Here is a 52743-nt window from a genome sequence, read left to right on the forward strand (position 1 = left end):
CAGCGGGAGTGCGGATCGCTGAGCGAAATCTTGCGTGTAGCAGTTGCATTCGTTTCTTTATCAAGCGCCGTCAGGTACTCCCGCATTGGCCGGGTATCAATCTCGGCACGATCAAAGTCGCAGGGTTCTCCCGGCTGGACGCTGTGCTGATGACTTGCATTGGCAGCAATCAAGCTGGCATCGACCGCAAAGCCTTCCCCCTTGACCAGACCAGATACCATGCAACGGCGTACCACCTCGTCAAATACCCAGCGGAATAAACCACTCTCACGAAACCGGCCATGCCGATTCTTCGAGAATGTCGAGTGGTCAGGTACGGAATCCTCCAAACCAAGGCGGCAGAACCAGCGGTAGGCAAGGTTCAGGTGCACTTCTTCGCACAGGCGGCGTTCGGAGCGGATGCCATAGCTGTAGCCAACGATGAGCATGCGGATCATCAGTTCGGGATCAACCGACGGGCGACCAGTGTGGCTGTAGTGCTCGGCCAGGTGCTGGCGCAATCCGCTCAGGTCGATGCAGGCATCAATACCACGCAACAGATGGCCAGCCGGCACATGATCTTCGAGATTGAACGCGTAGAACAACCGGTCTTGCCCGTTCTTCTGTTGCCCCATCATCGCAGCACCCCACTACATACATGCTTATAGCATATTGTACCGGTGTCGCGTCATTTCGTGGAGTATTTCAACAGAATCGCCGAGCACTTGCCCTTGAGCGGTCGCACTAAACGTCTGCTGGACTTCGAAACCTGCCACCAGTACAGGTTTGTGGCGAAGATCGGCTTTGGGTCGATTTCGACAGTTAACGTGATAAGGAAGCGGATCTTTACCGAATGCCAGATGCCGCTAAACGATGTTAGCGACGACGCTAACCAATTCTTTTAGTTTTCGCCCTGCGACTCTCGCCGTAGTTTCTCGGTGGCTTCCCGCTTCGCTATACGAGCCTCCATTTGGCGCAACAGAATCTCTTCGGCAATCAATTCTTTCAAATCTGGCTCATCCGACTCAGTCGGACTTACGTTCTCACCCTTTAAATTCTTTGTCTTCTTGTCCATTATCACCCCCTAGCATGTTCGACCGCAGGTAATCGGACTCTTGAATTACACACACCCGAGAATCCTTTACCGCAATCTTCTTGGCGATTATTTCCAAGCCCGTCGTGTTCTGGTCGACCCGTTCTAGCACAAGACGGGATTCATCAAACCGACCTAGTTCTCTCAGAATTTCAACGGTTTCGATGGTCGGCGCACCTTCATCTATCGACAGTTCAAGCAATCGAAGCAAATTGTTTTCTTCGTGAGTGTCGATGATGGCCCTAGAAACCGAATGAACCGCCCGCCTTTCGCTCCTATCGCGGTCGTTGAGTTTCCACCAAAGAAGGCGACGATGACGTTGCTCCATTGCCTTTGTTACATCACGGCTCATGGTTTCGATACCGACAACGATGGCATCAATATCAGGTGGCTCTATGGGAAATGCCCGGCGCCAATTTTCGGAAATCTCCGGAGGTTCGTTGGCACCAAACAGGCGAGCGAACCACCCTGGACGTTTCTGCGTCTCGTAAGGCATATCCCCGACATAGGCGGCATCTTCGAGCCAGAACACGCCGTGGCATGACCAGCAGCGCGTAAACAATGTCCCGCCTAACCAACTTGATGCGTACCCGTCTGACCAACGCGTCAGGCCGCCGGTACTGAACGAAGAAACCCCCTTCTTCACCGCCAATTGTTGGCAGTGAGGACAAGCAATTATTGAAGGAGTCGCCAACCGAGTCATTGCCAAATCCCTTCGCGCATATTTCTGCCCGACACCGATAACATCGACTTAAATCAACGCTAATAAAAATTAACGCCAACAAAACAACGTCTTACGCTCCACAAAACGTCGAAACCCGCGCATTCAACATCATTCTCGCGACAGATACCCGTAAGAGTATCGTTACCCTATTCCGGCCCCATTAACCGCAATTACTTACGAAGGAGATGACCCATGAACATGGCTGAACTGACGGCACAGGAGCGTTTTGTTGTTTTAGCACTGCGAGAGGCAAACGCCAAGACCAAGACTCAAATGTTGAAAAACGCAGCGAAGGTTATAAGCGAGAAAGCCCGTTTGAACGGCGCAGTGCAATCCTAAGCACACTGCGCTATCAATAGGCGCCGAATCCGATCAGATACATTGGAATTGGATTTCGGCACCAGCGGAAGACGTGTAGGCCGCTGCGTCTTGTGATGACTGCCCAAGGATTTCCATCTTCTTGCCCTTGGCTTTGCAAAACTCGGCTGCTTCCTTAAACATTTCTACCTTCACCGTAGCGCCCGACCAAGACATCCAGTCTTGCTTGGCATACATGTAATGGTTCGGGTTGATTTCGGTAATACCGGTGTTCGGCGCCGCACATCCAAACAACACGAAGGCAGAGGTAATAACAACTAGATTGCGCATGATTTCTCCCGATGAGTGACTAGTCAGTAGTAGATAAATCTCTGTTCATCCCATAACAGAGCCAATAAACAGCACTAGGCCGACCACGATAGCTGCGTTCGCATTAATCCTGTCGCTGTCGCGTCCAGCCCTGATATATGGCAAATCATCACGAGATGAGATTGTTCTCTGCCATTGAGTTCACACACCTGCTATATCGCTTATTCGCTTCGTCACGCCGCATGATTCCGTAGAAAATGCACGCCCCACCAATGGCACAAAATAAGAATTTACTGAACATGCAACCACCTCTTTATGCTATGAACATTTACCATGAGGTTACGACCTTATCATATTCATACCGCAGTATGAAGACTATATTTAGGTGAACGCGCCAAATTCCTCCGCTTTCAGGAGGAACATTTGGAACAAGCAAAAGCATTCGGGATCGTGTTAAGGCGCTTTCGCAGACAGGCCAACTTGACGCAAGAGCAACTTGGCTTTGAAGCCGATTTGCAGCGTGTTTACGTCAGTGCCTTGGAGCTAGGCCAGAAGATGCCCTCGCTTGCAACAATTTTCAAACTCGCGAAAGCCTTGCGTTGTTCCGCAAGTGATTTAGTAGCTGAGGTCGAAGCCGAACTTAGAAACCCAGACTAGGGTTTTCGTCGGTTTCAGTGCAACCTCCGTAAGGTTTCGCCCCGCTTACCAGTTCCGTTCACCGCTTGTTAATGGCATGCCGACGAACAACGTCGTATTCGGTAACAAGCGTCAGCGTCAAGTCTTTGGGCAGATTGAAACAAGGTAGTTTTCGCCCGGTGCTGTCTTTGTACTGAGCCGAAAACTCGGCTGAGTCAATATCAAGCTGATCAAGCATTGTTCTAATGTCAAAAAGAACATGACGATGTTCTTTTCCCGTGAGTTCCGCGACTTCGCGACTACTCATAGTCAGCGGTTCTGCTTGCTAGTGCCTCACGTCGTATCTGGTTGCGAACGCCAGCGCCAAGTCTTCTGGCAAGCAAAACTCTTCTTGCATCCGGCCACTGCTGTCTTTGTAATCGGCTGAAAACTCAGCCGATTGAATATCAAGCCCAGAAAGCATGTTGCGAACGTCAAACATGACGTGCTTGCGCTGTTTGCCGCATTGATCCGTTTTTGGGCAATTAAACACACTACCAATCTGGCAAAGATTACACATATGTCAAAGATTCCAGTTCCATCCACCGCTTGTTGATGGCGTGCCGGCGTTTAACGTCGTATCCCGTTACCAGCGTTAGGGTCAGGTCTTTCGGGAGAAGGAATTCCCTCGTATAACCACGAGAATCGTAGAACTCTTGGACATGGCTCAAATCTGAGCCATCTTTTCTGAGTTCATCGAGCATTACGCGGATAAGGTCTTTCGGGAGATTGAACACTTCCTCTTCCCTGAAACCTCCGCGCAGCATCGGAACTTTCATGTAGGCTGAAAACTAAGCCTACATCAATCCAAGGCGATCCAGCATCTTGCGAGTATCTGCAACCGGGGAATAGAAGAACGCCCCGAACCATTCAAATACGAATGGCCGGGGCGCATATTTTGGCTAATCAAGCGGTGACATTGATGGTCTTGCCAACAACCTGGCCGTTTAGATTAACGGTAGGCGCTTTGGCAACGGACGCCGCAGCACTACCATCATCCTTGTCCCCGTCATTTTCAGCCTCACGACGAACAGGCTGAGCAGAAGCAAAATTGGACTGCTGCTGAAGAGTTGCCAAAGAGACAGAACTTGAGCCAATTGAACCAACAGACATGTGATGCTCCTTGAAGACACAGGTAGCAGTATGGGTACCCATCTGTATCAACGGCAGACAACCCAGAACCTTAATGTTTCTCTAATATAAGAATAATCCGATTTGATGAACTGTTTCCCGGCGATGCATCCGAAGGCGCTTGATCGTCTGGACTCAGATGAAAAAGCCCTGATTTCAATTCAGGGCATATCTCGCGGGAATGATCGGGTGAATGTCGTCAATGAGTCCGGTCTGTATTCGCTGATTATGGGGAGCCGCAAGCCGTCGGCGAAACGGTTCAAGAAGTGGTTTACTGCGGAAGTTCTGCCGTCAATCCGGAAGACCGGAGGATATGGTCGTCTCGATCCGATTCAAGCACTGAACGACCCGACTTAGATGTATCCAGTTTTGGATTCATCTACCGCGACTCGATGACGTGGTAGAACTTCATCACGGAGGCGCAACAGAAAATTGGAATTCACCAACATTAATCCAATGTCTGCTCCACGACTGCATTGGTGTGGGGAGGTGATTGATTTGGCACTGCCTCAAGGGCAGGGAGAAAATCGCGCGGCCCCTTATATTTCAAGGCGGCCAGCCAAAACAAGGGCAAAAAAACGTGCCCCGGAATTTTGCACAAAACCGGTCCATTTTTGGTCAAAATTGCGCGAAATTTGGCACTAACTAGTATAAAAACGATCAGGAATAAACAGAGGCCGGCGGCAAGCTCATTCGCGGCCTGCGTTTGTTGATGATGCAAAGACCCCGCGACACCAGTCACAGCCTTCATTCTTAAAGGCCCTGGATCGTCATCTATTTTGTCCTGTTGAGACCGCCATGCTATCTGCGATATTGCAGATAGCCATTTGTATTCTTGTTGTTCCATGCTCCCTCTGAGCCAGAGAGCATGCCACAACCATATATTCCAAACAACTACTTGAGGCGGAATTAGGATGCTTTAGCCATCCGCCCAGGGCCAATACCCGTCGGGGTAATAAGATCTTCTTCTATGCACCGTTGATACAGACTCGCTGTATGAGCGGCAAGCTTTTCAGGTGGTGCATCCGGAGCGATCTTTAACGCGCCCTCAAGGATGGCCGCCAGGGCTTTGATATTGATCTGTTGAGCTTTGGCGGGGTGGCACTCATCCATAACAATGAGACCGGGAATTGGTGCACCGGCGACCTCCAGGCTGTCTCCGCAGCTTGCCGTTTTCTCTCCAGCAAGATCGGCCAACAGCATCGGGCCTTCTCCAGTAAGAAGCCAGTTAGCGTTAATTCCGAGTTTTATCATCCCAGAAATAACATCCCCCCCTGGGACTCGGTTACGTACCTCGTTCTCTTGGATCCCTCGTTTTGAAACACCAATAGCTTTTGCTAGGCCGTCTTGCGTTAGACCAAGCGCACCTCTGGCCGCCTTCATACGCCGGCCGATATCTCCATTATTTTGGTTGTCGACGTTACTGACACCGTCGACAACTTTGTCGACAACCTTGGTCATTGGTTGTCGACGCCTGTAGATATTTGATAAATAAACAAAATACACATTTTATTGTGTCACCTGAGAAAAAATTCGTCGACAACCAAATAAAGCACTGTCAATTGTGTTGACGTAGCACAAAATAATGTGTTCAAATGCCATTCATCGCGCAACGACCAAGAGGCGTAAAAGATGGCAATCAACACCGCTAAAAAAACCAGTCGAGAGGACTGGCACCCAGCAAAAGTAAAAATGGAACTGCACATGCGCGGCATCACCCTTTCCGGGTTGGCCGAGGCGCATGGATTGAACAGCTCCTCGACGCTTTCTGCTGCCTTAACGCGCAGCTACCCGGCCAACGAAAAGCGGATCGCCGACGCTATTGGCGTTCATCCCAAGGAAATCTGGCCTTCACGCTATAACGAAGACGGCACCCGCAAACCGCAGGGATTCCGTGCCATTCAGTCTACCGCAGCTGATATAGCGCGCAATGGTTATTTGTGCAAGGCAGCATAGACATGAGACGCCACCAAGACACAGCCACCCTGGACCTCTTTGAGGTTCCGGTACCAACCGCCCCCATCCCCGGTGCATTGAACTTCAGTCACCAGCTTCGCCGGCTTCTCTCTGATCTGCTGAAGACCTGCCCGCACTCCCGGGAAATCGTCGCGGCCCGCATGAGCGAGCTAACGGGAGAGGCGGTCACCAAGCACCAACTCGACTCCTGGACAGCGGAGAGTCGCGAAGCCTGGCGCTTCCCCTTGGAATACCTCCCCGCCTTTGAAGTCGCCGTCGAAACGACCAGCCTGATTGCCTGGGTTTCCAGCGTGCGCGGAGGAAAGATCCTGATGGGCAAGGAAGCCCTGGACGCCGAGATCGGAAAGCTGGAGCGGCTCAAGGAAGACGCCGCTCGGAAGATCAAACAGCTCAAACATGCCATGGGAGAGATGGGATGAGCGAGTTTCCTTCTGTTCCCAACCTCCATTATGAGACACCGAGTCTGCCGGATGAAGAGGCGAATCTGAGCGCTCTCATACTGTTGCGCCAATTCGATGGCATGCCAACCCCGATCGTCAGGCAGGTGCTCAGGAAAGCCCTGTTTTGGCTCGACGCTGTAACCACGCTGGATTGCAGCGCGGCTACCGAGTATTCGAAAGCCGTTGAAGGATGGAAGCGCGATCCCGCTGAATCTCCCTAATGGCATCGCCAACAAAATGATCGGTACTGGAATGCCTGCTATCTCCCATGTTCTTGCTGATTTCGATGGTCTTTGCCAGCGTCAATACCTGGGCGACGAGCAGGGTGCGCAGCAACTCATTTGTGTCGTTTTCCATGAGGCGTCTCCTATGAAGTTGATGGATATGCAAGTTGGTAGCCTGCATAACCATTCTAATGGAATGGTGGGGCGCCTCTCCCAACAAGGTGTGCAGTCATGAATGCACCACTACCCCAGGCCGCGTCACGGTGTTCAATGGCTGAAGTCGCCGAGGCGCTTGGCATATCAAAACAGGCTGCACAGAAGCGCGCTAATAAAGAAGCATGGGGATCAGAAAAATCTGGGCGTGGAATGGTTTACCCGATTCCATCGCTTCCGAAAGACGTTCGTGACGCGCTGGCACGGCAGGCTCTCAAAACCCTGCCGGCCGTTGTTAGCCCGGCGCCGCAGCTGCCGGCGATCAAATCGTCGTCGCTGGCTGTTCGGGCGCCTATCACGGCGAAAATGGCGGACGCCGAGCAGCTCGTCTGTCAGCAAGCACGGTTGTGTATCTTGGCGGCGATTCGCAAGTCGGTGGCGGTTGGGCACTGTAAAACCGAGTCAGCGGCGTTCAATACGTGGCTGGCGTTGCTGGCCAAGGGCGAACTCACGCGACAGCAGGCGCTGTGGTGCGCGCTGGCGAATGACAAGAACGGGTTCCGGTTCGAGGTCAGTTTCGCGACTGGAACGCCAGTGGCGATCGCCCTGGATGATGTCGAGGAATTCGCCGCGATGCTCACCAAGCGCTCGATGCAGCGCTGGATGCAGCAATGGAAATACGGCGGCGACGACGCGCTGTTGCCTAAAAAGCGCACGAAGGACATGAGCGTTCCGCCGTGGGCTCCGTTTTTTCTCGCGCAGATGCAGCGGCCGCAAAAACCGGCGATCCAGACAGCCTACGACGCGATGGCAAGGCAGTTGCAGGCCGATGGTTGGAAGATGCATTCCGGCAACGGTGTGTGCAAGACGCGGGAATACCCGGACTATTCAACGGTTGCGCGGTGGTATCGCGAGAAATACAGCAAGCTCGATGCTAAAAAGGGGCGCAACACCGGCAGCGCAATCAACCCGTTCAAGTTCTGCCACGAACGATCGGCCGAGGGCATGGAACCCCTGCAGGAAGTGCATTCGGACGGATGGGCGACGAAGTTCTACGCCCCGCACCCGATCTCCGGCAAGTGGGTGACCGGCGAAGTGTGGCACAGCCACGACGTGGCGACGCGCAAGGCGTACGCGGACACCCGCTCCATCGGATTATCTGAGAACTCGTCGGTGATTCTCGGAAGTTTGTACGCCGTGTGCATTGAAGATGGCGAGCCGCTGTTCTGGCAGACCGACAACACTGGGGCTGTGAAGAACGACCGCGTGGAATTCGACCCAGTAGCCTCGATCGCGGCGCGGAGAAAAATCGAGATCGTGCACAACATCCCCGGCAACAGCCAGGCCAACGGAATCGCCGAGAGCTTCAACAAGTATCTGCAAGAACGCAGCAAGGAACTGGCTACGTACAAGGGCAAGGATCAGGATTCCCGAACGCAAATCCGCATTCACAAGATCACCAATAAGCTGACGAAGGCTGCGAGCGCTAGCGACGCCGACGAATTCGCGCGGCTCCGCGCTGAAGCCGAGAAGGTCGGCTGCGGCATCGTATTTTCGTGCTGGTCTGAAGCCGTGGAATGGATCAGGCGCGTCGTGGCCGAGTTCAACGACATGCCGCATCGCGCGTTGCCGAAGATCACGGATGCCTCCGGCAAGCGTCGGCACATGACGCCAAACGAGCGGATGGCCGAGTTCGTCGCCGCCGGCTGGCAGCGCCGGCCACTCTCGGGCGAGGAACTGATAGACGCCTTCCGCGTGCATGAAGTGAAGCGCGTCACGCGCGGCTGCGTTTCCGTTCTTGGCCAGCGTTACCACCATGCCGAACTCGACCACCACAACGGCGAGGACGTATTGGTCGCCTACGACATCGAGGATGGTAGCCAGGTTTATATCAAGAACATGGCCGGCGTCTTTATGTACACGGCGACGTTCTATGAGGCGCGCGGCTATCGCATGCAGAGCTTCGTTGAAATCGCGCTGAACAAGAAGGCCGACCAGCAGCTGGCCCGGCTGGATACCAAGAAGGCGGCGATCGAGGCGCAGCGGCCAGGCGTGGTCCTGGACATGCCGCTCAGCGGGCCGTTCATCGAATCGACGGCAGTGCGAGTTGAGGCGGAAGACGTGTCCGGCGCACGGGCGGATGTGCTGCCCGGCCCTGGAGAGACAGAAATCGCCCGCAACCGCCGCATCAATCAGATGGAAGACCCCGTTCTAGTGCGCCACTTGGCGGCGTATCCGGAAGACATAAACGAACACCGCGCCCGCTACCTGCTTGAGCAGGCCGAGAAGATCGAGCCGCTGGCGCGGCAGATCGACGAGTTGGGAATGTGGGGGGCGTTACAGCGTTTTGAGAAGCGGGCGGTCGCCAGTTAGCGGCTGACGACCACCCATTTGAAGCAGTAACCACGGAAGGGAGTTTACATGAAAGACGTGTTTGTCAAAACCAGCAACTACGTGGCCTTCGAGGCTGGAGTCAACAAGGCCATGTCGCGCGGAGCGATGGAGGCCACCAATGTGCTGGTTTATGGCCCGCCTGGAACCGGAAAGACCGAGAACATTGATCACTGGGCGGTACAGAACGACGCGATCCATCTGCGCGCCAATGAAGGCTGGACGCCGCGCCAGTTCATGCGCGAACTGGCCACCAAGGCAGGCATCGACTCAACGGGCAGCTCCCAAGCACTGTTCGAGCGGCTGCTCGGCTATATGGTTGGCACCGGTACCCCGCTGGTAATCGATGAAGTGAACTTCTGCTTGGCCGACAACGCGGCAGTCATGGAGAAGATCCGTGACTTTTCCGATCGCACTGAAACGCTCGTCATCTATGCCGGTGACGAACGCGTGATCCCCAAGATCGGGCGGCATACCCAAATTGCCAGCCGTTTTGCCGCTGTCGTCGAGTTCAAGATGGCCACACTGGCCGACGTGCGCCAACTGTGTGATGAGTTGGCAGAGGTCCGCATCGCTGATGATTTGGTGGCTGAAATGCACCACAAGAGCGGTGGCCGCGTGCGCAGCGTGATCGATGCGATCGCTGTTGCCGAACGCGTTGGGCGCAAGACGGGTGGCGCCGTTAGTCTCTCCGACTGCGTCGGCATGGAGCTGATGTTTGATTGGCAGACGCGGCGTAGCAGCGTGGTCAAGCCTTTGCGAAAGGGGGTTTGATATGGATCACGCCGCATTCCTTTTTGTTGACTCGAATCCTCGTATCGCCGTGCTGTTCAAAAAGGACGAAGGGGTTAAGTCGAAAAGCGCGATCGCCGTATTTGTTGTTCTCGACGGAAGCACAAAGCTCCTTGGAAGCACTGGGTTCGACGCCCCTGCCTGTGGTTTGTTCAGCACGATTTTTGACCTCGGGTCAGGTTTTGCTGGAAATCTGTACAAGAACAGGAAAACGGTCGGTGACTTGGTTATTCAAAAAGGTATCAGTTCTCAGGCCACTTTGACTGTTCGCATTGGCGACGCCGTCAATTCTGTCGTTCTCAAAGATGATGATGTTTCCGCCCTAAAGGCTCTCTTCGGAGAAATCGGGAGGCTGGAGTGAGCGCCAGGACCGGCCCGAAATCCCCGCACGGAAAGCCGCGCGTCATGCAAGGCACGCTTCGCCAAAAAGCATGGCGTGCCATGCAGATCAAGGGAAAGTTCACCCTGTCAGACTTGGTGCGCAACGCCGTGTCGGAAGAAGACAAGGCTAAAGACCCGCGTAACAACATCGGGCGCTACGTCGCCGGTCTAACGCACGCCGGCATTCTGGTTGAGATGAGGCGGCGTGCTGTTCCGACCTCGCCGACCAGCAACGGCGAGAAGCGCTGGACACTGGTCCGCGACCTCGGGCGCAAGGCGCCAGTCATGCGCAAAGGCGGCAACAGCGTGTTCGATCCGAATAGCGGGCAGATGATCCCCGTTATTCGCGAGGAGGCAGGCGATGACCAGTAACGCTCGAAAAATCGTCCTGGACCTAATTTCTGGCGGAATGACCAAGGCCGCCATTGCTGACGAGATTGGTTATGGGCGCGCCTCGGTCAGTCGCTGGATCAACGAACCGGACTACAACGGAGCGCATATTGAAGCGGCAGTGCTCGAACGGTACAGCCGCTTCCCTTGCCCGCATCTGAAATCCGACATTACGCCAAAGGACTGCGCTGCTCATGCGCTACGCACGTGCCCGACCAGTAATACGCGCGACGCTCGGCATTGGCGCGCTTGCCAAGCCTGTCCTCACAGACCGGAGGCGAAATCATGAGCGCCGTCACCGCAGTCCTTTACGACTTCGTCTCAGCCAGGGAGCGCAGCCGCCACCTGGAAAAGGTGAAGTCGGCCGACGCCCTCAAGCGGATCGAGCGCTGTGACGCCTGGCTCAACAAAAACGGGGTCGAGGTGATCGGCTTCCGGCAACCGCTCTTCGGCATGCCCTACGTGATCGTCGGTGCTCGCCCGGCTGTTTTCTCGCTGTTCTCAGGCCGCAAGGAGTTCAAGGGTCACCGTCAGGACGGCGCCCTCCGCTACAAGGTCTGGGAGGGCATCGACCGGGTCAATAACGTGTCGGTTCGCTGGGTGGAGGTAGTGGCATGCGCGTGATCATCAACATCCTCGATTCTTTCTTCCGTCGCCTGTGGCTCACCTGGCGCTTCATCGTCGCGCTCGGCTACTCCCCGCGCGTTTCATGGAGCAATTCGCGGAGGATGCCATGAGCAACCCGGAAATCACCGCCAACAGCCTGGTCGGCCGCGTTCTCATTGCTCTTCGCGCTGGGCAGATGACCAGCGGAGAGCTTGGCGATCGCTTTCCTTGCCTGCCAAGCCTGGGCGGACTGGCCAAGAAAGGATTGATCTCGGGCGATCCGCACGGATGGCGCCTGACGGACGCCGGCCGCGCCGCCTGCCCTCTGCGCAATCCGCTTGCCGCATCCGTTCCCCAGCCGCCGGCCGCGACTCCTCACAGGGTGGCGTCCGTCGGCGCGATCTCCGAACCCGTGCGCCGCCCGGCGCTTCCCATCAATGAGGTGAAACACATGCCCGTCAAAGGAAAGAAGTCATCCGCCGTCGATACCGTGCGCACGCTGCTGACCGTCACGCCCGAGGGAGTATCACGCAAGGATCTGATCCGCACTACCAGCCTGTCAGAAAGCCAGGTTGATGCCGCGATATTCAACCTGATCCATCTGGGCGAAGCGACGCGCAAGAGCTACGGCGTGATCTGCGCCACGGAGCATTTCAAGCCTGTAGAGGCCATTTCTCCGACGGTCGGAACTACCCAAGCGACCGTGCAAAGGGTAACGCCCCGGACGCCGGAGGTTGCCGAGCACATCGAGTTCTCTATCCGCGATGACGGCCATCTGTCGATCATCCGACAGGCAGAAACCCTCGTTCTGTCGCCCAATGACACGCAGCGACTCGCCCGTTTTCTCGGCTGTTTCGAGGCCACCCCTTCCTAATTCAACCAGCACACGAAAGGAATCAAATGAGCACCATTACGCTTGAAAACATCCGCGCAGCCGCAGAACGCCTGGCCGCTGCCCACGTTGCAACGACTGCACGCGCCAGCCTGCTGCAGGACGAGATCAAGACAGCAGTCAAGCCGATATACGAACGGCATCGCTCCGGCCTCGATGCAGCGGCGGAGGAAGAAGCCCGGGCGCGTGATGATCTCCAGCAAATGCTCGATGCCGCTCCGCAGCTCTTCAAAAAGCCGCGTTCGATCGTGGTGAACGGCGTCCGGTCTGGCTATCGCAAGGAAGAAGACAGCCTGTATTACGCCGACGAGAAGGCCGTCATTGCCCGTATTCGTGCGCTGTTTCCGGAACAGGCCGATTTGCTCGTTCGGACGGAAGAAACGCTGGTGTCTGACGCATTGACGCAGCTGGATGCGAAGAGTCGCAGCCAGGTCGGAATATCGCTGATCACCGGGGCAGACAAGTCGTTCATCACCATCGGCGACTCAGACGTCGAAAAGCTGGCAAAGACGCTGATTTCCGATGCCATTCGGCGTGTCGGGGAAGAGGAAACGGCACCGAAAGCCAAGAAGGGCAAAGCGAAGATCAAGGAGGTTGCGTGATGAGCAACCCATTCAGATACCGCATGTACGACGGGCGTGAAGTCGAGACGACAAGCGCCGACGACCGCGTCAAAAAGGTCAAGGGATTCAGCCTGGATCAATGCAATTCCGCGCTATCGCTCCCTGGTCTGCAAAAGAGCGTCGAGCGCGCGGTGCATACGAGGCTGCGCTCTCTTGGCGTCATGCACCTGAAGTAACCGCCAAACCGATTTTCCAACCACTCCCACGAAAGGGGAAAAAGCATGAACCAATCCGAACTCGTCTCCAAGGTTGCCAGCATTAGCGGCGCCACCCGCAAGTCCGTCGAGGCCATCCTCAAGACGACGGCTGATGTGATCGCTGCCGAGCTGTACGAGGGCGGCGAGGTGACGCTTCCCGGCCTCGGCAAGCTTCAATCCAAGGACAAGCCGGCGCGCACCGGCCGCAACCCGTCCACCGGTGAAACCATCCAGATCCCGGCCAAGCGCGTGCCGCACTTCACCGCCGCCAAGATGCTCAAGGACGCCCTGGCAAAGTAGGCGAAACCTTCGCCTCATGCCCCGTTAAACCGGGGCATCGGGAGACGGTTTTAACGGAGACAGTCATGAAACTGACCAAAGAACAAAAAGCGGAGCTTGAAGACAAGCTGACCTACCTAGGCGGTACGGTTGAATTGCTTTGCGACGGGTATCGCGTAGCTCTCCAGGTGCAGCGCTGGAAGGGATTGTCGATGCGCGTCATGACTTTCGTTGACGGCACTTTCAAGGGCGTATGGTTTCGCGCCGATAAGCCGTGCCCGGAGCAGAAATTTCTCCGTAAAAGCGAAAAAAATTTCTGGAGCCCCAGTGAAAAAGCACGCGCAGAGAAGATATTCGGGAAGCGTGCTGTCGCAAAGGATCCGTTATACAGCCTGAAAGTGACCATGTTTCACCCGGACTGGGCCAGCGGGAAGGCGGCGATATCGCACCTGGTGCGCGTCTGCGAATCCGTTGAAATTGCCCCGGAGGTCCAGCCATGAACCCATCCGCCGCCCTCCGTGGTATTGACCGCCTGAAGCAACGCTGCCGGACTATCCAGACCGGAAAGACCTGGCTGGCCAAGAACGTCGGCTTCGATGATTCGGAATACCGGGCGCTGCTGATGCGCGTCGCCGGTGTGCGCTCGAGCAAGGATCTCTGCGACGTCCGCGCGGCCGAGGACGTCATCCTGGCCATGCGCAAACTCGGCTTTCCGGCTGCGTCAAAGGCCGGCAAGGGTGACGCCAGCGTCCAGGGCGGCGAGTGGCGCTTCGTTTTCCGGCTTCCGGGCGAGCGCATGAGCCTGGGAAAGAAGATCTTCCGCTGCGCACAGAAGATCGGCGCCAAACAGACGCCACCGGTCCCGGTGATGAGCAAGGCATGGGTCGAGGGTATCGCCCGCCAGGCGACGGGACTTAACGCGCCAGGCGTCGCAGGGAAGGTCTCGCGCAAGCTGGAAACGTGCGATTACGACGAGCTGCGCATGATCGTGCAGATCCTCGAATCTTGGGCCAAGAAAATCGGTGCGTGAGGTAGCCATGAGACTTCCGTCTGTCATCGAAGACATCGTTCGCCTAATTGGCCACGGCAAGGCAATGCAGCTTGTCGCCGAGTTCGGCGGGCAGGATCTTCGCATCCCGAAAACAGACCAGAGTGATACCTGGGCGGCTATCGAGGAAGTCATTGGGGCAGAAGCAATGAAGATTCTTGCAGCAGAGTACGGCGGCACGGAGCCTGTGTATATCGCCATGTGTTTTAAGGCGATGAAGGCAGATCGCAATCGTCGAATGATCACGCGTTATGATAGTCTGATAAAAGAAGGTCATACTGGTCGTGGCGCCGTTTCAGTCATCGTTCGCGAGTTTCGCCCGATCAGTTATCGCCAGGTCGAGACGATCATCAACGCCCCCACGCCGGGTCCGTCCGCAATGATCGAGCAAGCCCAGTTGTTTTAATGCCCTGAAACGAAGCGCATCGGCACTGACCCTTCCTGCGCGCGCACGTAACGTGTGCGCATGGCACCCAGAAAACATACATCTCCTCGTGGCCTTGAACTGATCAGGTCTCACGAGTCATTTTCCCCGACGGTTTATCGCTGTCCTGCGGGAAAGCCCAGCATCGGCTATGGCCATGTCGTCCGTGAGTCGGATCGCATCTACCCGCCGATATCCAAAACGCAAGGCGAGATGCTGCTCGCCCGAGATCTGGAACCGCTTGAGATCTATCTCTCTGCGGTATTTCCGGATCTCACCCAAAACGAATTCGATGCGCTGGCGAGCTTCTGCTTCAACGTTGGCCTGCGCGCGTTTGAGACGTCGACGATGTTCCGGATGCTCAAGGCAGGGGACAAGACTGGCGCGGCAAATGAGTTCGGCCGCTGGATTCACGGCGGCGGCAAAGAGCTTCCCGGCTTGGTCAGGCGGCGCGCGGATGAGCGCGATCTATTTCTTGGGAGATAAATCATGAGTCTTGGTCCTTCCTTCGCCCTGCTGTGTTTCTTGGCGCCCATCGCTCTTGGGGCATGGATGATCTCCTGGGCATTTGGCGACTATGTACGAAACGGACTTGTCCGGGTTGAGTGGCAGATCAGGGCTTGTCTGATCGGTTGCCTGCTCGTTGTTTCCGGGGCTGCTTACGGCCTTTTCTCGCTCGTTATTTTCATGAAAGCACACTGGCATGGTTAGGCCAGGGTGCCCACTCAAGGAGGCGACGTATGCATCTTGAACACTGGCAGGCGCTCTTGATTTACCTGGCGACCTTTGGCGTCGGAATTGGCCTCATCGTCTGGGCGCACGTCAATCCGAAGTGGCAGTCGGCGGAATCGTATGACGCTCTCACGCCGTTCATCATCGGCGTTTTTCTCACGATCGCCGGAGCCGTCTACAGCGTCTTTTCAATCGTCATTTTCGTGAAGGCACACTGGCATGGATAACAAGCCCTGGTATCAATCGAAAACGGTCCTCTTCAACATCGCTGTCGCCGCCCTGGTGGCGTTGGAGTCTGTCACTGGCCTGCTGCAGCCGTTCCTGCCGGTCAATTTCTACGCGGCCGTCTCGGTGCTTTTGCCGGTCGTCAACGCGGTCCTGCGCGTCATCTCATCGCAGGCGCTGACGCTCAAATGAATCGTGCTGCGATCGGCCTGGCAGTCGTCGCCGTTTTGGCGATCGCCATGTATTTCTTCGGGCGCTCGAACGAGCACAACGCCAACGAGGCCAACAAGGTCGCGGCCGTTGAAGGTGGCGTCAAAAAACACAATCAGGCCGCGATCGCCGGAGGTAAGGCCGAGAGCAATTCGGCGGCGCGCAAAGTCCAAACGGAGGCGTTTTTTAACGCCATCCAGACCAAGGAGATTTCCTATGCTCAAACGCATTCTGCTCCTCAGTGCCGCCTTGATCCTGACGGGCTGTGCCTCTGGATCGCAGCCAATGCCAATGCCGATCCTGACACCACCTGCAGCGGATATGGAGCCCTGCGGACCGCTGCCACCACCGGCGAGCGGGATGATCGGCGATCTGCTGACGAATCACATCGCGGTGGCGAAGGCGTATCACCAGTGCAAGGATCGGCACCGGGGGCTGATCGACTGGCTGGAGGCGACCGGTAATGCGGTACGAGTGCGCTAGACGGTCGATCAGAACCGGCGACCTGATCGCTTTTCGCGAACGACACGGCATCATCCCGGCGCTGACCCGCCTGGTGACGCGATCGCCCTATACCGACGTCGGTATCGCCATCTGGGTGGCCTGCGGCAGTGTTGATCGCCTGCTGGTCGTGGTTCCCACGGCCCAGGGCGCCGCCCCTGTGCCGCTGTCGAATTATCGGGGCGTGGATTTCGATATTTACCGCAGTCCGGTCGATCGTGTCCGGGCGTATGTGTATGCCTGGAAGATGCTTTGCTGGAAGGTTCGACCGGCCTTGTCGACGTTGCTGCGCATCGCCGCTATTCGCTGGCTTCGGTGGCCGGCGCCGAAATCGGACGGCGGCCTGCCTTTTCGCTATGAGCTTCCTGCGCTGATCTATCGCTTGGCCGGGTGGTCCCCGCGCGGCCTTGGGATGGCCCATGCGCCCGCCGACGTTGTGCGGGCTGTAGGCGATGCGCCGCTGTACAAGGTGCGTCACTGTGAATGACATCACCGACTGGGCGACGCACGCGGAAGAAGAAGACCGCGAAGGCGCCCTTGAGGCTCAAGCAATCCGCGCCGGTCTCCAGGGAAAGACCGTCGAAGACTCAGCCTACGAGTGCCACATGTGCGGCGCCGCCATCTATCAGGATCGCCGCGAAGCCTATCCCGGCGTTCAAACATGCGTCGACTGCCAGGCAGAGCTGGAAGACGCGATTAACGCCTTTTAGGGAGAGGAAATGGATATCCAAGCAGTGAAAGATTGGGGGCAGGTGATTTGTTGGATTGTGAATTTCTTCGGGCTGGTGTGGGTGATCCTGGAGAGGCGCAACGACAAGACCAACGAGCGCGTCACTCAGCTTGGTCAGGACATTGACGAGATCAATCAGAAGGTCATCAAGATGAAAGCGGGTTGCGACGGCTGCCAGATTGACTCTGTTGCCTCCCGCATCGAGCAAATTGATCGTGACGTCTCTGGGCTGAAGGCTGCTGCTGGTTCGGCGCCGAGTCACGACGATCTGTCCCGGGTCTATGAGGCAATCAACGAACTCGCCGAAAAGGTCAATCACTTGGTTGGAGAGTCCGAAGGGCAGGGCCAGACGCTCCGCCAGATCCTCGCCAGAATCATCGAGAAAGGCATGCCATGACCGCTCAGGAACTCAAGCGCCGCAGCTCGCTGTTGATGTCGATCTCGTTCGGCGTCTCGACCGTGCTGGCGCTACGCAAGGATATCGAGATGACCCATTTCATCGTCGCCAGCGCCGACCTGGTCCGCGCCGACATCGACTGGCTGGTTGAGATGGGCCTGATCCAGTGGTCTGGCGAGGTGGCGCGCTGCACGGAGCGCGGCCACGACGTCGTCGCCAAGCGTGCGAAATTCCCCGGGGAAGCGTGATGGCCAGGCTGACAAAGGCTCAGAAACGCGTCATTTCCATCATCGCTCACGGCCTTGTCGCCGAATCCATTTCGCGTAACGTTGAAGGGCTGCAAGGGTTCAGGGACTTTATAGAGAACAGTATGGACGCCACCGAGCGCGCCATCGTCAAGTTCTTTGTTGACGAACTGAAGCGCATCCCCAAGGAGTTGGCGACCGAAATTGAGGAGTGGAAAAATGGCACATCCTCCTGAAAAGCGCCTCGAGCTGCGCTCCGCCTATATCGGCGGGCTTCCGCTGGAAGCGGCCGCCGACAAGGTGGCCGTTCCTTATCACACGGCGCGCAACTGGTTTAACGCCGCGAAGAAGGCGGGCGACGACTGGGATAAATTCCGGGCCGCTTCCCTCATCGTCGCCGGCGGCGGCATCGAGCAGGCAATGGGGCGCATCATCGCTGCCGGTCTCATGCGCTGTGAATCGCTCCTGGAGAGACTGCAGGAGACCGATGATCCATTTACAGCCGTCAGCGCCGTCGCAACCCTGGGCGACACGGTCTCGAAACTCAAGGCGGCCGGCAAGGGGATGATGCCCGAGGCCGACCAACTGGCGATCGAGACCGGGGCGATCAAGGGCGTCGCCGATCTCTTCTGCCGCCTGCACCCGGCGCTGGCCGACAAGATGCTGGCGACGGTCGAAGCCTGGGCGAGTGGCAAGCGATGAATGCCGGGTGGGCATTGTTTCTGTGCGCGCTGTGCATATGGGCTGGCTACATAGCCGGCTATCGGCGCGCCAACGTCGACAATGCCGATGAGTGCCGACGGCTCGGCGGGTTTTATGTGGGCAAATCGATTTTCAGGTGCGTCGAGGTGGCGCAATTACCCGATCCGCGAAATCCCGGCGCATCAGCGCCGCTGGATAAGCCAGGGCGTTAAAAATGGCCAAAAAACTCTCCCAGAAGGAAGCATTTAACGACCTGGTCGCCTTTGCCGCTCAGTTGCGCCAGCGCATTGAAGCCGAGGTTTCCGGGTTCTCTCCGGATCCGATCGAGCGCGCCAGGCGCATTGCTCGGGCGAATGACGACTTCGATTTCTTCGTCAACACCTACTTCCCGCACTACATCCGCAGCCCCCATAAATCCGAGCTGCACAAGTATCTGTTCTCGCGCCTGGTTGAGATCGTAAAGAGCGAAAAGAGTGAGACCGACGCGATCGCGGCGTCCCGGGGCGAGGCGAAATCCACGCTCGTCTCGCAGCTGTTCGTGCTGTGGTGCATCGTCACCGGTCGCAAGCGTTATCCGGTCATCGTCATGGACTCGATCGACCAGGCGTATCCGATGCTGGAAGCGATCAAGGCCGAGCTGGAGTTCAATCCGCGGTTGATCATGGACTTTCCGGAAGCCGTCGGCCAGGGCCGTGTCTGGCAGGCTGGCACGATCGTCACCCGGGGCGACGTCAAGGTCCAGGTCGCTGGCTCTGGCAAGAAACTGCGCGGCCTGCGCCACGGCCCATACCGCCCTGACCTGTGCGTGCTCGACGATATCGAGAACGATGAGCAGGTGCGCAATCCGGACCAGCGCGACAAGCTGCAGAGCTGGCTGACGAAGACGGTTCTCCCGCTCGGCGGCGCCGGCGCCAAGTTCGACGTCGTCTATATCGGCACCATCCTGCACTACGACTCGGTCCTTAACCGGACGCTCTCGAACAAGCTCTGGCGTTCGGCCAAGTTCAAGGCGCTGCTCACCTGGCCGAACCACATGGACATGTGGGAGAAGTGGGAAGAGTTGCTGCGCAATGAGGGGGAAGAGGCGGCCGACCATTTTTACACCAGGTGTAAAGATGTCATGGACGAAGGCAGCGTCGTCTCATGGGCGGCGCGTCCGCTGCTCGCCCTGATGAAGATCCGCGCCCGTGACGGCCACGACACCTTCGATAGCGAATACCAAAACGACCCGGTCGCCGGCGACAATGCGCCGTTCGCCAAGGTCATCAACTTCTGGGTCAGCCACCTGTCGAACTGGTTGTTCTATGGCGCCATCGATCCTTCCCTCGGGAAACAAGGGGCGAGCCGCGACCCGTCCGCGCTCCTGGTTGGTGGCTTCAACCGCGAAACCGGCATTCTCGACGTCGTCGAGGCCGCGATCAAAAAACGCCTGCCCGATCGCATCATCGAAGACGCGATCGCCTTCCAGCGCCAGTACCGCTGCCTGCTCTGGTCGGTCGAAGCCGTCCAGTTCCAGGCGTTTCTGTACAGCGAACTGGTGAAGCGCGCGGCGGCGGCCGGGATCCCGTTCCCGGCCCGCGCGGTGACGCCGATCTCCGACAAGGTGCTGCGCATTGAGAGCCTGCAGCCGCACATGGCCAACGGGCTGATCCGCCTGCATCCGAGCCAGACAACGCTGATCGACCAGCTGCGCCACTTCCCGAAAGCCGACCACGACGACGGTCCTGATGCGCTGCACATGCTCTGGGAGTTGTCCGTCAGCCGTGCCGGCGGTGGCCGAGGGTTTCAGTCAATTTCCCGTCGTTCCGGTCGCGATGACGATTTCGGCGGAAACTCCAGGAGAATGATGTGAACAAGATCGTCGATCAATACGGAATCCCGTTCGACAAGGGATTGCTCAAGGAGGTGCAGACGAGCCGCGTGGCCAGTCTGCAGAACGAGTATCTGACTGGCATGCTCGACGGCCTCACGCCGGCGCGCCTGGCCAATACGCTGCGCGCCGCCGACAACGGCGACCTGTTCGCACAGCACCGCCTGTTCTCGGACATGGAAGAACGGGACGCGCATATCGCCGCCGAGATGGGCAAGCGCAAGCTGGCGCCGCTCTCGCTCGACTGGACCATTGTTCCGCCGCGCAACGCCTCCGCCGCCGAGAAGGCGCACACGGAATGGCTGCTCGAAGTACTCACCGACGCTGTGGATCCGATCGAGGATCTCATGATCGCGTTAATGGACGGCGTCGGCCACGGTTTCGCGCCGGTTGAACTCGAGTGGCGCTCGGAGGGAAGCGAATGGCTGCCCGCCTATTTCCCGCGTCCGCAGGAATGGTTCCAGCTCGACCAGGCACGCCGGAATATTCGCCTGCGCGACATGAGCGTCGACGGCGCGCCGCTGGCGCCCTTTGGATGGGTGTTCCATACGCATGGCAAGGCAAAGACCGGCTATCAAGGGCGCCTTGGGCTGCACCGCACCCTGTCCTGGTCGTTCCTGTACAAGAGCTATGCCATCGGGGATTTTGCCGAGTTGCTTGAGACGTTCGGCTTGCCGATCATCACGGGCAAGTACTACGCCGGCGCCAACGATGAGGAAAAAGCCAGTCTCTTGCGGGCGGTAGTCGCTCTCGGCCACGATGCCCGCGCCATCATGCCGGCTGACATGCAGATCGAAATCGAGAAGGTTACGGCGGGCGGCGACTCATCGGGCCACCTCTCGCTGGTCGATTGGTGCGAACGCTCGCAGTCCAAGGTCATCCTCGGCCAGACGATGAGCGCCGAGTCGAAATCGAGCGGGATCGGATCCGGAAACGCAGATCTGCACCGCGAGGTGCGCCGCGACATCCTGGTCGCCGACGTGCGCGAGATCGCCGGCACCATCACCCGCGATCTGCTTTATCCGCTGATCGCCCTCAATCGCGGCAACATCGACGGCCTGCGTCGGTGCCCGCGCCTGGTATTCGACACGGGCGAGCCCGAAGACATCAAGCTGCTGGCCGAATCGCTGCCGCCGCTCGTCAACATCGGCATGCAGATCCCGACCGATTGGGCGCATGACAAGCTGAAGATTCCGGTACCAACCGATGGCCAGGCCGTCCTGACGCCCCAGAAAACCCAGCCCACGCCACCAACGCCGCCGGCATCCCTGGCCGCGATGGCTGCGGCCGGCGGCGCAGCGTCGCCCGCCGCCGAACTTTCCGACCAGCTTTCGGCCTCGGCGACACCAACCGTCGAGGATCTGCTGACAGCGCTCTCGCGCATCGTCCAGGAAGCGCCCGACCTGGCCACGCTGCAACGCACGCTGCTCGAGGCGTATGGTCACCTGGACACGGCGGATTTAACGCGGCACATGGCCGCTGCGTTCGCCCTGGCGGAATTGCGCGGCATGGCCGACGTGCGCGATGAGGCGGGGCAGTGAAGTTCGGGTTCAATACCCCGTTCGAGGCACAGCTGGAGTTCTTCCGGCAGAAGCTCAATCTGCCGTCGGAGCGCTGGGATGATATCGTCAAGGCGGCGAATGATCGCGCCTTCATCGTCGCCGGCGCCATGCAGGCCGATCTCATTCAGGATCTGCGCTTTGCCATTGATCGGTCGATGCGCGACGGCCTGGGTATTGAAGCGTTCCGCACCGACTTTCGCCAGATCGTGCAACAGCACGGCTGGACCGGCTGGACGGGCGAAGGCAGCAAGGCCGGCGAAGCCTGGCGGACGAAGGTCATTTACCAGACCAACATGGCGACGAGCTATGCCGCCGGTCGCTATCGGCAACTGACCGATCCCGACTTTCTTGCGGAATTTCCGTACTGGCGCTACGTCCACAACGATAGCGTCATGCACCCGCGCCCGATGCACGCGCACTGGGGACAGATCCGCCTGACGCTGCGCTACGACCACCCGTTCTGGGCGACGCACTATCCACCGAACGGCTGGGGCTGTCACTGCCGCGTCGTTCCCGTTCGCGAGCCGGGCGAAGGCGACGCCACCGAGCCGCCGGCCGGCTGGGATGAGCGGGACGGCAAAGGATTGATCCCCGGCATCGATCGCGGCTTCGACTATGCACCTGGTGCGAATGTCAGCCAGACGCTGCAGGCGTTAATCGACGCCAAGCTGATTCGCCTGGATGCGCCGATCGGTGCGGCGATGTACGAGGCCATGAAGGACGTCATCACGCTCGAGCAGCGCGCCGCCGAATTCGCCGCCTGGATCGACAGCGTGGTCGCGGCCGGCGTCACCCGAAACGAATGGGAGATCGTCGGCGCTGTTCGTGCTTCCGAGATCGACGCCCTGGAGAATGCGGGCCTGCCCCGGCCGACGACGGCAGAGATCGCCGTCGAGGATAGCCTGGTCGTCGGAAAGAAAGCGGCCCGCCACGAACAGGCCGGGGATGCGTTAAGCATTGCTGAATGGAAGCGCCTGCCCGAGCTGCTCGACGGATCGCGCCGGACCTATCTCGACAAGACGAACGGCAAGCTGCTCTACGTGCTGCCGTCGGCCGACGACGATCGCTCGATCCGCCTGGTCGTCGAGATCGATTTTGTGATGAGCAAGGAGAAGGTGACGCTCAACATGGTGCGCTCGGCCTTCAAGATCAACACGCAGGCGCTGGAGGACAGAACGCGGTATGAGGTGGTGCGATGAGGGGGTGGTCGGCAGTTCCACCATCCCCGTGTGGCATGGCCCTACGGTTGAACGGACGCCTTCCCGTTCGTCCCTCATCGGGTCTCAAGTATAGCCCCCGATTGAAGGAATCGCTATGGTAGCCATCGTTAGCAAGATCCTGGACGAAGGGTTTTCGGCCGCACACCAGGCGGTCGCCGCCCGTGTCGCCAACATGCAGCCGGTCATGCAGGGGCTGGGCGAAGGCGTGATGGAGCGCATCAAACAGCGCTTCCCGGCCAGCACCGGCCCCGATGGCAGCCGCTGGGCGCCCAATGCGCGCGCCACGATCGAGGCATACCTCGAGGCGCGGGGAGGATTCGGCAAGCGAGGGATCAATAAGAAGGGCGTTGAGCTTGCCATGTCGAAGAAGCCGCTGATCGGCCAGTCGCACGATCTTGAGCGCCAGTTCCACGTCACGGCCGACGCGCATTCCTTCATCGTCGAAAACAGCATGGTCTATGCCGCCGTCCAGCATTTCGGCGGACAGGCCGGGCGCGGTCACAAAGTGACGATCCCGGCGCGGGAGTTTTTCCCGTTCAATGGCAACGAGGAAATCTACCCGTCGGAACTCGACTATATTTTGGGGGCTTTGAATTCCTATCTCGAAATGAGGTAGTCTTATCGCTGCGACGTCGGTTTTTAGCGAAATCGACAGCAGCGCGTTTTAAGCGATTTTGATGGTGCAGTGGCTACGTGTGGATCACCCGACACGCGAAAACACAAATTAACGCGCCATTAACGCGGTTCTAGGGGCGGTTGCTCGCGCAGGCGACCTTCGGTTTTCGGTAAAAGACGAAACCACCCCCGCCGATCTCCGAAAAAAACCCTCATCCCCGCCGAAGCGTTTCCCCTCTCGTCGCCCCTGTCCGATCCGGAATCATGGGCACATGAGTCGCAAACGCCCCCCATCCAAAAAGCCGACGGCAATCGCGATCTCCGCCTTGAGCGTCGAGATCGATGCCGGCGCGCCGCGCGATTTCCGCATTATCCCGGCGGGGACGTTCCGTTCCGGCGATGGCAGCGGCCGCCCGAAGGAGTGCGGCAGCTGGCAGTTGGATGATGCGGACGGCGCGCGCCTGGTCGCCGAGATGGCCGCCCGGGAATCGGCCTGCGTCATCGACTACGAGCACGCGACCCTGTTGGCCAAAAAGAACGGCACTAAGGCGATCGCCGCCGGCTGGTACGAGAAGCTCGAATGGCGCCCCGGCGATGGTCTGTGGGTTATCGGCGCCGACTGGACGGCGATGGCCGCCCAGGAAATCGAGGGCAAGCAGTACCGCTACGTTTCCCCGGTGTTTTCTTACGACCCGGTCACCGGCCGCGTCCTCAAGCTTTTCCACGCCGCGCTGACCAACGATCCCGGCATCGACGGCCTCACCGATCTCGCCGCCCTGGCGGCCGAAGTTTTTCTCACCAACACATCATTGGAGGTTCCCGCAATGGATGAACTGCTCGAACAGTTGCGCTGGCTGCTCAATCTGCCCGTCGGCGCGACGGCGGAAGACATCATCGCCCAGCTCGACAAACTCAAGTCACAACTGACTGGCGGCGACGCCACGGCGGCGGCGAGTTTCGATCTCTCGGCACACCTGGCGCAGCAGGGCAGCAAGCTCGCCGAGCTGACCGCCCAGGTCGATTCGCCGGATCCGGCCAAGTTCGTCCCGGTCGCGGTGTTGACCGCTGTCCAGGGCGAGAAGGCCGAGCTGCAGACGACGGTCGTTGACCTTCAAGCCGAGATCAACGGCGGCAAGCTGGAAAAGATCATCGCCGACGGCAAGGCCGCCGGAAAGATCACGCCGGCCACGGAAGCCTGGGCGCGCAATCTCGGCCAGACGAATCTCGCCGCGCTGACCTCGATGCTCGAAGTGACGGCGCCGACGATCGTCCCCAACAAGACGCAGACCGGCATCAACGCCCCGTCGCCCGGCCCGGTCGCTGCGCTCTCGGCCGAACAGCAGCAGGTGTGCGAGCTGCTCGGGGTGCCCGAGGCCGATTTCAAACAGACCCTGTCGGCCTCGGCCTGACGGGATTCCTTTTCATCTGAACGGAGACTTCAATGACTGCTCTCGCCGCAGACCGCAACACCCACATGCGGGACAACGGATTGATTCCGGTGCCCGTTGCCGCCAACGCGAAGATCTTTGCCGGTTCGATGGTGGTCGCCAATGCCGCCGGTTATGCCGCCCCGGGCAGCACCGCCGCGACGCTGACCTACCTCGGCCGCGCCGAATCGTTTATCGACAATACCGGCGGCGCCGATGGCGCCAAGATCGTCCTGGTTCGCCGTCATAAGGCGTTCAAGTGGGCGAACCTTGGGACGGACGCCGTCACGCAGGCCGAATTCGGCAAGACCTGCTACATCGTCGATGACCAGACCGTGGCCAAGACGAGCGACACCGCTGCTCGTTCCGCTGCCGGCAAGGTGGTCGGCGTCGACTCCGACGGCGTCTGGGTCGAATAAGGGAAACGGCCTCGCGAAGGCGGTTTAACACCACATCCGTTCATCAAGGAGAAATCATGATCAAGAAATTCGCATCGATCGGCATCGCGATCGCCTTCGCGGCCCTTGCCGTTTTGTCGTGGCCGGCAACCGCCGGGCAGGACGCTTTCACCGCCCTGGCCAACTCGGACGCCGTTCCGGCCTTCGCGGCGGTCGGGATGCTGGTTAACGCCAGTACCCTGCAGTCGATCTTCACCGGTCTCAAGACCCTCTTCAACAATGCACTGAAAGCCGTGCCCGGCGACTGGCAGAAGACGGCGATGGAGGTTCCGTCGACGGGTGCCGGCGAGGATTACGCCTGGTTGTCGCGCTTCCCGCGCATGCGCAAGTGGGTCGGCGACAAGGTCGTGAAAGCACTCAAGGCCGGCAAGTACTACAAGGCCAATGAGGACTGGGAGGCCACGATCGAAGTCGATCGCAATGACATCGAGGACGATCGGCTGGGGCTGTACAACAATCAGGCGATGCAGGCTGGCGAATCGGCGGGGGAACTCAACGACATCATCGTCGATGACCTCAAGAACAACGCCTTCACGCAGACCGGCATCGATGGCCAGTATTTCTACGACACCGATCACCCGGTTGGCGATTCCAGCGTCAGCAACAAGATCACCGCTGCGCTGTCTTCGGCGACGTTGGCCGGCGCGCAGGCAAGCTACGGCGCGCTGCGCACCAAGATCATGGAGTTCAAGGACGAAGAAGGCATGCCGCTTCGCCTGATTCCGGACACGTTCGAGGTTCCGCCGGCCCTCGAAGCAGCTGCCCGCGTCATCTGCGAAGCGGACAAGCTCGGCGACAACTCCCCGAACCCGTACAAGGGCACGGCGACGGTCCTGGTCAATCCGGGCCTGACCAGCTCGACCGCCTACATGCTGCATGTCACCAGCAAGCAGTCGGTCAAGCCGTTCATCGTCCAGATGCGCAAGAAGCCGGTCTTCGTCTCGCAGACCGGCATGGACAACGACGACGTCTTCAATCGCAAGAAGTTCAAGTACGGCGCCGAAGCGCGTGCGACCGGCCTGTACGGCTACTGGCAGCTGTCGGCCGCCTCGACCGGCGCGGGCTAATCGCGAGCGTTAAGCCATAGCCCCTTCCCTTGCGGGTGGGGGTTTTACTGAACGCTTGGATCAACCACAAGGAGCCGTCATGGCGTCGAAGAAACCGCAGACCAGAAAAGCAGCCACTCCCGCAACGTCGCCGGCCGCCGCGCCGAAGACGGACTCCGCATCGCCGGAGAACAAGAATAATCCACCGCCCGCATCGCCGGGGAATAACGGTGCATTGAACGGGTCGGGGGTGGATTCGTCCACCTCCGAAACCGCCAATCAATCGTTAGGAAACGGCGAACCTCCGAAGACTGACAAGACGGAGATTTCCCCCGCTGGGGGAACATCGGGCGCCAATGAAAAGGATGAGCCTGTCGTCATCGTCGCCGGCTTCAAGGCTGACTCTTTCACCGGCTTCAAGGTCGTCTCGGCCGTCGAAGGGTTCCGCCGCGCCGGCCGCGCCTGGACCAAGGCGGAAACGGTAGTCAAGGCCAACGAGTTGAGCACGGACCAGATCACCGCGCTGCTGGCGGAGCCGATGCTGCAGGTCGTCGGCATCACTGAGGATCCTGCTTAAATGGCCTACGCAACCCAGGCGGACATGGAAACCCGGTTCGGGGAGGAGGAACTCGCCCAGCTCACCGACCGGGAATCTGCCACGACGATCGACGCCGGTGTCGTTGCCCGGGCGTTAAACGACGCCAAGGCCGAGATCGACGGCTATCTGTCCGCCCGGTATGCGTTGCCGCTCACCACGGTGCCCGACATCCTGGTGCGCATCAACTGCGATATCGCCCGGTATTTCCTGTTCGACGATCGCGTTACCGAAGCGGTCCGCAACCGCTACCTGGACGCGGTCAAGCTGATGCGCTCGATCGCCAGCGGTGACGTCACGATGGCCGGCGCCAGCGCCTTGGCGCAGACCACCGGTCAGAAAGAGGCGATTTTCGTTCCGTCTTCTCGGCCCAAGGTATTTGGCGGGGAGCGGTCGTGATCGAGACAGTCGTCGCCCGGCTGAAAGCGGCCACCACCGGTTTCAACAAGATCGGCGGTGCAGCCGACCTGGACGCCATCGGCAAGAAGGTGGTCACGCCTGGCGCCTATGTCATCCCGATGACCGAGTCCGGTACCGAGGGCGAACTGTTGGGCGTCACCGAGCAGGAAATCGATATCGGCTTTGGCGTGTTCACGGTCGTTTCGAATCTGAGCGACGTCGCCGGCGCCGCAGCGATCGGCGGTCTTCAGGCCCGTCGGGATGCTATCAAAAGCGCGCTGATCGGCTGGGTTCCCAATCCTGCCGAAGGGCATCCGGTGTATTTCACGTCCGGTCGTCTGATGCGCTGGGATGACGGGATTCTCTGGTGGCTCGATGAGTTCCAGGTGGCAAGTTATTGGAGGAAATGATGGCAGATCAAAACACTGAGCAGGTCAAAGAGCCCCGCAAGCCGGGCGAGCTTTCCACCAACCGTCCCGCGCCGCCCGTCGAAACCGATTCGGCCGCAGCGCCGGTGCCGGATCCGGCGGCTGGAAAACCCGCCAAGAAATCTGCAAAGGAGTAAGTCATGGGAAGATATGCCCGCAATACCGCGATCCTGGCCAAGATCGAAGCGACGTATGGCGTCGACGCCACGCCGACCGAGGGCGCCAACGCGATCCTGATCTCGAATCCGGATATCGTCCCGCTTAACGCCGAAAACGTGTCGCGCGACCTCGTGCGTGCGTTCCTGGGTGGATCGGAGCAACTCGTCGGCGCCAGTTATGTGTCGATGACATTCGATGTCGAAATCGCCGGGTCCGGCACTGCCGGTGTCGCCCCGGCCTACGGTCCGCTGCTGCGCGCCTGTGGGTTTGCGGAATCCGTCACCGAAAACGTCCGGACGGAATACAACCTGGTGACGCCGGTCTCCGATTCGCTCTCGATCTACTATTTCAGCGACGGCGTCAAGCACGTCGCCCGTGGTTGCCGGGGCGATGTCAGTATCAAGATGACGTTCAAGAACAAGCCAGTGTTCTCGTTCAAATTCCTCGGGCTTGACGGCGGCATGGCCGCCGCCGTTCCGGCCGCGCAGACGACAGGCACCTTCCAGAAGCCTTTGGCAATGTCCGAGGCCAATACCGGCGACCTGACCTTCGGCGCGGTCTACACGGCGGCGACGCCAGCGCTGACCGGCGGTCAGGGATATCCGAGCCAGGGCATCGAGATCAGCCTTGGCAATAGCGTCTCCCATGAGCCGCTGCTCGGCGGCGAATCGATCGATGTCACCCAGCGGGAGAGTAGCGGCAATGTCACGCTCGACCTGACGGCCGCCCAGGAAGTGTCGTTTATGACGACGGTCAAGGCGAACACGCTTCAGTCGATTGGACTGGTGCACGGCACCCAGGCAGGCAACAAATTCATGGTGTTCTTGCCCGGGGCGCAACTCATCAAACCGACCAAGAAAAATTCCAACGGTCGGTTGTATTGCGGCTATGAAGTGCGGGCGATCCCGGTCGTCGGCAATGACGAACTCAAACTGGTGGTGTTCTGACATGTTTACAATCGATCCCGATCCGACCTTTACGGCCGATGTGCCGATGACAATTCCCGGGAAGCCGGTCGCCGAAGACGCCAAGTTCGAATTCAAATACATGGATACGGACGAGTGGGAAGCCTTCATCAAGGAGACGGCCGGGCAGACGACGGCGGAGGTCGTCAAGAAAATGGTGGTCGGCTGGCGGGACTTCGACAAGCCGTTCTCTGCTGAGAACTTCGATCGCCTGCTCAAGAAGCGGCCGCGCGCCGCCCTGGACATCTTCGAGGCCTATCACCGCGAACTGTTCGAGTCCCGCGTAAAAAACTGATTGAGGCCGCCCAATATTGGGCCTCGGGCGGCCGTCCGAACAACGCGGAACTCAAGGAGGCGATGGCGGCTCTCGGCATCGTTGGCGAAATCGAGGAAAGTGATGTTCCGGAGTTTTTCGGTGTGTTTCCGGAAAACTTTCATGCGGCCGAAATCTTTGAGCGGTCGAGGACGAAGTGGGATTGCCAGGTGTTGCCCAGCGGGGCGTGTGTGGTGCGTGGCCTGAATTACCAGGCGCTCGAGATTTTGATGGTGCGCTGTAGGGTTCCGGAGGACCGGCGGGACGCAGTGTTTTCTGATCTGCAACTCATGGAATTGGCCGCGCTGCCGATTCTTAACGGAGACTGACCGTCGTGGCAAAGCTCAAGCTCCTCGTCGAAGTCGATACCCAGGATGGCGAAGAGGCGCTGAAAAAGATCAGCGACGCCTACCATAATCTCGGATCGAGTTCGGATCAGCTCAACGGCAAGACGGAAGAGCTTTCCAAGGCCTACAAGGCAGCGCTGCGCGGTGTGCCGGCGCAGTTCACGGACATCGTCACTTCGCTTCAGGGTGGCCAGGCGCCGCTGACCGTGCTCCTGCAGCAGGGCGGTCAGCTCAAGGATATGTTCGGCGGCGTCGGCCCGGCCGCCAAGGCGCTGGGAACCTATATTGCCAATCTGATCAGTCCGCTGACAGTCGGTGCTGCGGCGCTGGCGGCATTCGGATATGCCGCCTATTCCGGGGCGCAGGAATCGGAAAAGATGAACCAGGCGATCATCCTTTCCGCCAACAATGCCGGGACGTATGCCTCAGAAATCACCAGGATCACCACCGCACTGTCCTCAGCGACCGGTGCGACCAAGGGCTTCGCCGCTGACGCTTTAACGCAGCTGGTGGCCACCGGGCGCGTTTCCGCCGCCAATCTTCAGCTGACGGCGGCGGCTGCGATCAACCTGGAGCGTGCGGGTGGCCAGGCGATGTCGGAGACGGTCAAGCAATTTGCCGAGTTAGGCAAGTCGCCGGTCGAAGCGTCGATCAAGCTCAATGACCAGTACGGGTATCTGACGGCGTCGATTTACCGACAGATCAAGGCGCATGTGGAAAACGGGCGCGAAGCCGAAGCGTCGGCGCTGGCGCAGAAATCGTTTGCCGATGCCGCCAACCGGATGGCCTCGCAGCTCGACCAGAACCTCGGCACGATCGAGCGCGGCTGGAAGCGCGTCAAGGATGCGATCATAGGCGCCTGGGATGCGTTGCTCGTCCCCGGACGTGAATCGACCTGGCAGGCAAAGCTTGATTCCGTCAACGCCCAGCTCGATCTGGCGCGCAAGGGGCTCGGAACGTCAAACCGTGACTCGCTTGCCGCCAAGGTGCAACTCGCTGATCTGGAAAAGCAGCAGCGCGTCTATGCCGCGATCGTCGCCGCCCAGGGCGAGGTCGCCGCCCAGGAAGCGAACCAGAACAAGCAGCGCAGCGCCGGCGTCGAATTCGAGCGCATGAAAGAGCAGCTCCTGACCAAGGAGCAGAAGCTCCGGGCGGAGATCGCCAAGATCCGGAGCGTCGCCACCGAGGCCGGCGTCGACGTCAACAGCAAGGAAGTGAAGGATCTCGAAGCCGCTGCCCGCGACAAATACACCGAGAAGAAAATCACCGACTACCAGCGTCTGCGGCAGACCATCAGCGAGAAGATTTCGATCGCAGAACTGGATGCGCGTCAGGAAGAGAAACTGACGGACTCGCAGCGCGAACAGGCCAAGATGAATGCCGATCTGGCCACTGGCGCGATCAAGCTGACCGGCGCCGAGAAAGCACGCATCGATACGCTGTTTCAGGAAGCGATCGCGATCGAGAAGCGCAACCAGGCGGAAGATGCCGCCAAGCGCGCCGGCAATATCACCCGGGATTACCAGCGCACCGCCGATCTTACGGTATTGCGGATCCAGCGCGAGGCGGAACTCGGTCTGATGCTCGGTGGCCAGAAGGCAGCAGCCGAGGCGCTGTACAAGGCCGAGGACGAAGGCCGCGCGATCCGCGAGCGGATCCTGCGTGATCTGCCCGAGTCGGCGGCCCGGACGCTGGCGTTGGCCGATGCCGAATCGATTCTGGCCACGCAGAAGCAGCGCGTGGCCAAGGCCGCTCAGGAAAGCTACGAAGCGCAGCGTACCTTCGAATACGGATGGGAGAAGTCGTTCAAGACCTACGAGGAAAGCGCCTCGAATGCGGCCAAGACAGCCGAGATCGCCTTCTCCGGATCGACGTCGGCAATGGAGGGGTTCATCAAGAAATTTGCCACGACAGGGAAGATCGACATCACCAGTTTAGGCAACGCGGCGATTAACGTCCTCGCCGATATTCAGATGCAGACGCTGCGCACCAGTATTCTTTCTCCCTTGGTGAAGGGCGCTGGTGCCTGGTTCTCCGACCTGTTCTCCGGCGGCGCGATGTCGGCGGCGGACAAGACGCAGGCCAAGGGGTCGATGGTTGAGTACAACGCCAAGGGCAACGTGTTCTCCAGCAACAGCCTGCATCAGTACGTGAACACCGTGCGCGATACGCCGACGCCGTTCCTGTTCTCCGGCATGCATGCCTTTGCCAGTGGTGGCATCTTTGCGGAGGCAGGCCCGGAAGCTGTGATGCCTCTTAAAAAGGACTCCGCCGGACGCCTCGGTGTGCTGGCGCAGATATATGGATCGCAGACAGCGCCGAATGTGTCATTCAATCTCATCAACCAGACCGGCATGCAGGTGTCCGCGTCTGCGCAGGGATCGCCGAAGTTCGACGGAGAAAAGTGGGTCATCGGCGTCGTCCTCGAGGCAGCGCAAAACAATCCTGGATTCCGCCACGCGATGGGAGTGCGTTAAATGCCGACGTTTCCGACTCTGAGCCGACTGCCGGACTTCCCGCTATCGCCCGATGGCGAACCCTCAAAGGACGGCATCATTTCGTCGCCGATGACAGCGGGCTATCAGGTCACCCGTCCGCGATTCACCCGCGACCAGCGCAGCTGGGGCGTTAATTACAAGCGCATGAGCCGCGCCGATCTCGATCTGCTGCGCGCTTTCCGCACGACAACGCTGAAGAATGGCGCGCTGTCTTTCGAGTGGCTACACCCGCTCGACGGAGTTGTTTATACTGTCCGCCTGGAATCGGGACATATCACTTTCAACGCGGTCGCCCCGAACGCCTGGCAGGTCGCCTTCACGCTCGTCGAAGTCTGACCGCAAATAGTCCCTTAGGGCGAAGCCCTTCCCCCGCAGCGCACCAGGCACGAACCCGGAGAATTACGTCATCATGACTCCGGAATCGCGCTGTGCCGCTATCCCTTCCCCCTTCTCTGATCGCCAAGAAAAACGCCGTCGCCGGGGACGGTGCGTGGCTGACGCTGTTCGAGATTTTTGCGCCAACGGAAACGCTCTACCTCGTTCCGAATAACGAGGACATCACCTGGAACGGAAACGTCTACGAGGCGTTCGCGCTTGAAGTTGGCGAGCTGAAGCAGCAGTCGGACGGATCGTTTATTTCGTTCCAGGTCGGCGTCGCGAACCAGACCCAGGCGGTACAGCCGTATCTGGAGGAAACCCACGGCCTGGTCGGCTGCAAGTGCCGGCTGATCGTCGTCAATTCGTCGCTGCTCAATGAGGTTGTCGCCGATCTGATTTGCGTCTACGACATCATCGGCGCTGAAGCAGACGAGGATTGGGTCCGATTTACGTTGGGTCGCCCCTCGCTCTTCAAGCGCCGGTTTCCGCCTTTCCGCGCGCAGCCGAGATCCTGCCCGCTCCGCTTCGGAAAAGCGCGTTGCGGCTATTCAGGGTCGGAGTTCACAAGCTGCGGCGGAACGCTCGATGACTGCCGCGAGCGCGGCAATTCCGTTCGGTTCGGTGGTCGCCCAGGGCTGCAGGCGAAGGGCGCGCGCTACATATGACGGTCGATCTTCTCCGCTACGCGACAGCCCCATTTGCCGAGGGCGCGCGCGGCCCGCACGCCTTCGACTGCGCCGGCCTTCTCGCCGACATCTATCGCCAGCGCGGCATCATTCTGCCGCCCTGGCCGACGCCGGAAAGCGACGACGAAAAACGCCATGCGATTCTCGCCGGCATGCGCGACTGGGAGCGGATTTCAAAGCCGGAACCGTGGTGCGGCATCGCCTTGCGCGTTGACAGCCCGATTCTCGTCTCACACGTCGGCTGCGTGCTCCAGGACGCCCGGCGCTTCATTCACACGACGGCGGAAACCGGCGTCGTCATCGAGCGGATCGACTCGCCGCGCTGGGCGGCGCGCATCAGCGGATTCTACCGGTGGCCACGATGACGCCTGAGAAGCGAAGCGCCAACGTTGTCCTGGTTCGCAACCCCTTCGAGCGATCGGAGCGCGATCACCTGGTTGTCGAGATCGAGTCTGGAACCACGATCGCGGATCTCGTCCGCATGGTTGCGCCCGGGAACACGCCGATGTCGGCGGCGATCGACGGCGAAGTCATTACCCGGGAGGAGTGGGAGAGAAGGACGCTTGCCGTCGGGGAGCATCTGTCCCTGATCCCGATTCTGCACGGTGGTGGCGGCAACGACCTGCTGCGCACCGTGGCCATGATCGGGCTGATGATTGCGGCGCCTGGCATCGGCGCGGCGATCGCCGGGTCGATGGGGCTGGTCGGTTCGGCCGCGACAGCGTTTTCCATCTTCGGCACAGCGGTATCCTGGGGAACGGTGATTGGCGTCGGCGTCGGCATGATCGGCGGCATGCTCGTCAACGCGCTGCTGCCACCGGCGCAGGCAAAGCTGCCAAGTTATGACGTCGGCAGCTACGACAATTCCGCCACCTATTCCTGGTCCCCGAAAACCACCCAGGATCCCGGCCTGCCGATCAGCAAGACGTACGGGACGATGCGGCTGCACGGCAACATCATCGCTTCGTACATCGAGATCAGCGGCGATCTCGGCCAGACGCAGAAGCAACATCTCCTGATCGATCTCGGCATGGGCCCCATCGCTGAGATCAGCGATATCCGGATTAACGGCCAGCCGATCGAGAACTACTCGGACTGCTATGCCGAAACGCGGCTTGGGTATCTCGACCAGGAAGTGATCTCGGATTTCAACGACACCCAGATCACGACGCAGGTTGGCCAGAAGGTCGTTCTCGGCACGCCGGTAACCCGCATCGTCGGTACCGGCGCGGACGCAATCGAAGTCGAGCTGGTGTTTCCCAATGGGCTGTATTACTACAGCGATTCCGGCAGCCCGGTAACCCACTCGGTCGGCGTTAAAGTTGAGTACGCAGCGGGCGCGGGGGCATGGGTTGAGGCAGCCTCGGAAACCATATCGGCGGCGTCGACCAAGGCTGTGAGGCGTCGGTTCAAGATCGATAATCTCGATCGCGGCCTTGAGTACAAGATCCGCGTCAGCAACTCGACGGCTGACCAGACCAGCAGCCGCTACGGCGACGACTGCTACCTCGGCTCGGTGACGCAAATCATGAAGGATGATTTTGCGTACCCGGGCACGGCACTGCTGGCGATCCGCGCGTTGGCGACGGACCAGCTGTCCGGCGATCTCGATGTGTCGTGCCTCGTCAAGGGGGCACTCGTCCAGGTCTATCGCGACGGCGCCTGGCATGTTGAGTACAACAACAATCCGGCCTGGGTCTCTTGGGACATCCTCACCCAGCCGGTCATCCGCAACGACCTGACGATCGCCGAATACGAGGCGTGCGATCCGGAAGAGTTGATCCTGGCAGATTTCGAAGGGCTGGCGGAATTCGCGGATTATCTGGTCCCCGGCGATGGTGGCGTGCTCGAGCGCCGCTGCGAATTTGACGGGACATTTGACACCGAGACCACCCTGTGGGACGCCGTCCTGACCGTTCTCGGTACCGCGTATTCTGTCCCCGTTCCGACGGGTACGCGGATCGGCTTGATCTGGGACCACGTCCGCACCGAGCCGACGCAGGTGTTCACGGTCGGAAATACCAACGTCAGCGGGTTCAAGGAAACCTGGCTGCCGATGGACAATCGGCTTTCGCGCCTCGAGGCGGACTTCATCAATCGGGATCTCGACTGGCAGCGCGACCCGATGACCGTCGTCAACAAGGCGATGGAGGTCGATGGGAGCCAGTCCTCGACGATCTCGGCGATCGGCATCACGCGCCCGAGCCAGGTGTTTCGCTTCTGCATGCACCGCCTGCTGAAGAATCAGCACCTGCGCGTGACCGGTGAAATCAGCGTCGATGTCGATGCCTTGAGAAGCAAGACAGGCGATCTCGTTTGGGTGCAATGCGATTTCCCCGCCTGGGGAAAAGGCGGGCGAATTGTTTCCGGGACGGCGTATAGCGTCGAACTCGACCAGGTCGTGACGCTCGAGGCCGGCGCCGCCTATCAGATCGTCTTGCGCCTGGCCGACGACAGCATCGTGATCCGGAACGTCACGAACGCCGCCGGAGACGCGCAGATCGTCAATGTCTCGACGCCTTTCCCAGCCGTCCCCGGAAAATACGACGTCTACGCGATCGGCAAGGTCGGGCGCAGCCACAAGGAATTCATCGTCACCGACGTCAGCCGCGCGTCTGACATGAAAATGCGCCTCGGCCTGATCGAGTACAACGCATCGGTGTTCGAGGCCGAGAGCGGCGCGCCAGTGGTTCCAACGACCGTCATTTCCGATCTGACCGTGACTTTCCTATCGGCTTCCGTTACGGAGCGGATCCGGGCGGTGATCGGCGGGGTGCAGACGATCGACCTGCAGGTGGATTTCACTGTCAACAAGCCGGCGCTCGTCAGGCGCTACGTCGTCGATATTCTCGGACCGACGGGCGGCTGGTCAGTGGGTGCCGAGGGCGGATCCTCGCCGTTGATCGTTCCCGGCGTCTCGGCCGGCGATGATGCCCAGCTGCGGATCCGCGCGATCGGCACCGGCGGCGCAACGCTCGCCTCCTATCTCATCGGCCACGACGTCGAAGGCGTTAAGGTCGGTCCGGCCGCGCCGACGGCGACGGCGGTCGGCGCATTGTTCTCGGTCGATATCTCCTGGACGTTCAACGACGCCAGGCAGGACATCCTGGCGACTGAGGTATGGTTTTCCGCAACAAATAATCGGTCATTCGCGACCCGTTTAACGCCGGAGCCATATCCAACCCGGGCGTATAAGCATCCCGGCCTGCAGCCGGGCGCCGGCGGGTATTACTGGGTTCGGCTTGAGGACAAATGGGGGAACTACTCCGCCTTCTTCCCTGCTTCTGAAACCGGCGGGTTGCACGCGGTTGCAAGCACCGATCCGTCTTCGCTGCTCTCGCAGTTGCAAGGGTCGTTGGGCATGCAGCAGCTGGCCAACGAACTTGTCGAGCCGATCGCCAAGATCGAGACGATTGCGCTCGATGCCATCCGGCGGGAACTGGCGATCGACGACCTCGCTGCCCGCGTGCTGTTTGAGCGGGCGGTAACGTCCGCGACGGTCTATGTCGATCCAGTAACCGGCAAGGTCCAGATCCTCGCGACTGCGGCCATCACGACGGACGTCGAGGCGCGCCTGACCACCGTCGAAACTGTATCTAATGCGGATCACGGGACGCTGCAAAACATCGTCGCCACGGTGTTGCAACAGGGGCAGTCTCTGACATCTACGCAGTCGCTCATCGAGCAGCTCGCGAACCAGATCGCGTTAAAGGCATCCCAGATTTACGTCGACGAGGCAATCCAGACCGCGACAGGCGCGTGGACAGTCGATGGCGCAAACGCGACGCAAAAACTTGCTGAGACCGCCATTCGTCAGGCGCTGAGTCTCGATTCCGCCGCCAAGAAAGCACTCGCCTCCCGGGCGCGCATTGCACTCGCGGAGCAGACCATTTCATCCCAGGCTACGGCCTTGGCCGCAGAGTCGGCGCAGCGTTTGGCGCTTGCCGCGATCGTCGATGACCAGGCGGCAGCGCTGACGGCCGAGCGGAAAGCCCGGGCGGACGCCGTGTCCGCCGAAGTCCAGGCGAGAGAGGCGCTTGCGGCGACGGTGTCCGAAGGCGACCAGCAGAACGCTGCTGCGATCGAGACGCTTGAGTCTGTGGTAGCCGATTCGGACAGCGCGCTTGCCCAGTCCATAGAAAACCTGCTTGCTCGGCTCAATACCGGTGATTATGCATCGGTCAAAGAACTTGCGCAGGCGACCGCCGAAGCTCTCGGCATGGTGCTGGCGAGCTGGGCCGTCCAGGTCGACGTCAATGGCAAAGTGGCCGGCATCAAGCTGATAAGCGATGGCCGTGTCTCGGCCTTTGCAGTGGTATCCGACCGCTTCCTCGTTTACCTCAACGACGAATCGGAAAACCCCGTCCAGGTATTTACCCTCGGTCAAATCAACGGCCGATCCGCGCTGATTCTGGCGGCGGACATCATCGGTGATGGATCGATCATCGCAAGACATTTATCGGTCGATGAATTGTCGGCGATCTCGGCATACCTCGGCGCGATCAAGGGCGGCAGCATCGATATCGGCGATGGCGCCGCGATCATCCGCGAAGACGGGAGCGCGTATTTCAGCAATATCGAGGTTTCACGCCAACTCGCCGTCGCCACGGGGTCTGCCGCAGGCCTGGCGGGAACCTACGCGATTACCCCCGGAGAGGGGTGGCGGCTCCTGGCTACGGTAACGATCGATACCGGCTACAGCGTCGGCGCTTGGTGGTCGGCAACCGATCGGTCCTATGACGCCGCCGCTGGGATCGCGAATGGATCGCTGATAGCGGATGCCTTCAATGGAAATTTTGGGACGTTCATCGCGCACTGGGCGATTAAGGTCAAGGGCATATATCCGCGATCCCGTTGGAATCAAACAACGACGCTGATGCTTGAGCTGGAGCTATGGGCGCAGGTCGACGGCGAAGTTTATCAATTACACGTGCCGGCCGGAGCGTGGGTAATTTTCAAGGTGACCTGATGACGACGATTGTTAAAGGGCGCGATCTCGATGCCTGCTGCGAATCCGTGCGGTATGAAACGGGGCAGCTCTATTTTTCATGCACTGCACCCGACGATCCGAACCGAAAGGTACTCGTAACGGTATCACCGCAGGATCAGGACTATCTGCCCGCGATCACATGGGCCATCAACAGCGGAAAACTCGGAGGAGATAAATCATGAGCTGGCAAACATCGGGATTAATCTCGGTCGCTAACGGGTCGAAGAAGGTCTACGGCGTCGGAACCGTTTGGGTATCAAGCGGAAAAGGGCGTTCCGGGGACGGGATCATCATGCCCAATGGGTTATTGATGGAAGTGGCGAGTTATGAGTCCAACACGGAATGCACCCTGGTCGAAAACTACCTCGGCGCCACAGCCAACAGCCAAGCATATAAGATTTTGCCACTCGGGCTGCTTCCATCCGAACTCGCCGATATGTTGACGAGCACACACGAAGACTATCGCGTGATGATCTTGCAGCTTCTCGACTGGGAGACTTCGACAGCGGACACGGTGCCAATCACCAACCCCGCGACAGGCGTGATCACCAACGTCAAGACGTTGACGAAGATACTGGCATCACTAACTGATGGCAGTGTTGATGCCGTGCTCAAGACGCTGACGACGAGCGGGGCCGTTTCTAGCGACACATTAAGCGTTGGGACGACTTCAACTGCTGCAAAAGTAGTGGTCAATTCTGGTGGGGCAACGAAAAACAATGTTGCGGCGATCTTTTCGCACGGTGGTTACTCAAGCTCTGACGGTGCGAGCACGGAAATTGTTCTCGGATCGTTGTCCGATGCATCGGGACAGGTCGTAAACACCGGCGCGCGGATCAAGTCGGTTGAAAATTATTCGAGCGGATATGGTGTAGGCATTACGTTGCAATATCGCACAGCGGGGAACGTTTTAACTGACGGCATTGTGCTTAGCCAAGCAGGAAGCACCGGCTTTGGGGTTTCTCCGGGTGTTTGGAGCGGTGTAGTTAGTAAAGCTTTGGAATTACAGAATGGCTCTGCTATTGCAGCTCAGAGCAACGCCTTGAATTTGCATCTGCTCAGAAATGCATATTTCGACAATGGTTGGAAATATAAATCCGCAGCGCCTGCGGCAAGATTCGCATTGAACGACGACGCTGGTGCTGGGGGGTTTGCTTGGTTCTACGCCGAACCTGGAGCGCCCGGAGACACTATCAATTGGACGCAGTTAAAGGAACTCGACGCTAGCGGGAATGAGATTCTTGGAGCGAACAGCGGCCCTGGATCTCGTTTGCATGTGGTTGGCGCTAATACATCCACGCAGGTATTTGACGTTGTTACCTACAACGGCAGTTATGCGTTCTATTCTGCCGCCGGGAATGCGACATCTTCGTCAGGGGAATCATTTTCGTCGTCGATGCTTGGCGTTCGAAAGGATTCAACGACTTCAAGATCCATCAACGCAGCCGGCACAATCAACGCCAGCGGCGCTGACTACGCCGAATATGAGCGCAAGGCTGCGGCATATCTCGCCGTTCAATTTCTCAAGGGCGACATCGTCGGTTTCAATGCCGATGGAGAGCTGACGCCGAAGTTCTCGGAGTCCATCCGGTTCGGCGTGAAATCCACGAATCCGAACATCGTCGGCGGCGATACCTGGGGAAGTGAAGACAAGGTTGGCAAGCGTCCGGAGCCTCCGAGCTATACCGCTCCGGTCTATGAAGGCGCTCCGAATCCCGGCGACAAGCCGAGCGAGCCGGCGCTTGTTCTGCCGCCCGAGCCGCAGAGGCAAGAGGGTGAGGCAGACGACACGCTCGCGGTCCGCGTGGCGCAATGGCGGGAGTATTACGGGGCGCTGTCGGCAGCGTTCGATGAGGCGATGGCTGCCTATGCCGAAGTTTTGGCCAAGTGGGAGGAAGCCTTCGCTGCGTGGCAATCCGACGACGCCAAGTATCAGGGCAAGGTCATCGCCGCCCAGGCCGCGTATGACGCCGCTGTTGCGCAATACGAGGCCGACTTGCCGGTGTTCGAAGCGAAACTGGAAGCCGCACGCCAGCTCGTCGATCGCATTGCCTACGCCGGGAAGGTGCCTTGCAATGTGATCGGCGCAAATCCGGGCGACTACATCATCGCGGCAGCCGGCGATGACGGCATGATCGTCGGCGTCGCGGTTTCGGAGATCGAGTCGTTCTCGCAGATGAAGCGCTGCGTCGGCGTTGTTAATCGAATCCTCGAAGATGGGCGCGCAGAGATTGCTGTGAGGGTTGCTTAAGTAGAGGAGACGGTGCGACCACCAGGTGTGCGGGAACACGCCTGGTAGCCACCGCCCGCAGGTATGAGCTGCGTTTGGCCGAGGCACCGTGCTGTGCACACAGCGGGCTGAAGCCTAGCACAGAGACGAAACCATGCATATTACCAATCCGATCATTCCGTGGATCGGCGGCAAGCGCCGCTTGGCTGACCGGCTTTTTCCACTATTTCCGCAGCATGAATGCTATGTGGAGGTGTTTTGTGGCGGCGCTGCGCTGTATTTTCTTCGGCAGGTGCCGGCGCCTGTTGAAGTGATCAACGACGTAAACGGTGAACTGATCAACCTTTACCGTGTAGTGCAGAATCGCCTTGAGGAGTTCGTCCGGCAATTCAAATGGGCGCTTTCAAGCCGCCAGGTGTTCAAATGGCTCCAAGAGACGAAACCCGAGACGCTTACGGATATTCAACGAGCTGCAAGATTCTTCTATTTGCAGCATCACGCCTTTGCCGGAAAGGTTGCTGGTCAGACTTTCGGTACCGCGACGACGTCACCATCAGTCAACTTGCTTCGGATCGAGGAGAACTTGTCTGCCGCGCATCTTCGCCTCGCCGGGGGAACGACGGTCGAGAACCTGCCCTGGGATGAATGCGTCAAGCGCTACGACCGAGAGCACACCTTTTTCTACATGGACCCTCCCTACTGGCAGACCGAGGGCTACGGCGTGCCCTTCGACTGGGGGCAGTATGAGGCACTGGCCAGCGCCATGAAGTCGATCAAGGGAAAGGCCATGCTTTCGATCAACGACCACCCGGAAATTAGGTCTTGTTTTGATGGGTTGGTCTTCCATGAGACGGGGATTAAATACAGTGTTTCAAACACTCATGGGGCGCCCAAAGAATCCGGCGAATTGGTGGTCACAAATTACGATCCCAGCTCTACGGGGGGCGGGCTGTTTTAACGCGGCTATTTCATCAAAACGCATGTGCCAAAAGTCGCGCAAAACTGTGCCATTACTCGCGCCGCGCTACAATTGGAAGTACGTTGCGAAAAACGGCTACATAGTGGCTACATGAAAGCCAAAAAGCAAAAGGCCAGTTCCGATGAACTGGCCTAAGTGCTTGATAATCCGTGGTAGGGCGTGAGGGGATCGAACCTTCGACAAACGGATTAAGAGTCCGCTGCTCTACCAACTGAGCTAACGCCCCATACCGAAACAGCATTTTACTACAAAACATCTGCTTTCTGGTAGGTCGGGGGAGATTCGAACTCCCGACCAACGGATTAAAAGTCCGCTGCTCTACCGACTGAGCTACCGACCCGCAAAAACAGAACGGCGAATTATAGAGAAGGTACCGTACGCTGTCAACGCCGCTCAGCAATCAATCCTGATAGACAGTGGGATCAGTCACTCCCGCGGCGGCAAAACCCTCCTGCCGCAACCGACATGCGTCGCAAAGACCGCAAGCCCTTCCGCCCTCGTCCGCCTGATAACACGAAATCGTCATACCATAGTCGACGCCAAGCGAAACGCCCCGACGAATGATGTCGGCCTTGGAAAGGCTGATCAGCGGCGCATGAATCGTCAGTCTGGCACCCTCCACCGCAGCCTTGGTCGCGAGATTGGCCATCGCCTGGAATGACGCAATGAATTCAGGCCGACAATCCGGATACCCGGAATAATCGACTGCATTGACACCGACATAAATATCGCGGCTGCCCAACACCTCAGCCCAGGCAAGCGCCAGCGAGAGCATGATGGTATTGCGCGCCGGCACGTAGGTGACCGGAATACCGGAACCAACGCCTTCCGTCGGCACGGCGATATGCTCGTCCGTCAACGCCGAACCGCCAAAGGCCGCGAGATCCAGCTTCATGACGCGGTGCTCACGCGCACCCAAACTGCTTGCCAACTTCTTTGCCGCGTTCAATTCGGCACCGTGTCGCTGACCATAATCCAGCGACAGGCAATAGCACGCATGCCCTCTGTCACGCGCGATCGCCAAAGTGGTGGCCGAATCGAGACCGCCGGAGAGCAGCACTACAGCCGGCGCTCCCGGTGGAGAAGATAATTCCATTGCCATTAGTTCTTTTCGCTTTCGATGCTTTCCGGATCTTCCGGGTTTTCGCTCTCCGGATCCGTCTCCACAATCAACGAAGACAGTTCCCGGTCGAGCAACTCTGGGTCGCCCAGATTGAGTTCGACGAGGCGACGCAGATGCGTCACACTATCCAGATCGATTGCCGCACACCGCAGACCGGCATAGCGCCCTTCGACATGCGCCGACTCGACATCCATGCTGATGCGCATATCAGAGTCATCGCCAAGACGAACGTGCAACTTTCCGGTTTCACCTTCCGCCATCGTCGTTCCCGCCGGAAGCCTGACCAGCGCACCCTTCAGGGACAAATCGATCACCACCGTATCAAGCGCACGGAGCGGAAGCACCAGCCTTGCTATCGAATGAAACGCCACGCGGGAATACTGACGCCGATCATCGTTCATAGTCGTCTCCTTGGCTATTTACCCTGCATGTTACCCCAAAGCAACTTGTGTAGTTGCAACTGGAAGCGAACAGGCAGACGATCCGCCAGCACCCATTCCGCCAGCATCTGAGGGCCGATGGCCCCCTGAACTGGAGAGATGAGCAAGGGACAAACCCCTTCGAGCCGATTATCCCGAATGACTTGCCGGGTCCATTCATAGTCCTGACGATCGGCAACGACAAATTTGATTTCATCGGCCGCCGTCAGGCAGGCCAGATTCGCCCAGAGATTCTTCTCCGTCTCCCCCGAGGAGGGCGCCTTCAGGTCGACGATGCGGGACACCCGCGAATCGACGGCGCTGACATCAAGCGCCCCGGAAGTTTCCAGCGATACGTCATAGCCGGCATCGCACAGTGCCGTCAGCAGTACAAGACACGCTGTCTGCGCCAGCGGCTCTCCGCCGGTTACGCACACATGGCGCGTGCCAAACTCGGCGACACGATGAAGAATCGCGTCAAGCGACATCCGCGCACCGCCGGTAAAGGCATGCGTGGTATCGCACCAACTGCAGCGCAACGGACATCCGGTCAGACGGACGAATACCGTCGGCAAGCCGATGCGGCTTGCCTCGCCCTGCAGCGAATAAAAAATCTCGCTGACCCGCAGGGTCAGCGATTCATCACGAGCAACCACCGGACTACTTCTTGATCCGCTGCTTGGCCGTCGCGGCTGCCGAACTGCCGGGGTACTTGGCCAGAATGCTCTCGTACGTCGCCTTGGCTCCCTTGGCGTCGCCGATGTCATGCTGACAGGTGGCAACGCCGATCAGCGAATCGGACGCCTTGGCGTGCTGCGGCCATTTCGCGACCACCACCCGGTACGCATCGATCGACTTCTTGCAATCACGCAAGGTGTAATAGGCGTTGCCGAGCCAGTACTGCGCATTCGGCGCCAAAGTGCTGTCGGGATAATTACGGCCGAAGGATTCGAATGCCGCCGCCGCTTCCTTGATACGGTTGGCCTTGAAGAAATTCAGCGCCGCCTCGTAGTCGCGGGACTCCGCCGCAGGGTCCACAACCTTCTTGACCGGTTCCGCTGGCTTGGCCTCATCCGCCGGCTTTCCTTCGCCCCCGTCGGCAGCAGCGGGCTGCGTTTCCAGCTTGCGCAGCCGCCCGTCGAGATCGATGTAAAAGTCCTGCTGCCGCTTCTTGGCCGATTCGAGTTCGAAGGTCAGCGTTTCGACCTGACCGCGCAGACGCGCGTTTTCTTCCCGCAAGGACTGGATCTGGTTAACCAGATCGAATTGCCCTTTGGTCAGCGTATCCAGGCGCTCATTGGTCTGAGCCGACAGATCGCGGACCTGCCGACGCGCCTCGTCGTCATCGAACACTCCCGCGCGCGCCGGCTGGAGGCCGGAGAGCACGAGCAGCACAGCCAACGCGGGGAGCGCAGGCAGGTAACGCGAACGGCGCGTCGTCATGTCAGAACTCGCCGCTGTAGAGCATGTCGCCGCGACGGTTTTCCGACCACGCCGCTTCGTCATGACCTTCGTTCTTCGGCTTTTCTTCGCCCAGGCTGACGGACTCGACCTGGTCTTCACGCGCGCCAAGCACGGTCAGCATCTTCTTGACCGCATCGGAACGCTTCTGGCCGAGCGCCAGGTTGTATTCGCGGCTGCCGCGCTCGTCGGTATTGCCCTGAATCAGCATCTTGAACTGACGGTTGTTCGAGAGGAACTTGGCATGAGCGGCGACGAGATCCTTGTACTCGCCCTTGACTTCGTAGCTGTCATAGTCGAAGTAGATGCTGCGCTTGGACAGGATGCTCTTCGGGTCGGTCAGTTCGCGCGGCAGCTTCGCGCTGTCGATGTTGCCCGCATTCACGGTTGCCACGCTGCTGCCGCCACGGGTTTCCACCGGCGCTGCACCTTGCTCGGGACCGCTCGGGGTCGAGCTGCAACCGGCAATGAGAAGGGCAACCAGGGCGGGTATGGCGAGTTGTTTCATTTAAAGTCTCCTGCGTCAGAAAATCAGTTGGTCAAACTACTTGATATATGGCCCCCAGGCCGGCTCGCGAACATCGCCTGCAGAAATCGTCAGGCGCTGCTTGATGCGTCCATCGATCGACACGGCCGACAACACACCGCGTCCGCCGAGTTCGGTGGCAATCAGGATCATGCGGCCGTTCGGCGCGAAGGACGGCGATTCGTCCTTGTGCGAATCGGTCAGCACTTGTACCTGACGGCTGGCAAGATCCATGACTGCCAACCTGAAAGCGCCGTCGCGGCGCGTGATGAAGGCCAACGATTTGCCATCCGGTGAAATCCGCGGCGTCACGTTGTAAGAGCCTTCGAAGGTCACCCGCTGCGCATCGCCGCCGCCCAGGCTCGAACGATAGATCTGCGGGCTGCCGCCGCGATCGGAAGTGAAATACAGCGACTCACCATCCGGCGAGAAGGCCGGCTCGGTGTTGATGCCACTGCCATAGCTGACGCGCTGCACCCCTGAGCCGTCGGCATTGACCATGAAGATCTGCGAGCCCCCGTCCTTGGACAGGACCACCGCCAGGCGCCGCCCGTCCGGCGACCACGCCGGTGCGGAATTGGAGCCCTTGAAATTGGCCACGACATTGCGCTGACCGCTGGCCAGCGAATGCACATAGACAACCGGCTTTTTGTTTTCAAAGGAGACATACGCGATGCGGGCGCCATCGGGCGACCACACCGGCGAAATGATCGGTTCGCGCGAACGCAAGGCGACCTGCTCGTTCTGACCGTCGGCGTCGGCGACAAACAATTCGTAACGCGCCGCCCCACTCCTGACGACATAGGCAATCCGCGTGGCAAAGACGCCGGGCTCGCCGATCAGCTTTTCGTAGATCACGTCGGCGATCCGGTGCCCGGCCGCCCGCAACATCGGCGCCGAGGTCACGAACGCGGCACCGGCCAGCGGAATCTGCTTGTTGATATCGTAAAGGCGGAATCTCGCCTCCTGACGGCCATCGGCGCTACGCCCCAGACTACCGGCCGAAATCGCATCGGCGCCGCGGTTTTTCCAGTCGGAGAACACCGGCGGCGTCGATTCGTTCATCGCGACACTGCCCGTGTCGATCAGGCGGAAGAGGCCACTCCGTTCGAGGTCACCGCGCACGACGCTGGTCAGCGCCCGCGACAGGCCGGCATCGCCGCCAAAATCGGCAATCGCCACGGGGATCCGGTTGGCGCCGGCACCGGTTATTTCGATCGATAGCTCAGCCACCGCCGAAAGCTGGAAAATAGCCAGGGCAGCACCGAGCAGCAGGCTCGAGGCGCGCAAACGGGACAGGATTCTGGGCATGATGCTCGGACGAAAAAAAAGATGGAGGATTATATCGCTTTGGCGCGCGAAGCGCTTGTAACGAAAGATGTTTTTAGGAGATCACTCATCGAAGGGCTTGTATTTGAGCTCCAGTTCGCGCTGGAACAAACTGGCCTGGTCGGGCTTGGGCAAGGGCGATGATTTCAGAATCGCCCGCTCGATGGCCTCGTCCAGTGCGCGGTTGCCGCTCGATTTGCTCAGCTTGACGCTGAGCACTTCACCGCTGGGGAGTTGAGTGACCTTGAAGACGGCTTCCGGATTGCCCTGGATCGACAAACCAGTGATATTCATGTTGCCCTTGATCTTGCCGCGGATCTTCGACGCGTAGTCGGCCAGCCCGCGGTTCCGCGCGGCCGCCGCCTGCTCGGCTTTCAAACTCGACATCATGTTGGCTTCAGCCTCGGCCCGGGCGCGCTGTTCTTGCACCGCCTTCTGCTGCTGCAACTGTTTCTGCTCCTGCTCCAGCGCCTTCTTCCAGTCGGGCGGCTCAGGCTTCTTGGGCTCTTCCTTCTTCGGTTCAGGCTTGGGCTCGGGCTTCTTGGGTTCTTCCTTCTTGGGCTTTTCCTTGTCCTTGACAGCAATGTCAGGCTTGACCGGCGCCGGCGGCTCGACTTTCGGGACAGGCTTGGGCTCCGGTTTAGGTTCGGGCTTCGGCTCAGGCTTGGGCGGCTCGGGCGGTGTCTCGACCACCGGCGCCGGCGCAGCAACCGAGCGCCAGACCTCGACCTCGACGGCGGTCGGCTGACTCTTCCATTGCACACCGAAGAACAGCGCGCCGATCAGGATCAGGTGAACAGCCGCCGCCAACACCAACGCGGTAACGTTGGTTTCTTCTTCCGGCGGCAAGGGAGTTGGCGTATCCACGGAAATGTCGGGATTTACTTGCCGGTCGGCTGCACCAGCAGCCCGATGCGCTTGACCTGCTGGCGCTGCAACTCGTCCATGATGCTGAGCACGGCTTCGTATTTGACGTTCTTGTCGCCGACGATGAGTACCGGTTGCTCCGGATTCTTGCGCTGCGCATCGAGGATGGCCGCCGACAGTTCGCTGCGCGTCATGCTGCGCTCAGCCTTGCCGGGATACGAGAGCGCCAGCGACTGGTCGGCGCGGATATTCACCTGCAACGCCTCTGCCGGCGCCTGCGCGGCCTTGCCGACCGACGGCACGTCGATGCTGGCGGTCGTCATCATCGGCGCCGTCACCATGAAGATGACGAGCAGCACGAGCATGACGTCGATATAGGGGACGACGTTGATTTCGTTTTTGAGACGACGTTCGCGCATATCGCCTCCGGATCAGCGCATCTGCCGCTGCAGGATGTTCGAGAACTCTTCCATGAAGGACTCGAAGCGGGTCGCGAGTCGATCGATCTCGTGCGAGAAGCGGTTGTAGGCAACCACCGCCGGAATGGCAGCGAACAGGCCGATGGCCGTCGCCACGAGCGCCTCTGCGATACCCGGCGCCACCGCCGACAGCGTCGCCTGACCGACGTTGGACAGGCCGCGGAAGGAGTGCATGATCCCCCAGACGGTACCGAACAGGCCAACATACGGGCTGACCGAACCCACCGAGGCAAGGAAGGCCAAATGCGCGTCGATATTGTCGACCTCGCGCTGGTAGGTGGCGCGCATGGCCCGGCGCGAGCCGTCGATCACATCCTTGGGATCGAGGTTCTTCTGGCTGCGCAGCTTGGTGAATTCGCGGAATCCAGCCTCGAAAATGCGCTCCATGCTGCCGGTACCGTGGCGATTATTGACCGCGCTCTGGTACAGGCTGTTGAGGTCCCCACCGCTCCAGAAATCGCGCTCGAACTGTTCGGTCTGCGTCCGGGCTTCGCGCACCGTGAACCACTTGCGGAAGATGTAGTACCAGGACATGAAAGAGACACTCGCCAGGATCGCCATCACGAACTGCACGACGGCACTGGCATTGAGGATCAGGTGAAGAATCGAGAGATCTTGCGAAACGTTCATTGGATGACTTCCAGTTGAGTACGCAAAAAAGCGGGAATGGAGGTAATTTTCATCTGCGCCGCATTGACGCAGACGAGTTGGACGCGCGCCTCGATCAGATCATCCCAGCCGCTCTTGGCGTCCGGGTTGGCGCGCAGGATGTTCTGGCGAAAAAAAAGCTGCGAGCGCGTCACACGCTCCAGCGCGAGACCGACGACCACCTGATCGTCAAGCCGAGCCGGTTTCAGGTAATCGACAGCGATGTTGCGCACGACGAAGGCAATGCCGGGATCGCGCAACAGCGCGCTCTGGTCATGACCGATCGTCCTCAGCCACTCGGTGCGGCAACGCTCCATAAACTTGAGATAGTTGGCGTAATAGACGACACCACCGGCATCGGTGTCCTCGTAGTAAATGCGCACAGGTAGCGTGAAGGCGTGTAATTGTTGTTGGTGCTCCATGGGCGGATTTTACTGCGCCAACACGGGCGCGGATGTAAGTATTTGTGACAAAACCGGTTAAGAACGCCTTATTGGCTGCGCCAGAACTCGCCTTGCCCCGAGGATGCGGGGGCTTCAAGGCCAAGGTGTCGATAGATCGCCGACGTGGCGACGCGGCCGCGGGGCGTCCGTTGCAAAAAGCCTTGCTGGATCAGGTAGGGTTCGAGAACATCTTCAATGGTGTCGCGCGCCTCGCCGATCGCAGCGGCCAGGTTATCGACGCCGACCGGCCCGCCGCCGAACTTGTCGATCACGGCTGCGATCAGTTTGCGGTCCATCAGGTCGAGTCCGCCATGATCGACATCGAGCATCGAGAGCGCCTGGTCGGCGATCTCCCGGGTGATGCGCCCGCTCGCCTTGACCTCGGCGTAATCGCGCACCCGGCGCAGCAGACGATTGGCGATCCGCGGCGTGCCGCGGGAACGTCGGGCAATTTCCAGCGCGCCTTCGCTCTCTGCCGGCACGCTGAGCAATTGCGCCGAGCGCGTGACGATGTGCGTCAGTTCCTCGGGCGTGTAGAACTCGAGTCGGGAGACGATACCGAAGCGATCACGCAGCGGATTGGTCAACATGCCGGCGCGCGTCGTCGCGCCAACCAGCGTGAAGGGCGGCAGATCGAGCTTGACCGAACGCGCCGCCGGTCCTTCGCCGATCATGATGTCGATCTGGAAATCCTCCATCGCCGGGTAGAGGATTTCCTCGACGACCGGCGACAGGCGGTGAATTTCGTCGATGAACAGAACGTCGTACGGTTCGAGATTGGTCAGGATGGCAGCGAGATCGCCGGCCCGTTCGAGCACCGGCCCGGACGTCTGGCGCAGGCCGACGCCCATCTCGGCGGCAACGATATGCGCCAGCGTAGTCTTGCCCAGTCCCGGCGGGCCAAAGAGCAGGACATGGTCGAGCACGTCCTTGCGGCGCTTGGCAGCTTCGATGAAGATCGCCAGCTGCTCGCGGATCTTGGCCTGTCCCACATATTCGGCCAGGCGCTTGGGCCGCAGCGCACGCTCGATCGCTTCTTCCTGCGACGACTTTGACTCGGCGGCGATCAGGCGGTCACTGGCCGCGCCGCCGGAGGAGAGAGGATCGACTTCAATCATGGGCGCTAGATGACCGGAGAGACGTCGTCGTCGACATGATCCAGCCATTCGCGGATCAGCACCTGCCCGAGCGCCAGCAGCGTCGGCCCGAGGAAAAGGCCGATGAAACCGAAGACGAGCACGCCGCCGAAAACGCCGACGACAATCAATAGCAAGGGCAGACTCGAGGTCCGCGAAATCAGGATCGGCTTGAGGAAGTTGTCGACGCTGCTGATGCCGAACATGCCCCAGAGCACCATGAAGATCGCCCAGCCGGTCTCGCCGCCCTCGTACAGCCAGACGGCGGCCCCGCCCCAGATCAGCGTGGCGCCGATCACCGGCACCATCGAGAAAAAGAAGGTCGCGACGGTCAGGATGACGATGCCGGGCACGCCGGCAATGATGAAACCGACCATCGCCACCAAGGCCTGCGCCAGCGCCGTGCCGACAATCCCGACCATCACCCCGGTGACGGTGCCGTCGGCCAGACGGAACATGCGTTCGCCCAGTTGCGCGCCGGCCAGTTTGTGGCTGGCGGTGCGTACTGCATCGGCATAGACATCGGCATCGCGGAAGATGAAGAAAGCGAAGAAAATCACCAGCGCCAACTGGAAAAGCCCCTGGCCGAACAAGGAAACGGCAGCCAGCGCCAGCTTGCGCGTCGGCGCGATGAACTGGCGCAGCACCTCGTTCATCTCCTCGCGGCTGGCGATCAGCTTATGCCAATAGTCGGAGACCCCACCGCCGATCACCGGCATGTCAGACACCCAGGCAGGCACATCGACCGGCAGGCCGGACTCGAGGAACGGGCGTAGATAGGCGATGGCGAGTTCGACACCGTCCGCCAAAGACCCCGACAACACTGCCGCCGGCAGAACCAGCAACAACATCAGCAACAGGCACAGGAGCGCCGCCATCAGGTTGCGCCGCCCCCGGCAGATCTGCAGCAGCGCGTCGCGCATCGGCGAGGCGGCGACACAGATCACGATAGCCAGCAGGAGCGTGCCGATGAACGGCGTCAGCACGGCGATGCAGCCGATCAGCAGCAGCGCCACGATGGCAATCTGCAGGATCTGTTTCTGGGTCGAATACAAAATTACACCTTGGAGAGCAGTTTGAGCGCCTGCCGGATACCGTCGGAAGTTCCGCAGCCCGCCGGCAGCGGCTTCATCGCCGCCAACGCCTCGCGCTCATTGTAACCTAGCGCCAGCAATGCATTAAGGATATCGCTGTGACTGTCATCGACGACACGCGCCGTCGTCGGCACGACGTTGGCGAGCTTGCCCTTGAGTTCGAGCAACAAGCGCTCCGCCGTTTTCTTGCCGATGCCCGGCACCTTGACGATGCGGCCGCTTTCCTGGCGCGCCACGGCATCGGCCAGATCCGCGACCGACAAGCCGGAAAGCACCGACAGCGCCGTCCTGGCACCAATCCCCGAAATGCGGATCAACTGACGGAAGGCAAAACGCTCCGACTCGCTGCCGAAGCCGTAGAGAAAATGCCCGTCTTCGCGAATCGCCAGATGGGTCAGCAGCACCACCGGCTCACCCAGTGCCGGCAGGTTGTAGAAGGTGCTCATCGGCACATCGACTTCATAGCCGACCCCCATCACATCCACCATCACTTGGGGGGGATTCTTTTCGAGCAGCGTTCCGGCAAGACGTCCGATCATTTTTTCTCCTTAATCTGCGTCAGCCGCCCGTGCCGACGCCGCGTTCCGACCACGTTCAACGCACCGATGCCTTGCCCGCCATGCGCATGCGCAATGGCGCACGCCAGGGCGTCAGCCGCATCCGGTGCCGGATCGCCGGCCAGGGACAAGAGCCGCCGGATCATGTGTTGCACCTGCACCTTGGCGGCCTTGCCGTTGCCGACGACCGCCTGCTTGATCTGCAAGGCCGTGTACTCAGCCACCCCGACACCGCCGGCCACCAGGCCAGTGATGGCGGCACCGCGCGCCTGACCCAGCAATAACGTCGATTGCGGGTTAACGTTGACGAAGACGATTTCGATGGCCGACTGATCGGGCTGGTAGCGCGCCACCAATTCGCGCACCCCGGCATGAATGGTGCCCAGACGCTCGGGCAATGATGCCTCGCCATCGCTCTTGATGCAGCCGCTGGCGACATATTCCAGCGTGCTACCGACCTTCTCGATAACGCCAAAACCGGTCACGCGCAGACCGGGGTCAATCCCGAGAATGCGGATGCGGGGGCGTGTCGAAGGAGTCAAGATGGGGCGCTCGGCGGTGAGGTCGTCGCCGCGCAGTATACCGGCTCCGCCGACCGCCCGGGCGCTGAGCGGAATTCCGCACAAAAATATTCTGTTTTTCTGGCCATCCGCACAGCAAAGGGGATAATAGTCTCGCCTCAACTGATAAAAACCCCGGAAAAACAGA

At 59.6% G+C, this 52743-nt stretch carries 76 protein-coding genes and 2 tRNA genes; 52 read left to right on the plus strand and 26 right to left on the minus strand.

Features of this window, described 5'->3' with window-relative positions; genetic code table 11:
* Nucleotides 1-617, minus strand: a 617-nt coding sequence (locus BLR25_RS17925; protein ID WP_143009911.1) for a transposase, incomplete at its 3' end; no start/stop codon positions are given.
* Nucleotides 618-1022: 405 nt separating this feature from the next.
* A complete protein-coding gene (locus BLR25_RS17935; RefSeq protein ID WP_143009912.1) occupies nt 1023-1775 on the minus strand; it encodes a hypothetical protein in 753 nt (250 codons plus the stop codon).
* A gap of 213 nt (nt 1776-1988) precedes the next feature.
* On the opposite strand from BLR25_RS17935, the gene BLR25_RS21415 reads away from it, so the two are divergent.
* The gene (locus tag BLR25_RS21415) at nt 1989-2135 is read left to right on the plus strand and encodes a hypothetical protein (RefSeq protein WP_176785971.1); all 147 of its coding nucleotides are present in this window, start codon (nt 1989-1991) and stop codon (nt 2133-2135) included.
* A gap of 33 nt (nt 2136-2168) precedes the next feature.
* On the opposite strand, the gene BLR25_RS17940 is transcribed toward BLR25_RS21415, so the two are convergent.
* The gene (locus BLR25_RS17940; protein WP_091939670.1) at nt 2169-2444 is read right to left on the minus strand and encodes a hypothetical protein; all 276 of its coding nucleotides are present in this window, start codon (nt 2442-2444) and stop codon (nt 2169-2171) included.
* Between the two features lie 402 nt (nt 2445-2846).
* Here BLR25_RS17940 and BLR25_RS17945 point away from each other — a divergent pair, with 402 nt between their 5' ends.
* Nucleotides 2847-3080: a helix-turn-helix domain-containing protein gene (locus tag BLR25_RS17945; protein ID WP_091939672.1), complete on the plus strand. Its 234-nt coding sequence runs from the start codon at nt 2847-2849 to the stop codon at nt 3078-3080.
* A 58-nt stretch (nt 3081-3138) separates the two neighbouring features.
* Here BLR25_RS17945 and BLR25_RS17950 read toward each other — a convergent pair whose 3' ends face one another.
* The 4 genes from BLR25_RS17950 to BLR25_RS21055 all read right to left on the minus strand — a co-directional run bounded on the left by BLR25_RS17950 (nt 3139) and on the right by BLR25_RS21055 (nt 4211).
* Nucleotides 3139-3366 carry a Rha family transcriptional regulator gene (locus tag BLR25_RS17950; RefSeq protein ID WP_091939674.1) on the minus strand — a complete coding sequence of 76 codons (228 nt, stop codon included), beginning with the start codon at nt 3364-3366 and terminating at the stop codon, nt 3139-3141.
* An 18-nt stretch (nt 3367-3384) separates the two neighbouring features.
* A complete protein-coding gene (locus BLR25_RS21420) occupies nt 3385-3540 on the minus strand; it encodes a hypothetical protein (protein WP_176785972.1) in 156 nt (51 codons plus the stop codon).
* A 70-nt stretch (nt 3541-3610) separates the two neighbouring features.
* Nucleotides 3611-3877, minus strand: coding sequence for a hypothetical protein (locus BLR25_RS17960; protein ID WP_143009913.1), 267 nt, complete (start codon nt 3875-3877; stop codon nt 3611-3613).
* A 127-nt stretch (nt 3878-4004) separates the two neighbouring features.
* Nucleotides 4005-4211: a hypothetical protein gene (locus tag BLR25_RS21055; RefSeq protein ID WP_143009914.1), complete on the minus strand. Its 207-nt coding sequence runs from the start codon at nt 4209-4211 to the stop codon at nt 4005-4007.
* A gap of 105 nt (nt 4212-4316) precedes the next feature.
* Here BLR25_RS21055 and BLR25_RS17965 point away from each other — a divergent pair, with 105 nt between their 5' ends.
* A complete protein-coding gene (locus tag BLR25_RS17965; RefSeq protein ID WP_091939680.1) occupies nt 4317-4586 on the plus strand; it encodes a BRO-N domain-containing protein in 270 nt (89 codons plus the stop codon).
* A 91-nt stretch (nt 4587-4677) separates the two neighbouring features.
* Here BLR25_RS17965 and BLR25_RS17970 read toward each other — a convergent pair whose 3' ends face one another.
* Entirely contained in the window at nt 4678-5076 is a 399-nt protein-coding gene (locus tag BLR25_RS17970; RefSeq protein WP_143009915.1) for a hypothetical protein, read from the minus strand.
* Nucleotides 5077-5138: 62 nt separating this feature from the next.
* Nucleotides 5139-5690 (minus strand): helix-turn-helix domain-containing protein, encoded by a 552-nt coding sequence (locus BLR25_RS17975; protein WP_091939684.1) that lies wholly within the window; start codon nt 5688-5690, stop codon nt 5139-5141.
* A gap of 171 nt (nt 5691-5861) precedes the next feature.
* On the opposite strand from BLR25_RS17975, the gene BLR25_RS17980 reads away from it, so the two are divergent.
* Together BLR25_RS17980 and BLR25_RS17985 are read left to right on the plus strand one after the other, a co-directional pair.
* The gene (locus BLR25_RS17980; protein ID WP_091939685.1) at nt 5862-6185 is read left to right on the plus strand and encodes a helix-turn-helix domain-containing protein; all 324 of its coding nucleotides are present in this window, start codon (nt 5862-5864) and stop codon (nt 6183-6185) included.
* A 2-nt stretch (nt 6186-6187) separates the two neighbouring features.
* On the plus strand, nt 6188-6625 hold the full coding sequence (locus tag BLR25_RS17985; RefSeq protein ID WP_091939687.1) for a hypothetical protein: 438 nt from the start codon (nt 6188-6190) through the stop codon (nt 6623-6625).
* A 183-nt stretch (nt 6626-6808) separates the two neighbouring features.
* Here the strand turns inward: BLR25_RS17985 and BLR25_RS17990 are convergent, their stop codons facing one another.
* The gene (locus tag BLR25_RS17990; protein ID WP_143009916.1) at nt 6809-7003 is read right to left on the minus strand and encodes a hypothetical protein; all 195 of its coding nucleotides are present in this window, start codon (nt 7001-7003) and stop codon (nt 6809-6811) included.
* A 137-nt stretch (nt 7004-7140) separates the two neighbouring features.
* Here BLR25_RS17990 and BLR25_RS17995 point away from each other — a divergent pair, with 137 nt between their 5' ends.
* From BLR25_RS17995 to BLR25_RS18205, 47 genes are all read left to right on the plus strand, one after another.
* Nucleotides 7141-9396 (plus strand): Mu transposase C-terminal domain-containing protein, encoded by a 2256-nt coding sequence (locus BLR25_RS17995; protein ID WP_176785973.1) that lies wholly within the window; start codon nt 7141-7143, stop codon nt 9394-9396.
* Nucleotides 9397-9444: 48 nt separating this feature from the next.
* Nucleotides 9445-10188 (plus strand): AAA family ATPase, encoded by a 744-nt coding sequence (locus tag BLR25_RS18000; protein WP_091939694.1) that lies wholly within the window; start codon nt 9445-9447, stop codon nt 10186-10188.
* A gap of 1 nt (nt 10189) precedes the next feature.
* Complete coding sequence (locus BLR25_RS18005; protein WP_091939696.1) at nt 10190-10567, plus strand: hypothetical protein; 378 nt, start codon at nt 10190-10192, stop codon at nt 10565-10567.
* Nucleotides 10564-10959, plus strand: coding sequence for a hypothetical protein (locus tag BLR25_RS18010; protein ID WP_143009917.1), 396 nt, complete (start codon nt 10564-10566; stop codon nt 10957-10959). Before BLR25_RS18005 ends, BLR25_RS18010 begins: the two co-directional genes overlap by 4 nt.
* Nucleotides 10949-11266: a hypothetical protein gene (locus BLR25_RS18015; RefSeq protein ID WP_091939700.1), complete on the plus strand. Its 318-nt coding sequence runs from the start codon at nt 10949-10951 to the stop codon at nt 11264-11266. Before BLR25_RS18010 ends, BLR25_RS18015 begins: the two co-directional genes overlap by 11 nt.
* Nucleotides 11263-11601, plus strand: coding sequence for a hypothetical protein (locus tag BLR25_RS18020; protein ID WP_091939702.1), 339 nt, complete (start codon nt 11263-11265; stop codon nt 11599-11601). Before BLR25_RS18015 ends, BLR25_RS18020 begins: the two co-directional genes overlap by 4 nt.
* On the plus strand, nt 11592-11714 hold the full coding sequence (locus tag BLR25_RS21840; RefSeq protein ID WP_281245603.1) for a hypothetical protein: 123 nt from the start codon (nt 11592-11594) through the stop codon (nt 11712-11714). The genes BLR25_RS18020 and BLR25_RS21840 overlap by 10 nt, the downstream gene beginning before the upstream one ends.
* The gene (locus BLR25_RS18025) at nt 11711-12457 is read left to right on the plus strand and encodes a hypothetical protein (RefSeq protein WP_091939704.1); all 747 of its coding nucleotides are present in this window, start codon (nt 11711-11713) and stop codon (nt 12455-12457) included. Before BLR25_RS21840 ends, BLR25_RS18025 begins: the two co-directional genes overlap by 4 nt.
* A gap of 26 nt (nt 12458-12483) precedes the next feature.
* On the plus strand, nt 12484-13077 hold the full coding sequence (locus BLR25_RS18030) for a hypothetical protein (RefSeq protein WP_091939706.1): 594 nt from the start codon (nt 12484-12486) through the stop codon (nt 13075-13077).
* Nucleotides 13077-13274, plus strand: a complete 198-nt coding sequence (locus BLR25_RS21060) for a hypothetical protein (protein WP_143009918.1) — start codon at nt 13077-13079, stop codon at nt 13272-13274. The genes BLR25_RS18030 and BLR25_RS21060 overlap by 1 nt, the downstream gene beginning before the upstream one ends.
* A 45-nt stretch (nt 13275-13319) precedes the next feature.
* Nucleotides 13320-13595, plus strand: coding sequence for an HU family DNA-binding protein (locus tag BLR25_RS18035; RefSeq protein WP_091939708.1), 276 nt, complete (start codon nt 13320-13322; stop codon nt 13593-13595).
* A 65-nt stretch (nt 13596-13660) separates the two neighbouring features.
* Entirely contained in the window at nt 13661-14074 is a 414-nt protein-coding gene (locus tag BLR25_RS18040; protein WP_091939710.1) for a hypothetical protein, read from the plus strand.
* Nucleotides 14071-14604 (plus strand): phage protein GemA/Gp16 family protein, encoded by a 534-nt coding sequence (locus BLR25_RS18045; protein WP_091939712.1) that lies wholly within the window; start codon nt 14071-14073, stop codon nt 14602-14604. The genes BLR25_RS18040 and BLR25_RS18045 overlap by 4 nt, the downstream gene beginning before the upstream one ends.
* 7 nt (nt 14605-14611) lie before the next feature.
* Entirely contained in the window at nt 14612-15028 is a 417-nt protein-coding gene (locus BLR25_RS18050; RefSeq protein ID WP_091939715.1) for a hypothetical protein, read from the plus strand.
* A gap of 60 nt (nt 15029-15088) precedes the next feature.
* On the plus strand, nt 15089-15532 hold the full coding sequence (locus BLR25_RS18055) for a lysozyme (protein ID WP_091939717.1): 444 nt from the start codon (nt 15089-15091) through the stop codon (nt 15530-15532).
* Between the two features lie 3 nt (nt 15533-15535).
* Nucleotides 15536-15757, plus strand: a complete 222-nt coding sequence (locus BLR25_RS18060; protein ID WP_091939720.1) for a hypothetical protein — start codon at nt 15536-15538, stop codon at nt 15755-15757.
* 29 nt (nt 15758-15786) lie between these two features.
* The gene (locus BLR25_RS18065) at nt 15787-16005 is read left to right on the plus strand and encodes a hypothetical protein (RefSeq protein ID WP_091939722.1); all 219 of its coding nucleotides are present in this window, start codon (nt 15787-15789) and stop codon (nt 16003-16005) included.
* Entirely contained in the window at nt 15998-16195 is a 198-nt protein-coding gene (locus BLR25_RS18070; protein ID WP_091939724.1) for a hypothetical protein, read from the plus strand. Before BLR25_RS18065 ends, BLR25_RS18070 begins: the two co-directional genes overlap by 8 nt.
* Nucleotides 16196-16504: 309 nt before the next feature.
* Nucleotides 16505-16696 (plus strand): hypothetical protein, encoded by a 192-nt coding sequence (locus BLR25_RS22010; protein ID WP_425438697.1) that lies wholly within the window; start codon nt 16505-16507, stop codon nt 16694-16696.
* Complete coding sequence (locus tag BLR25_RS21065) at nt 16677-17201, plus strand: hypothetical protein (RefSeq protein WP_143009919.1); 525 nt, start codon at nt 16677-16679, stop codon at nt 17199-17201. The genes BLR25_RS22010 and BLR25_RS21065 overlap by 20 nt, the downstream gene beginning before the upstream one ends.
* Nucleotides 17194-17424 carry a TraR/DksA C4-type zinc finger protein gene (locus BLR25_RS18080; RefSeq protein ID WP_218122807.1) on the plus strand — a complete coding sequence of 77 codons (231 nt, stop codon included), beginning with the start codon at nt 17194-17196 and terminating at the stop codon, nt 17422-17424. Before BLR25_RS21065 ends, BLR25_RS18080 begins: the two co-directional genes overlap by 8 nt.
* Nucleotides 17425-17433: 9 nt before the next feature.
* Nucleotides 17434-17841, plus strand: coding sequence for a hypothetical protein (locus tag BLR25_RS18085; protein WP_091939729.1), 408 nt, complete (start codon nt 17434-17436; stop codon nt 17839-17841).
* Nucleotides 17838-18089, plus strand: a complete 252-nt coding sequence (locus BLR25_RS18090) for a hypothetical protein (protein WP_091939731.1) — start codon at nt 17838-17840, stop codon at nt 18087-18089. Before BLR25_RS18085 ends, BLR25_RS18090 begins: the two co-directional genes overlap by 4 nt.
* Entirely contained in the window at nt 18089-18322 is a 234-nt protein-coding gene (locus BLR25_RS18095) for a hypothetical protein (protein ID WP_091939733.1), read from the plus strand. Before BLR25_RS18090 ends, BLR25_RS18095 begins: the two co-directional genes overlap by 1 nt.
* Nucleotides 18306-18788, plus strand: a complete 483-nt coding sequence (locus BLR25_RS18100) for a DUF1804 family protein (RefSeq protein WP_091939735.1) — start codon at nt 18306-18308, stop codon at nt 18786-18788. Before BLR25_RS18095 ends, BLR25_RS18100 begins: the two co-directional genes overlap by 17 nt.
* A gap of 214 nt (nt 18789-19002) precedes the next feature.
* Nucleotides 19003-20640, plus strand: a complete 1638-nt coding sequence (gene terL, locus BLR25_RS18105; RefSeq protein WP_091939737.1) for a phage terminase large subunit — start codon at nt 19003-19005, stop codon at nt 20638-20640.
* The gene (locus tag BLR25_RS18110; RefSeq protein ID WP_091939739.1) at nt 20637-22199 is read left to right on the plus strand and encodes a DUF935 domain-containing protein; all 1563 of its coding nucleotides are present in this window, start codon (nt 20637-20639) and stop codon (nt 22197-22199) included. The genes terL and BLR25_RS18110 overlap by 4 nt, the downstream gene beginning before the upstream one ends.
* Nucleotides 22196-23419: a phage head morphogenesis protein gene (locus BLR25_RS18115; RefSeq protein ID WP_091939741.1), complete on the plus strand. Its 1224-nt coding sequence runs from the start codon at nt 22196-22198 to the stop codon at nt 23417-23419. Before BLR25_RS18110 ends, BLR25_RS18115 begins: the two co-directional genes overlap by 4 nt.
* A 115-nt stretch (nt 23420-23534) precedes the next feature.
* A complete protein-coding gene (locus BLR25_RS18120; RefSeq protein WP_091939743.1) occupies nt 23535-24056 on the plus strand; it encodes a phage virion morphogenesis protein in 522 nt (173 codons plus the stop codon).
* Between the two features lie 271 nt (nt 24057-24327).
* Nucleotides 24328-25464 (plus strand): phage protease, encoded by a 1137-nt coding sequence (locus tag BLR25_RS18125; protein WP_091939745.1) that lies wholly within the window; start codon nt 24328-24330, stop codon nt 25462-25464.
* A 32-nt stretch (nt 25465-25496) separates the two neighbouring features.
* Complete coding sequence (locus BLR25_RS18130) at nt 25497-25901, plus strand: hypothetical protein (RefSeq protein WP_091939747.1); 405 nt, start codon at nt 25497-25499, stop codon at nt 25899-25901.
* Nucleotides 25902-25957: 56 nt separating this feature from the next.
* Nucleotides 25958-27007: a Mu-like prophage major head subunit gpT family protein gene (locus tag BLR25_RS18135; protein WP_218122808.1), complete on the plus strand. Its 1050-nt coding sequence runs from the start codon at nt 25958-25960 to the stop codon at nt 27005-27007.
* Nucleotides 27008-27086: 79 nt separating this feature from the next.
* Complete coding sequence (locus BLR25_RS18145) at nt 27087-27563, plus strand: hypothetical protein (RefSeq protein WP_143009921.1); 477 nt, start codon at nt 27087-27089, stop codon at nt 27561-27563.
* The gene (locus BLR25_RS18150; RefSeq protein ID WP_091939753.1) at nt 27564-27980 is read left to right on the plus strand and encodes a gp436 family protein; all 417 of its coding nucleotides are present in this window, start codon (nt 27564-27566) and stop codon (nt 27978-27980) included.
* Nucleotides 27977-28390 (plus strand): phage tail terminator protein, encoded by a 414-nt coding sequence (locus BLR25_RS18155; RefSeq protein WP_091939755.1) that lies wholly within the window; start codon nt 27977-27979, stop codon nt 28388-28390. The genes BLR25_RS18150 and BLR25_RS18155 overlap by 4 nt, the downstream gene beginning before the upstream one ends.
* Nucleotides 28387-28545 (plus strand): hypothetical protein, encoded by a 159-nt coding sequence (locus tag BLR25_RS21425; protein WP_176785974.1) that lies wholly within the window; start codon nt 28387-28389, stop codon nt 28543-28545. The genes BLR25_RS18155 and BLR25_RS21425 overlap by 4 nt, the downstream gene beginning before the upstream one ends.
* Nucleotides 28546-28548: 3 nt before the next feature.
* Nucleotides 28549-29514 (plus strand): phage tail tube protein, encoded by a 966-nt coding sequence (locus tag BLR25_RS18160; RefSeq protein ID WP_091939756.1) that lies wholly within the window; start codon nt 28549-28551, stop codon nt 29512-29514.
* Between the two features lies 1 nt (nt 29515).
* Nucleotides 29516-29827 carry a phage tail assembly chaperone gene (locus tag BLR25_RS18165; protein WP_176785975.1) on the plus strand — a complete coding sequence of 104 codons (312 nt, stop codon included), beginning with the start codon at nt 29516-29518 and terminating at the stop codon, nt 29825-29827.
* A 62-nt stretch (nt 29828-29889) separates the two neighbouring features.
* Entirely contained in the window at nt 29890-30174 is a 285-nt protein-coding gene (locus BLR25_RS18170) for a DUF1799 domain-containing protein (RefSeq protein ID WP_091939760.1), read from the plus strand.
* Between the two features lie 5 nt (nt 30175-30179).
* Entirely contained in the window at nt 30180-32669 is a 2490-nt protein-coding gene (locus tag BLR25_RS18175) for a phage tail length tape measure family protein (RefSeq protein ID WP_091939762.1), read from the plus strand.
* A complete protein-coding gene (locus BLR25_RS18180; RefSeq protein WP_091939765.1) occupies nt 32670-33026 on the plus strand; it encodes a hypothetical protein in 357 nt (118 codons plus the stop codon). It abuts the gene before it with no gap.
* Between the two features lie 92 nt (nt 33027-33118).
* Nucleotides 33119-33733: a phage minor tail protein L gene (locus BLR25_RS18185; protein ID WP_091939767.1), complete on the plus strand. Its 615-nt coding sequence runs from the start codon at nt 33119-33121 to the stop codon at nt 33731-33733.
* Nucleotides 33730-34119 carry an NlpC/P60 family protein gene (locus BLR25_RS18190; protein ID WP_091939769.1) on the plus strand — a complete coding sequence of 130 codons (390 nt, stop codon included), beginning with the start codon at nt 33730-33732 and terminating at the stop codon, nt 34117-34119. Before BLR25_RS18185 ends, BLR25_RS18190 begins: the two co-directional genes overlap by 4 nt.
* On the plus strand, nt 34116-38723 hold the full coding sequence (locus BLR25_RS18195; RefSeq protein ID WP_091939771.1) for a host specificity factor TipJ family phage tail protein: 4608 nt from the start codon (nt 34116-34118) through the stop codon (nt 38721-38723). Before BLR25_RS18190 ends, BLR25_RS18195 begins: the two co-directional genes overlap by 4 nt.
* Nucleotides 38723-38926, plus strand: coding sequence for a hypothetical protein (locus BLR25_RS21075; protein ID WP_143009922.1), 204 nt, complete (start codon nt 38723-38725; stop codon nt 38924-38926). Before BLR25_RS18195 ends, BLR25_RS21075 begins: the two co-directional genes overlap by 1 nt.
* On the plus strand, nt 38923-40995 hold the full coding sequence (locus BLR25_RS21080; protein ID WP_143009923.1) for a hypothetical protein: 2073 nt from the start codon (nt 38923-38925) through the stop codon (nt 40993-40995). The genes BLR25_RS21075 and BLR25_RS21080 overlap by 4 nt, the downstream gene beginning before the upstream one ends.
* 133 nt (nt 40996-41128) lie before the next feature.
* On the plus strand, nt 41129-41932 hold the full coding sequence (locus BLR25_RS18205; RefSeq protein WP_218122809.1) for a DNA adenine methylase: 804 nt from the start codon (nt 41129-41131) through the stop codon (nt 41930-41932).
* A 171-nt stretch (nt 41933-42103) separates the two neighbouring features.
* On the opposite strand, the gene BLR25_RS18210 is transcribed toward BLR25_RS18205, so the two are convergent.
* The 16 genes from BLR25_RS18210 to ruvC form a co-directional block, all read right to left on the minus strand.
* Nucleotides 42104-42179, minus strand: a tRNA-Lys gene (locus tag BLR25_RS18210).
* Nucleotides 42180-42217: 38 nt separating this feature from the next.
* A tRNA-Lys gene (locus BLR25_RS18215) sits at nt 42218-42293 on the minus strand.
* A 60-nt stretch (nt 42294-42353) separates the two neighbouring features.
* Nucleotides 42354-43055, minus strand: coding sequence for a 7-cyano-7-deazaguanine synthase QueC (gene queC / locus BLR25_RS18220; protein WP_091939775.1), 702 nt, complete (start codon nt 43053-43055; stop codon nt 42354-42356).
* A complete protein-coding gene (locus BLR25_RS18225) occupies nt 43055-43477 on the minus strand; it encodes a PilZ domain-containing protein (protein WP_091939776.1) in 423 nt (140 codons plus the stop codon). Before BLR25_RS18225 ends, queC begins: the two co-directional genes overlap by 1 nt.
* A gap of 14 nt (nt 43478-43491) precedes the next feature.
* On the minus strand, nt 43492-44151 hold the full coding sequence (gene queE / locus BLR25_RS18230) for a 7-carboxy-7-deazaguanine synthase QueE (protein WP_245715604.1): 660 nt from the start codon (nt 44149-44151) through the stop codon (nt 43492-43494).
* Between the two features lie 4 nt (nt 44152-44155).
* Nucleotides 44156-44938: a tol-pal system protein YbgF gene (ybgF, locus tag BLR25_RS18235; protein WP_091939780.1), complete on the minus strand. Its 783-nt coding sequence runs from the start codon at nt 44936-44938 to the stop codon at nt 44156-44158.
* 1 nt (nt 44939) lies between these two features.
* Complete coding sequence (gene pal / locus BLR25_RS18240; RefSeq protein WP_091939782.1) at nt 44940-45464, minus strand: peptidoglycan-associated lipoprotein Pal; 525 nt, start codon at nt 45462-45464, stop codon at nt 44940-44942.
* Between the two features lie 36 nt (nt 45465-45500).
* Nucleotides 45501-46793, minus strand: a complete 1293-nt coding sequence (tolB, locus tag BLR25_RS18245) for a Tol-Pal system beta propeller repeat protein TolB (RefSeq protein ID WP_091939784.1) — start codon at nt 46791-46793, stop codon at nt 45501-45503.
* Between the two features lie 81 nt (nt 46794-46874).
* Entirely contained in the window at nt 46875-47678 is an 804-nt protein-coding gene (locus tag BLR25_RS18250; RefSeq protein WP_245715605.1) for an energy transducer TonB, read from the minus strand.
* Nucleotides 47679-47692: 14 nt separating this feature from the next.
* Nucleotides 47693-48097 carry a protein TolR gene (tolR, locus tag BLR25_RS18255; protein ID WP_091939786.1) on the minus strand — a complete coding sequence of 135 codons (405 nt, stop codon included), beginning with the start codon at nt 48095-48097 and terminating at the stop codon, nt 47693-47695.
* Between the two features lie 12 nt (nt 48098-48109).
* On the minus strand, nt 48110-48787 hold the full coding sequence (gene tolQ / locus BLR25_RS18260) for a protein TolQ (protein WP_091939788.1): 678 nt from the start codon (nt 48785-48787) through the stop codon (nt 48110-48112).
* Nucleotides 48784-49227, minus strand: coding sequence for a tol-pal system-associated acyl-CoA thioesterase (gene ybgC / locus BLR25_RS18265; RefSeq protein ID WP_091939790.1), 444 nt, complete (start codon nt 49225-49227; stop codon nt 48784-48786). Before ybgC ends, tolQ begins: the two co-directional genes overlap by 4 nt.
* Before the next feature lie 68 nt (nt 49228-49295).
* Nucleotides 49296-50366 carry a Holliday junction branch migration DNA helicase RuvB gene (ruvB, locus tag BLR25_RS18270; RefSeq protein ID WP_091939792.1) on the minus strand — a complete coding sequence of 357 codons (1071 nt, stop codon included), beginning with the start codon at nt 50364-50366 and terminating at the stop codon, nt 49296-49298.
* 5 nt (nt 50367-50371) lie between these two features.
* On the minus strand, nt 50372-51439 hold the full coding sequence (locus tag BLR25_RS18275; protein WP_091939794.1) for an AI-2E family transporter: 1068 nt from the start codon (nt 51437-51439) through the stop codon (nt 50372-50374).
* Nucleotides 51440-51441: 2 nt separating this feature from the next.
* A complete protein-coding gene (gene ruvA / locus BLR25_RS18280; protein ID WP_091939796.1) occupies nt 51442-52017 on the minus strand; it encodes a Holliday junction branch migration protein RuvA in 576 nt (191 codons plus the stop codon).
* Nucleotides 52014-52580, minus strand: coding sequence for a crossover junction endodeoxyribonuclease RuvC (ruvC, locus tag BLR25_RS18285; RefSeq protein ID WP_425438698.1), 567 nt, complete (start codon nt 52578-52580; stop codon nt 52014-52016). The genes ruvA and ruvC overlap by 4 nt, the downstream gene beginning before the upstream one ends.
* Nucleotides 52581-52743 lie beyond the last annotated feature (163 nt).

Origin of the sequence: Propionivibrio dicarboxylicus, assembly GCF_900099695.1 — a bacterium.
Classification (GTDB): Bacteria; Pseudomonadota; Gammaproteobacteria; order Burkholderiales; family Rhodocyclaceae; genus Propionivibrio; species Propionivibrio dicarboxylicus.

What these genes read in the sequence shown, in the direction of transcription:
- BLR25_RS17935 (WP_143009912.1), bottom strand. Translation starts at nt 1,775, where the DNA reads ATGACTCGGTTGGCGACTCCTTCAATAATTGCTTGTCCTCACTGCCAA.
- BLR25_RS21415 (WP_176785971.1), top strand. Translation starts at nt 1,989, where the DNA reads ATGAACATGGCTGAACTGACGGCACAGGAGCGTTTTGTTGTTTTAGCA.
- BLR25_RS17940 (WP_091939670.1), bottom strand. Translation starts at nt 2,444, where the DNA reads ATGCGCAATCTAGTTGTTATTACCTCTGCCTTCGTGTTGTTTGGATGT.
- BLR25_RS17950 (WP_091939674.1), bottom strand. Translation starts at nt 3,366, where the DNA reads ATGAGTAGTCGCGAAGTCGCGGAACTCACGGGAAAAGAACATCGTCAT.
- BLR25_RS21420 (WP_176785972.1), bottom strand. Translation starts at nt 3,540, where the DNA reads ATGTTTGACGTTCGCAACATGCTTTCTGGGCTTGATATTCAATCGGCT.
- BLR25_RS17960 (WP_143009913.1), bottom strand. Translation starts at nt 3,877, where the DNA reads ATGAAAGTTCCGATGCTGCGCGGAGGTTTCAGGGAAGAGGAAGTGTTC.
- BLR25_RS21055 (WP_143009914.1), bottom strand. Translation starts at nt 4,211, where the DNA reads ATGTCTGTTGGTTCAATTGGCTCAAGTTCTGTCTCTTTGGCAACTCTT.
- BLR25_RS17965 (WP_091939680.1), top strand. Translation starts at nt 4,317, where the DNA reads ATGAACTGTTTCCCGGCGATGCATCCGAAGGCGCTTGATCGTCTGGAC.
- BLR25_RS17970 (WP_143009915.1), bottom strand. Translation starts at nt 5,076, where the DNA reads ATGGAACAACAAGAATACAAATGGCTATCTGCAATATCGCAGATAGCA.
- BLR25_RS17975 (WP_091939684.1), bottom strand. Translation starts at nt 5,690, where the DNA reads ATGACCAAGGTTGTCGACAAAGTTGTCGACGGTGTCAGTAACGTCGAC.
- BLR25_RS17980 (WP_091939685.1), top strand. Translation starts at nt 5,862, where the DNA reads ATGGCAATCAACACCGCTAAAAAAACCAGTCGAGAGGACTGGCACCCA.
- BLR25_RS17985 (WP_091939687.1), top strand. Translation starts at nt 6,188, where the DNA reads ATGAGACGCCACCAAGACACAGCCACCCTGGACCTCTTTGAGGTTCCG.
- BLR25_RS17990 (WP_143009916.1), bottom strand. Translation starts at nt 7,003, where the DNA reads ATGGAAAACGACACAAATGAGTTGCTGCGCACCCTGCTCGTCGCCCAG.
- BLR25_RS17995 (WP_176785973.1), top strand. Translation starts at nt 7,141, where the DNA reads ATGGCTGAAGTCGCCGAGGCGCTTGGCATATCAAAACAGGCTGCACAG.
- BLR25_RS18000 (WP_091939694.1), top strand. Translation starts at nt 9,445, where the DNA reads ATGAAAGACGTGTTTGTCAAAACCAGCAACTACGTGGCCTTCGAGGCT.
- BLR25_RS18005 (WP_091939696.1), top strand. Translation starts at nt 10,190, where the DNA reads ATGGATCACGCCGCATTCCTTTTTGTTGACTCGAATCCTCGTATCGCC.
- BLR25_RS18015 (WP_091939700.1), top strand. Translation starts at nt 10,949, where the DNA reads ATGACCAGTAACGCTCGAAAAATCGTCCTGGACCTAATTTCTGGCGGA.
- BLR25_RS18020 (WP_091939702.1), top strand. Translation starts at nt 11,263, where the DNA reads ATGAGCGCCGTCACCGCAGTCCTTTACGACTTCGTCTCAGCCAGGGAG.
- BLR25_RS21840 (WP_281245603.1), top strand. Translation starts at nt 11,592, where the DNA reads ATGCGCGTGATCATCAACATCCTCGATTCTTTCTTCCGTCGCCTGTGG.
- BLR25_RS18025 (WP_091939704.1), top strand. Translation starts at nt 11,711, where the DNA reads ATGAGCAACCCGGAAATCACCGCCAACAGCCTGGTCGGCCGCGTTCTC.
- BLR25_RS18030 (WP_091939706.1), top strand. Translation starts at nt 12,484, where the DNA reads ATGAGCACCATTACGCTTGAAAACATCCGCGCAGCCGCAGAACGCCTG.
- BLR25_RS21060 (WP_143009918.1), top strand. Translation starts at nt 13,077, where the DNA reads ATGAGCAACCCATTCAGATACCGCATGTACGACGGGCGTGAAGTCGAG.
- BLR25_RS18035 (WP_091939708.1), top strand. Translation starts at nt 13,320, where the DNA reads ATGAACCAATCCGAACTCGTCTCCAAGGTTGCCAGCATTAGCGGCGCC.
- BLR25_RS18040 (WP_091939710.1), top strand. Translation starts at nt 13,661, where the DNA reads ATGAAACTGACCAAAGAACAAAAAGCGGAGCTTGAAGACAAGCTGACC.
- BLR25_RS18045 (WP_091939712.1), top strand. Translation starts at nt 14,071, where the DNA reads ATGAACCCATCCGCCGCCCTCCGTGGTATTGACCGCCTGAAGCAACGC.
- BLR25_RS18050 (WP_091939715.1), top strand. Translation starts at nt 14,612, where the DNA reads ATGAGACTTCCGTCTGTCATCGAAGACATCGTTCGCCTAATTGGCCAC.
- BLR25_RS18055 (WP_091939717.1), top strand. Translation starts at nt 15,089, where the DNA reads ATGGCACCCAGAAAACATACATCTCCTCGTGGCCTTGAACTGATCAGG.
- BLR25_RS18060 (WP_091939720.1), top strand. Translation starts at nt 15,536, where the DNA reads ATGAGTCTTGGTCCTTCCTTCGCCCTGCTGTGTTTCTTGGCGCCCATC.
- BLR25_RS18065 (WP_091939722.1), top strand. Translation starts at nt 15,787, where the DNA reads ATGCATCTTGAACACTGGCAGGCGCTCTTGATTTACCTGGCGACCTTT.
- BLR25_RS18070 (WP_091939724.1), top strand. Translation starts at nt 15,998, where the DNA reads ATGGATAACAAGCCCTGGTATCAATCGAAAACGGTCCTCTTCAACATC.
- BLR25_RS22010 (WP_425438697.1), top strand. Translation starts at nt 16,505, where the DNA reads ATGCCGATCCTGACACCACCTGCAGCGGATATGGAGCCCTGCGGACCG.
- BLR25_RS21065 (WP_143009919.1), top strand. Translation starts at nt 16,677, where the DNA reads ATGCGGTACGAGTGCGCTAGACGGTCGATCAGAACCGGCGACCTGATC.
- BLR25_RS18085 (WP_091939729.1), top strand. Translation starts at nt 17,434, where the DNA reads ATGGATATCCAAGCAGTGAAAGATTGGGGGCAGGTGATTTGTTGGATT.
- BLR25_RS18090 (WP_091939731.1), top strand. Translation starts at nt 17,838, where the DNA reads ATGACCGCTCAGGAACTCAAGCGCCGCAGCTCGCTGTTGATGTCGATC.
- BLR25_RS18095 (WP_091939733.1), top strand. Translation starts at nt 18,089, where the DNA reads ATGGCCAGGCTGACAAAGGCTCAGAAACGCGTCATTTCCATCATCGCT.
- BLR25_RS18100 (WP_091939735.1), top strand. Translation starts at nt 18,306, where the DNA reads ATGGCACATCCTCCTGAAAAGCGCCTCGAGCTGCGCTCCGCCTATATC.
- terL (WP_091939737.1), top strand. Translation starts at nt 19,003, where the DNA reads ATGGCCAAAAAACTCTCCCAGAAGGAAGCATTTAACGACCTGGTCGCC.
- BLR25_RS18120 (WP_091939743.1), top strand. Translation starts at nt 23,535, where the DNA reads ATGGTAGCCATCGTTAGCAAGATCCTGGACGAAGGGTTTTCGGCCGCA.
- BLR25_RS18125 (WP_091939745.1), top strand. Translation starts at nt 24,328, where the DNA reads ATGAGTCGCAAACGCCCCCCATCCAAAAAGCCGACGGCAATCGCGATC.
- BLR25_RS18130 (WP_091939747.1), top strand. Translation starts at nt 25,497, where the DNA reads ATGACTGCTCTCGCCGCAGACCGCAACACCCACATGCGGGACAACGGA.
- BLR25_RS18135 (WP_218122808.1), top strand. Translation starts at nt 25,958, where the DNA reads ATGATCAAGAAATTCGCATCGATCGGCATCGCGATCGCCTTCGCGGCC.
- BLR25_RS18145 (WP_143009921.1), top strand. Translation starts at nt 27,087, where the DNA reads ATGGCGTCGAAGAAACCGCAGACCAGAAAAGCAGCCACTCCCGCAACG.
- BLR25_RS18150 (WP_091939753.1), top strand. Translation starts at nt 27,564, where the DNA reads ATGGCCTACGCAACCCAGGCGGACATGGAAACCCGGTTCGGGGAGGAG.
- BLR25_RS21425 (WP_176785974.1), top strand. Translation starts at nt 28,387, where the DNA reads ATGATGGCAGATCAAAACACTGAGCAGGTCAAAGAGCCCCGCAAGCCG.
- BLR25_RS18160 (WP_091939756.1), top strand. Translation starts at nt 28,549, where the DNA reads ATGGGAAGATATGCCCGCAATACCGCGATCCTGGCCAAGATCGAAGCG.
- BLR25_RS18165 (WP_176785975.1), top strand. Translation starts at nt 29,516, where the DNA reads ATGTTTACAATCGATCCCGATCCGACCTTTACGGCCGATGTGCCGATG.
- BLR25_RS18170 (WP_091939760.1), top strand. Translation starts at nt 29,890, where the DNA reads ATGGCGGCTCTCGGCATCGTTGGCGAAATCGAGGAAAGTGATGTTCCG.
- BLR25_RS18180 (WP_091939765.1), top strand. Translation starts at nt 32,670, where the DNA reads ATGCCGACGTTTCCGACTCTGAGCCGACTGCCGGACTTCCCGCTATCG.
- BLR25_RS18190 (WP_091939769.1), top strand. Translation starts at nt 33,730, where the DNA reads ATGACGGTCGATCTTCTCCGCTACGCGACAGCCCCATTTGCCGAGGGC.
- BLR25_RS18195 (WP_091939771.1), top strand. Translation starts at nt 34,116, where the DNA reads ATGACGCCTGAGAAGCGAAGCGCCAACGTTGTCCTGGTTCGCAACCCC.
- BLR25_RS21075 (WP_143009922.1), top strand. Translation starts at nt 38,723, where the DNA reads ATGACGACGATTGTTAAAGGGCGCGATCTCGATGCCTGCTGCGAATCC.
- BLR25_RS21080 (WP_143009923.1), top strand. Translation starts at nt 38,923, where the DNA reads ATGAGCTGGCAAACATCGGGATTAATCTCGGTCGCTAACGGGTCGAAG.
- BLR25_RS18205 (WP_218122809.1), top strand. Translation starts at nt 41,129, where the DNA reads ATGCATATTACCAATCCGATCATTCCGTGGATCGGCGGCAAGCGCCGC.
- queC (WP_091939775.1), bottom strand. Translation starts at nt 43,055, where the DNA reads ATGGCAATGGAATTATCTTCTCCACCGGGAGCGCCGGCTGTAGTGCTG.
- BLR25_RS18225 (WP_091939776.1), bottom strand. Translation starts at nt 43,477, where the DNA reads ATGAACGATGATCGGCGTCAGTATTCCCGCGTGGCGTTTCATTCGATA.
- ybgF (WP_091939780.1), bottom strand. Translation starts at nt 44,938, where the DNA reads ATGACGACGCGCCGTTCGCGTTACCTGCCTGCGCTCCCCGCGTTGGCT.
- pal (WP_091939782.1), bottom strand. Translation starts at nt 45,464, where the DNA reads ATGAAACAACTCGCCATACCCGCCCTGGTTGCCCTTCTCATTGCCGGT.
- tolB (WP_091939784.1), bottom strand. Translation starts at nt 46,793, where the DNA reads ATGCCCAGAATCCTGTCCCGTTTGCGCGCCTCGAGCCTGCTGCTCGGT.
- tolR (WP_091939786.1), bottom strand. Translation starts at nt 48,097, where the DNA reads ATGCGCGAACGTCGTCTCAAAAACGAAATCAACGTCGTCCCCTATATC.
- tolQ (WP_091939788.1), bottom strand. Translation starts at nt 48,787, where the DNA reads ATGAACGTTTCGCAAGATCTCTCGATTCTTCACCTGATCCTCAATGCC.
- ybgC (WP_091939790.1), bottom strand. Translation starts at nt 49,227, where the DNA reads ATGGAGCACCAACAACAATTACACGCCTTCACGCTACCTGTGCGCATT.
- ruvB (WP_091939792.1), bottom strand. Translation starts at nt 50,366, where the DNA reads ATGATTGAAGTCGATCCTCTCTCCTCCGGCGGCGCGGCCAGTGACCGC.
- ruvA (WP_091939796.1), bottom strand. Translation starts at nt 52,017, where the DNA reads ATGATCGGACGTCTTGCCGGAACGCTGCTCGAAAAGAATCCCCCCCAA.